Genomic DNA, 55,708 nt, shown 5'->3' on the forward strand with positions numbered 1-55,708 from the left:
GCGATCGGCCATCCCTTCGGCATGAGCGGGGCGCGGCTCGTCGGCCATGCCTTGCTGGAAGGCCGCCGACGCAAGGCGCGCTATGCCGTCGTCACTATGTGCGTCGCCGGCGGCATGGGCTGCGCCGGCCTCTTCGAAATCAATGGCTGAGCCATGGACCTACGCTTTACGCCCGAGGAAACCGCCTTCCGCGACGAGGTGCGGGGCTTCTTCCGCACGCAAGTGCCGGCTGAGATCCGCGCCAAGGTGTCGGAAGGACGCAGCCTGACGCGGGAGGACTACGTCACCTCGCAGCGCATCCTCAATGCGCGGGGCTACGCCGTGCCGCATTGGCCGAAGGAGTGGGGCGGGCAGGACTGGACGCCGATCCAGCGTTACATCTTCACCGAGGAGATGTTGCTCGCGGCGGTGCCGCTGCCGCTGCAGTTCAACTGCTACATGGTTGGCCCGGTGATCGCCGCCTTCGGCTCGCAGGCGCAGAAGGAGAAGCACCTCGCGCGCATCGCCAATCTCGACGAATGGTGGTGCCAAGGCTTCTCCGAGCCGGGCGCGGGCTCAGACCTCGCTTCCCTGAAGACCCGGGCGGTGCGTGACGGCGACCACTACATCGTCAATGGGCAGAAGACCTGGACCACGCTCGGCCAATATGCCGACTGGATCTTCTGCCTCGTCCGCACCGACCCCGCCGCCAAGAAGCAGGCCGGCATCTCCTTCATCTTGATCGACATGACCACGCCGGGCATCACGGTGCGTCCCATCATCACGCTGGAGGGCCGGCACGAGGTCAACGAAGTCTTCTTCGACAACGTCAAGGTGCCTGTCGAGAACCTTGTCGGCGAGGAGAACAAGGGCTGGGACTACGCCAAGTTCCTGCTCGCGAACGAGCGCACTGGCATCGCCCGCATCGGGCTCTCCAAGGAGCGGCTCGCCCGTGTGAAGCGCCTGGCGAAGGAAATGCCGGCCGGCGAGGGCATGCTCTGGGACGAGCGCGATTTCCGCGATCGCGTGATGAATGTCGAGATCGAACTCAAGGCGCTCGAGATCACGCAGATGCGCGTCGTCGCGGCGCAAGGACGGCGCGGCGACAACCGGCCCGATCCCGCATCCTCGATCCTGAAGATCAAGGGATCGCAGCTCCAGCAGGCGACGACGGAACTTCTCCTCGAGGTTGCAGGCCCCTTCGCGCTCGCTGCGCCGGTCCGTACCGGTGAGCTCAGCAATGATTGGCCCTTCGACTACGATTGGGCCGACGCCGCGGCGGCGAGCTATTTCAACAACCGCAAGGTCTCGATCTATGGCGGCTCGAACGAGATCCAGAAGAACATAATCGCCAAGGCGGTGCTCGGGTTGTGACACCAGGATCGACGTCTTCGGAGCCATCCGGGGCCTAGTGGATCGGCGCCGATCGCCCGGGATGAAAACGCGGCTCGACTGCAATTCGAAGGTGAGGCACGCACGATGGATTTTGACCTTTCCCCCGAGCAGACTCAGCTCAAGGATGGCGTGGAGCGACTGATCGGCTCGGCCTATGGCTCGCTCGAGCAGCGCAATGCTCGCGCGGCTGGCCCGCTCGGCTTCTCCGAGAAGGTCTGGGCACAGTTCGCCGAGATGGGGCTGACCGGCATTCCCTTCAGCGAGGACGAGGGCGGCTTCGGTGGCGGGCCGGTCGAGACGCTGGCGGTGATGGAGGCGCTGGGCAGGGGGCTCGCGCTCGAGCCCTATTTCGCGACCGTCGTGCTGGGCGGCAGCGCGGTCAGGCTTGGCGGGACGGAGGCGCTCAAGGCTCGCATCATCCCCGGCATTGTCGAAGGCACGACGCGGCTCGCCCTCGCCGTCACGGAAAAGCAGTCACGCTACGATCTCTTCGATGTCGCGACGACGGCACGGTCCGACGGCGACGGCTTCCTGATCGATGGGGCGAAGAGCGTGGTCGTCAATGGCGACAGCGCCGACCGTCTCGTCGTCAGCGCGCGAACGGACGGCGCGCGGCGGGACCGCGAGGGCATCAGCCTATTGCTGGTTCCCGCGGATGCGCCCGGCGTGACGATCCATGGCTATCCGACTCAGGATGGTGGACGCGCGGCGGAGATTTCGCTGGCGCAGGTCCGGGTCGGGGCCGACGCCTTGATCGGCCAAGCCGGAAACGGCTTGCCGGTGCTGGAGCGGGTGGCGGAGTTCGCCATCGCGGCGCTTGCGGCCGAGGCCGTCGGCATCATGGCGGCGCTGCACCAGATGACGATGGACTACCTCAAGACGCGCCAGCAGTTCGGCGGGCCGATCGCACAGTTCCAGGTGCTGCAACATCGCGCGGTCGACATGTTCATCGCGCTGGAGCAGGCGCGATCCATGGCCTTCTACGCGGCAATGATGGTCGAGCATGCCGATGCGGCCGAACGCGCGGCGGCGCTCTCGGCCGTCAAGGTGCAGATCAACCGCTCGTGCCGGCTCGTCGGTCAGGAGGCGGTGCAGCTCCATGGCGGCATCGGCATGACGATGGAATATCTCGGCGCGCACTATTTCAAGCGGCTGACGATGATCGAGAGCCTGTTCGGCGACACGCCGCATCACCTGCGCCATGTCGGCGATGCGGGCGGGCTGGAAAAGTGGGCCAATCGGCAGAGCCTTCAGGGCCAATAACAGCTGGGAAGCTTACGGGCTCGGGCGGATGTGACACCTGCCCGCGGCCATTCGTCCGCATCGCCCCGTCGAGGATGTTCGCCGTTCCGAGGAAGCTGGCCACGAAGAGATTGGCGGGCTTGTCGTAGAGCGCCATCGGCGTCCCCACCTGCACGCCGAAGGAGCGCTCGGTAATCAGCCGCCGGTTGCCGCAGACCGACTTCAGCGGCGCCCAGCCATCCTTCCAGCCTCGCGCCTGCAGGATGGTTTCGACCGTCAAGCCGATCTTCTGTCCGGTTCTTCGCGAGATCGGCTTCCCCGGGCAATCCTACTATGTCCCTTATCGCTCGACGAGCCGGGCTGGATCGAACGCGAAGGTCGTCGACCTGTTGCCTGGGTGCAGATCGGGCGTGCCCTGAGGGGAGCATGGCCGGGTTCAGCAGGAAAGCGGATGCTGGTCCTCGCTCAATTGAACTGGCTGAAGGCAGACGTTCCAGCCCTCGGCAAAGGTTCAAAATGCACTGCTGCGATGCGACGCCAGACCGAGACATTGAGCCGCTGCCCGGAAGCGGACGTTGCGCTGCTTTGGAAAGGCTGACCTCTTCCGTGAGTCACGGCCGCATCAATGTCTTGCCAAGGAGCGGCTTGGCGACAGCCAAAAAAATGGAGCGCGAGACGCCCAAATTGCTCCGGCCAGCAGCCCTACCGCGGAATAATGGGTCCCTTCGGCAAGGCCAATTCACGTTCTATCCAGGCCGCCAACCGGAATAGATCAGCCTCCCGCCGAGCATGCGACAGAATCTGCACGCCAATGGGCAAGCCTTCCCGCGAGAAGCCGATCGGAATGGCGATGGTGGGCAAGCCCGTCAGCGACCAAATGGCGGTGATGGAAATCCAGTCGAGATAGTCTGTCATCGGCTGCCCCGCGACTTCCGTCGGATACAAGGTTTCGACAGAGAAGGGCATTACCTGTGTTGCCGGGCAGATCAGGAAGTCGTGCTGGTCGAGAAAATCCACCGCTCGACGGTACAACTCGCTTCTGGCCCGATTGGCGGAGACGATAGCTTCGCCAGGCTGATCGCGGCCGCGCAAGAGGTCGGCGGCGACCGGCGGAGGAAATTCGCCGCGATGCTTCTCGAAAAGCGGCTCGAAGGTCGCATAGAATCCCTCACCGCGGAGCACGCGAAATGCATCCATCGCGCCCCCTACGCCCGGCGCGGCTCGCGTTACGGAAACCCCGGCCCCGCTCAGCATCGCGGCGAGAGTCTCAAGCGCGCTTCGTATCGGCTCTTCGATTGGCAGCGCCCCGAGATCTGCCGAGATTGCGACCCGCGCGGGCTTTCTCGGAGAGAGCGCAGCCTTGAGGAACGGGGCTTCGCCGGTCGGCGCGGTCAGGATATCCCCGGGATCGTAGCCGATCATGGCGTCGAAGAAGAGTGCAAGATCGGCCACGTCGCGCGCCATGGGCCCTTCGACGGCGATGGTGTCGAATGGGTCTGCCAGTCGTTTGCGCGGCACCCGGCCCGGGGTCGGGCGCAGGCCTGTCACGTTGCAGAACGCAGCCGGAATGCGCAGGCTGCCGCCGTAATCGTTGCCATGAGCGAGCCAGGCCTCTCCAGTGGCCAGCGCCACCGCTGCACCACCCGACGAGCCGCCACAGGTCAGGCGGCGGTCGTAAGGGTTACGCGTCGCGCCATGGACGCTGTTTGTCGTCTGCGCGCCGCCGAGTTCCGACAGGTTCGATTTGCCGAGCGTGATCGCACCGTTCGACTCCATCAGCGCTACGGTCCGATCGGACTCGGTCGAGATGCGGTCGCGAAAGATCGAGGTGCCACCGGTATTTCGCACGCCTTCGACGTCATTGTTGTCCTTGACCACGATCGGCAGCCCGCCGAGCAGAGTGGGCTTCCCGCTTCTTCGTGACGCATCGGCCAGCCGCGCCTGATCCCGCGCACGGTCGAGGCATAGCGTCGGCACGGCGTTCAGCTGCGGCTCGATGACGGCAAGGCGCGCCGCTGCCGCTTCGACCAGTTCCACCGAGGTGATCTCGCCGGCAGCGAGAAGGTCGCGCACGGCAAGCGCGCCGAGCTTGATGAGATCATCCGACATGGGCAGGTCGTCCGGTTGCGGGCATGCCGCAGGAGCGGCGGATATGGAGGCGCGGCGCCATCACGCTGGTCGTTCCGGGCCCCTGCAAGGAGCCGGAGAGTCGCCGGAGCAAAAGATCGAGCGCCGCTTCGCCCATGGCGCGGACAGGCTGGGCGACGGCGCTGAGCTGGGGCGAGACCGCCTCCGCCCAGGGAAGATCGTCGATACCGATGACCGAGATGTCCTCCGGGCAGGCGAGGCCGCGATCCGCCAACACCTTCATCACGCCAACCGTCATGAGGTTGTTGGTGGCGAAGATCGCGCTCGGCGGCTGCGGCAAGGCCAGCAGCTCGGACATGGCTTGCTCAGCCGGCTGCTGGCGGAAGGCGCCGTCGCGGATGAGGTCGGGGTCCACAGATAGGCCCGCGCCCAGCAGCGCCTCGCGATAGCCTGCGAGGCGCTCGGCTGCCGTGCGCAGCACGTCCGGCCCGTTGACCAGGCCGATCCGCTTGTGCCCGCAGCCGATGAGATGCCGTGTCGCCTCGAAGCCGGCGCGGCGGTTGTCGAGGACGACGGCGTCGTAACCCAACCCTTCCATCGCACGGTCGACGAGCACGACGGGGATCTCCAACTGGGCCAGCAGCGAAGCTCGGTTCATCGAAGCAGCGCCGGTGGGCGCCAGGATGAGCCCATCGATACGCTGCGTGCGGAGCATGCGCAGATGCGCCTCCTCGCGCTCGCTGCGCTCGTTCGAATTGCACAGCAGCACCAGATAGCCGCAAGCGGCAGCGGCATCCTCCACCGCCTCGAACAGATCGGAGAAGAACGGGTTGGTGATGTCGCCGACGATCAGGCCGATCAGCCCGCTCGATCGCTTGCGCAGCGAGCGTGCCCCGGCATGAGGCGCATAGCTCAGCTTCTCCATGGCGGCACGCACGCGCGCAGACAGCTCCGGACTGACGCGATCAACACTGTTGAGCACGTTCGACACGGTGGCCACCGACACATCGGCGAGACGCGCCACATCCCGAATCGTTGCCATCCATCCCTCGATGAAACGGTTCAAACTTAGCTTCAGCTTTGCGGATCAAAATGCATTTCGCAAGCAGGAAGTCGAAAATCACGGCCTCTTGCGGTCGGCTCTTCTCTGTGAGAGCTTGATTGAAACGTTACAAAAATCCTGAGGGAGCCGGACCGTGTGGGAGCGATTGTCCGCAGCAGAAGGCTCTGCGAAGCCATGATGTCCTATGTGCTGCGCCGGATTGCCGCGACCGTACCCGTACTCGCCTTCGTCGGCCTCTTCGTGTTCTTCCTGCTGCGGCTGACGCCGGGCGACCCGGCGATCCTCATCGCCGGCGATCAGGCCACGACCGAGCAGATCGCCTCGATCAGGGGCCAACTCGGCCTCGACAAGCCGTTGACCGAACAGTTCCTCGCCTGGGCGGGCCAGATTGCGCAGGGCAATCTCGGCCGCTCGGTCTTTTCCGACATGGAGGTGACCCGGCTGATCGGCATGCGGATCGAGCCGACCGCGATGCTGGCGCTGGTCGCGATCGTGATGGCGCTCGCCATCGCGCTGCCGCTCGGCACGCTGAGCGCGCTCAAGGCCGGCAGCCGGACGGACCGGGCGGTGATGGCATTCGCGATGGTCGGCTTCTCCTCTCCGGTCTTCGTCGTCGCCTTCCTGCTGGTCTACGTCTTCGCGCTGTCGCTCGGCTGGTTCCCGACGCAAGGCTATGTGCCGCTGTCGCAAGGGATTCTGCCCTGCCTGAACAGCCTCGTCCTGCCGGGGCTGGCGCTCGCCATGCTCTATGCGGCGCTGCTGGCGCGCGTCATGCGCGCGAGCCTGCTTGAGGTGCTTTCGGAGGACTATGTCCGGACGGCCCATGCCAAGGGCATGAAGCCGCGGCGCGTCGTGCTGCGCCATGCCTTGAAGAACGCCGCAATCCCGGTCGTGACCGTCGTCGGCGTCGGCATCGCCGCCTTGCTCGGCGGCGTGGTGGTGACCGAGACCGTGTTCAACATCCCGGGCCTGGGACGACTGACGACTGATGCCATCCTGAGACGGGACTATCCCGTGGTGCAGGGGCTCATCCTCGTCTTCTCGCTCGTCTATGTCACCGTCAACCTGCTGGTCGATCTCAGCTATGTGCTGTTCGATCCGCGCATCCGCTATTGAGGGCGCCGTGGCGATGACCGTGACCGGCTCTGTCGCGCAGAAGGCGCCCGGCCTCTTTCAGAACCTCGGCGGTTTCCTGCGCACCAACCCCACGATCCTGATCGGCCTCGCGGTTCTCGCGGCCTTCACCAGCGTCGCGCTGATCGCGCCCTACATCCTGCCCGATCCGGTCCGGGTCAATCCGATCCAGCGTTTGCGGCCGCCTGGCATCGACCATTGGTTCGGCACCGACCAGCTCGGGCGCTCCACCTTGTCGCGTACGCTGAACGGCACCCGGATATCGCTGACGATCGGCGCGCTCGTCACGATCCTGACGGTGACCTTCGGGCTTTTTATCGGGCTCGTCGCCGGTTTCGTCCGATGGCTGGACGGAACGGTGATGCGGATCATGGACGGCCTCATGGCCATCCCCGGCATTCTCCTGGCCATCGCGCTGATGTCGCTGTTCGGCTCCAGCGTCCAGAACGTGGTGATCGCGATCAGCATCGCGGAAATCCCGCGCATGGCCCGCGTCGTCCGCTCTTCCGTGCTGGTGCTGCGCGAGCAGACCTATGTCGAGGCGGCGATCACCAACGGCGCGAGCCTGCCGCGGATGCTGCTGCGCCACATCCTGCCCAATGCGGCTGCGCCCGTGATCGTTCAAGCGACCTACGTCTTCGCCTCGGCGATGATCGTGGAATCGATCCTGTCCTTCCTCGGAGCCGGCACGCCACCGACGATCCCGAGCTGGGGAAACATGCTGGCCGAGGCCCGCCCCTTCATGCAACGCGCGCCCTGGATGATCGCTTTTCCGGGCGTGGCGCTCGCGCTGCTCGTTCTGACGGTCAACGTGCTCGGCGACGCCTTGCGCGACGCCATCGATCCTCGCCTCGCCCGCAAGCTCAGGGTTTGAGGCCGCGCATAACAACAAGAACCCGGAACAATCCATAGGGAGGAAAACGATGAAAAGCCTGACCAGACGAATGACGTTGGCCGGCGGCTTCGCCCTGTCGCTGGCGGCACTACCTGCTGCCGCGCAGACCGTATTGAAGGTCCGTCCTTTCGGCGACCTGCGCACGCTCGATCCGATGACGACCTCGGACTACATGGTCCGCAACCACGCCTACATGGTCTACGACACGCTCTTCGCACAGGACGCCAAGGGCCTGATCAAGCCGCAGATGGCGGAGAGCTTCACGACCTCCGCCGACGGCCTGACCTGGACCTTCGTTCTCCGCGACGGATTGATGTTCCACGACAACACGCCGGTGACGAGCACCGACGTCGTCGCCTCGCTGAAGCGCTGGGGCGAGCGCGACGGACTCGGCCAACAGCTGATGGCGCATACCGCCTCGCTGACGGCGAGCGATCCGAAGACGATCACACTCGTGCTCAAGGATCGCTGGAGCCTGGTGCTCGATGCGCTGGGCAAGCCAAGCTCGATGCTGCCGGTGATCATGCCGGCACGCATCGCCGCCACGCCATCGAACCAGAACATCACCGACGCGACCGGCTCCGGCCCCTTCATGCTGGTCAAGGACCAGTGGTCGCCGGGCTCGAAGATCGTCTACGCCAAGGCCCCGACCTATCAGCCGCGCAAGGAAGCTCCGGACGGGCTCGCCGGCGGCAAGCAGGCGAATGTCGACCGCGTCGAATGGCTGATCATGCCCGATGCCCAGACGGCGCTGAACGCACTGCAGGCCGGCGAGATCGACATCTTCGAGGAGATGCCGCCGGACATGATCTCGCTCGTGAAGGGCAACGCGAAGATCACCGTCTCCAAGCTCGCCGCGCTGCAGGGCGTCTTCCGAATGAACCAGTCGCAGCCGCCTTTCAACAATCCCAAGCTGCGGCAAGCGATCCTGCGCCTGGTCGACCAGGAGCAGGTGGTCCGTGCCTATGTCGACGACAAGACGCTCTATACAGCCTGCCCGTCCTTCTACATGTGCGATTCGCCCTATTTCACCGATGCGGCCTGGCCGAAGCCGGATGTGGCGGCAGCCAAGAAGCTGATCGCCGAAAGCGGGTACAAGGGCGAGAAGATCGTCGTGCTCGATGCCACGGAGACTGCGCTGAGCCCGCAGACCCTCGTCGTCTCGCAGCTGATGCGCGATGCCGGTCTCAACGTTGATTATCAGGCGATGGACTGGGGCACGCTGTCGAGCCGGCGCACCAGCAAGAACCCGGTCGATCAGGGTGGCTGGTCAACCTTTGCCTCCGGCCCGGCCGCACCCGACATGACCGAGCCCGTCGGCCATCTGGCGCTGCGGTCCAATTGCGACAGCTCCTGGTTCGGCTGGCCCTGCGACGCGGCCATCGAGAAGCTGCGGGCCGAGTTCACGATGGCTCCCGATCTTGATGCCCGCAAGGCGATTGCGCGCAAGATCCAAGAGCGAGCCGTCGAGACGGTGCCTTACGTGCCCGTGGGACAATTCTGGCTCGTGCGCGGTCGGCAAGCCAGCCTTCAAGGTCTGCTTTCGCCTGGGGTCCCGGTCTACTGGAACGTATCGAAGGGGCGATAACGCAGACGTTGGTGCGCTTGTCGGAGTCCGATGTTGAGCGCTCAGAAATTCTGCGCCGACGCCGGGCTTAGGGAAGCGCGACCACGCAGTTGAAACCAACCTGAAAGATGTCGCTGTCGTTCAGCAAGATGCGCCAATTCCGGACATTCGTCGTTGCCGGTTAGCAGTCATTGACTGCTGGAGCATTTTCGAGCGAAGTGGGCACCGGTTCGCGTGACGAAAATGCGATAAAGCAAGGACCTGGAGCAATTTCGCGATACGAAGAATTGCGGAAATGCTCTAGGAATAACTGTACGGATCCTGCATGAGAACTGGTGCAATGTGATTTTGGTTTGGCGCGATCCGGTTTCCAGGTCACGCCGATCTCTATGAAATCTTGCTGCACGTGCCCGGTAAAAATCTGCCTGTTTCATCAGGCAAGCCGACATGTCTCAAGCGCAGACTGTGCTGTTCACCGGCGCATCCTCGGAGCTGGACAGCAAGCTGATACCGCGCGCCGTGCCGAGCAAAGACAACGAGAGATCTAACCTCTTTCATGACCGGTGACCTCCAGCGACCGCAAGAGCGCGCTCAGGCCTGCCTCGCCGGCCAGATCCGCCGCGTCGCCCAGCCTGAACCATTGCTGGCGCCGTTCATCGCGTTCCGGCCAGTCCTCCAGCCGCTGCTCCACGATCAGCTGAAAGACCTTCACGCGGCAGAGCACATCATCGTCGGCGATGCGCTTCCAGTAGAGATACTTACCTATCGATTTCTTTCGCACCTTGCCGCGAACGCCCGCCTCTTCCTGCGCTTCGCGCGCGGCGGCTTCATGCGCCTTCAGCCCTTTGATCGGCCAACCCTTCGGAATCGTCCAACGCTTGGTCGTGCGTGTTGTGACGAGCAGAATCTCGGCCGTCCCGTCTGCCGAGAAGCGCAGTGGCAAAGCTCCGACCTGAAGGCGTGCTTTCTCAGCACGCAAAACTGCTTGCATCGATTCACAATCTAAAAAAAGTCTAGACTAATGATACCCGGTCAGGTTCTAGCGATGCAAGAGTCGGTTTGTGCTGATTGGGGCCGGCATCGGCCAGCCCGGCATCATGCTCAGATCACCTTCGCGCGCAGTGTCGCGGTGACGATCTCGGTGACGACCACCACCGCGAAGATCACGACGAGCACGAGCCCGACCTGGTCCCAGTAGAGATTGTCCATCGCCGCCTGCAGGGCGACGCCGAGGCCGCCGGCGCCGACCAGGCCGAGCACGGCGCTCTCGCGCACATTGATGTCCCAGCGGAACAGGCTGACGGCGAGGAAGGCGGGCTTCACCTGCGGCCAGAAGCCTTTGAGCAGCACCGAGCGCCAAGGCGCGCCGGCGGCCCGCAGCGCCTCGATCGGGCCGGGCTTGGCCTCCTCGATCGCCTCGGCCAGGAACTTGCCGGTGAAGCCGATCGAGTGCACCGCCACCGCCATGACGCCGGCGAGGGCGCCGGGGCCGAAGATGGCGACGAAGAGCAGCGCCCAGACCAGCGTATGCACCGAACGCGTTGCGACAAGGATGAAGCGGCCGAGCGTGTTGACCCAGATCGAGGACGAGATGTTACGGGCGCACATCAGCGCGACCGGGGTCGCCATGAGGATCGCCAGCACCGTGCCAAGCGTCGCGGTATGCAGCGTCTCGATCAGCGCCTGCTGCACGGTCTTGGGGAAGTAGGCCCAGTCGATCGGCCACATCCTCGTGAAGAGGTCGACCGTCTGCGCCGGCGCGTCGTAGAGGAATTCCGGGATCACCTCGATGGTCTGGACCGACCAGCCCAGCGCCAGGGCCGCTAGGCCCCAGAAGGCGAGGCGCATGCCGCGCTCGGCCGCGGTGAAGCGATGCCAGACCGGGCCGGAGGCGCCTTGCTTGACCTCGCCGCTCGGCGCTTCGTCCTGATAGACCCGGCGCATGAAGGCGGAGAGGATCTCGCCGGCCATCACCGCCAGGATGATCGCGATGATGATGGTCAGCACGAAATCGTAGTCGAAGCGCTGGAAAGCGGTGAACAGGGTGGCGCCGATGCCGCCGCCGCCGACCAGGCCGACGAGGGCGGAATTGCGCAGGTTCGAGTCGAGCTGGTAGGCGGCAAAGCCGATGAAGCGCGGCAGCACCTGCGGTACCACGCCCATGGTCACCACCGAGAGGAAGGGGGAGCCGGCGGCGCGCAGCGCCTCGATCGGCTTCATCGACATCTCCTCGATCGCCTCGGCGATCAGCTTGGCGATGAAGCCGATGGTGGCGACGATCAGCGCCAGGATGCCGGCGAGCGCACCGAAGCCGACCGCCTTGACGAAGAGGATGGCGACGATGACCGGGTGGAAGGTCCGGCAGAGAGCGATGAGACCGCGCGCCAGGATCGTCACCGGCAGGGGCATCAGGTTGCGGGCGGCGCAGAGGCCGACGGGCAAGGCCAGCAGCACGCCGGCGCCGGTTGCGATGATAGCGATCTGCAGCGATTCCAGCATGCCCTGCGCGAGCAGCTGCAGCTTGTCGTGCGCCAGGTTCGGCGGGAACATGCGGCCAAGGAAGCGTGCGCCATTGCCGAGGCCCTGGACGAAGCGCTCCCACCGGATGTCGACGATGCCCGCCGCATAGATGACATAGGCGACGAACAGCACCGCGCCGAGGCGCAGCGGCCAGTTCGGCGGGAAGGCGCGGGCGCGTAGGCTGCCGCCGGCGCTCACAGGAGGGGCGCTCATTCCATCCAGCCTTCGCCGCCATAGATCTCGGCGAGATGGCTGTCCTGCAGCCCGGCCGGCGGCCCGTCATAGATGACGAGGCCCTTGGACATGCCGATCATCCGCAGCGCGTAGCGTCGCGCCAGCGCGACGTTGTGGATGTTGACGAGCACCGGGATATCGCGCTCCCGGCCCACCTTCGCGAGCAGCTCCATGATCTCGACCGAGGTCTTGGGATCGAGCGAGGAGGTCGGCTCGTCGGCGAGGATCAGGTCCGGCTCCTGCATCACCGCGCGGGCGATGCCGACGCGCTGGCGCTGGCCGCCGGAGAGCTGGTCGGCACGGCGGGTGGCGAAGTCGCCGAGGCCGACCGATTCCAGCAGGGCAAAGGCGTGGGCGATGTCCTCCTCGGGGAAGCGCCGCGTCCAGGCGCGCCAGACCGGGACATAGCCGAGCCGGCCGCAGAGCACGTTCTCGATCACCGTCAGCCGCTCGACCAGGTTGTATTCCTGGAAGACCATGCCGAGGCGGCGACGCGCCGCCCTGAGAGGCTCGCCCTGCAGCGTCGCCAGGTCGGTCCCGCCCAGCATGATCGAGCCGGAGGTCGGGTCGACCAGACGGTTGATGCAGCGGATCAGCGTCGACTTGCCAGTGCCGGACGGGCCGATAATCGCGACGATGCCGGGCTCGGAGACGCTGAGCGAGATGTCGCGCAGGACCGGCTGGCCCTTGCGATACTCCTTGACGAGGTTGCGGATGACGAGCGCCCGGCCATGGCCGGGCGCCTCTGCGACGGGAAGGGCGCTCATGAGCTGCGAAAGACTTTCGGTCAGGGCTTGGCCGGCGCGGGCTGCTGCGCCTTCTTGGCGGCGGCCTCGGCCTCGCGCCTGGCTTCGGCGTCGTAGGCCGACTTGTTGTAGGGCGTGCCCGACTTCTCGGCGACATCGCGCACGATCGCCCAGTCCTTCTGGTAGGTGATCGGCAGGAAGCGGTCGTCGCCGTTGAACTCCTTGGTCATTTCCGGGGTGAAGCGGAAGGAGAAGAAGCAGTCGGTCAGCTTCCTGGCGAGCTCGGGCTTGAGATCGTGCGCATAAGCGAAGGACGAGGTGGGGAAGATCGCGCTGCGATAGATCTCGCGGGTGTCGTCCTTCTTGATCGTGCCGCGCACGATCATGCGCTCATAGACGTCGCCGGCGACGGCGCCCATGTCGTAGTCGCCCGAGACCACGCCGAGGATCGACTTGTCGTGGCCGCCCGACATCAGCGGCTTGTAGTCCTTATCGGCCTCGAGGCCATGCTCGGGGAAGAGCACGCGCGGAGCGAGGTTGCCCGAGTTGGACGAGGGCGAGGTGTGGGCGACCTTCTTGCCCTTGAGGTCGGCGAGCTTTTGGTAGGGGCTGGAGGCCTTGACCACGGCGACGAGATTGTAGCCGCGCACACCCTCGGCCGAGCCCTTGGCGGCGAAGGGGATCGCGCCGGCGAGGTTGACCGCGAAGCCGGTCGGCCCGGTCGAGAAGCCGGCGAAGTGCAGGCGGCCGGAGCGCATCGCCTCGATCTCGGCCGAGTTCGACTGCACGGGATAATAGACGATGCGCTTGCCGGTGCAGGCGGCGAGATGGTCGGTCAGCGGCTTGAAGATGTTGGCGTAGACGGCCGGGTCCTCGACCGGCGTATAGGCCCAGACCAGCGCCGACGGATCCCTCTGCTTCGAGGCCTCGGTCGGCACGTCGGCGACGAGGTCCTTGTTGGCGTCGCAGTACATGGTGTCGAGCTGGCCGCGATTGGGGCAGGCGTCCTGCGCCTGCGCCGCCCCGGCGAGCCGGAGGCCAAGGAGCAGCGAGGTCGTGGCGGTCAGGCAAGTCAGCGTCTTGGTCATAGTCGGCGTCTCTCCCGGTCGGTCTTGATTATGAGCTGGCTATAGTATGTGACATAAAATCGTCACACTCCAGTCAGGCGAGGCACCAGGTCTTACGACCAAAGTGGCATTATCCACTGTAATGACCGATGTGATCGCAACCTGCCTGGCAGGACGGCCAGATTCACACCTTTTGCTGCCACCTATCGTGAAAGCCGGCTCAGCGCTCGGTTGAGTGGCGCCGGCACGCGAGACGCTTCTCACTAACTTCGTTCGGTCTCCGGCAAAGAGTGGGATGACATGCCCGCGCTTTTTATGACAGTTTTGCGACAACGGCCGTCCGGATTCCCGGACTTGCCCTCCGCGGACCTCGACGTCGGCGGATGAAGAACGACCAAGGGAGGATCAGAATGTTCACACGCAGGATCGCGCTCGTCTCGGCGCTCGGGCTGGCCCTGGCCGCCTCGGCCGCCCAGGCGCAGGCGCCGTCGGGCAAGGTCACGGTGGTGACCTCGTTCTCGAAGGACGTCACCGACCCGATCAAGAAAGCCTTCGAGAAGGCGGTGCCGGGCGTCACGCTCGAAGTCCAGAACCGCAACACCAATGCCGGCGTGAAATATGTCGAGGAGACCAAGGCCAACAATCAGGTCGACCTGTTCTGGGCCTCGGCGCCGGACGCCTTCGAGGTGCTGAAGGGCAAGCAGCTGCTCACCGCCTACAAGCCGAAGGCGACCGGCATCCCCGAGAAGATCGGCTCCTATCCGATCAACGATCCTGCCGGCTTCTATTTCGGCTTCGCGGCCTCCGGCTACGGCATCATGTGGAACGAGCGCTATGCCAAGGCCAACAAGCTGCCCGAGCCCAAGGACTGGCAGGATCTCGCCAGGCCGGCCTTCTTCGGCCATGTCTCGATCGCCTCGCCCGCACGCTCGGGCACGACGCATCTGACCGTCGAGACCATCCTGCAGGGCGAGGGCTGGGAGAAGGGCTGGCGGACCCTCAAGGAGATGTCCGGCAATTTCCACTCGATCACCGAGCGCTCCTTCGGCGTGCCGGAGGCGGTCAATTCCGGCCAGGTCGGCGTCGGCATCGTCATCGACTTCTTCGCCTTCTCGGCTCAGGCCTCGGGCTTCCCGGTCAAGTTCGTCTATCCGACCGTGACCACGGTCGTGCCGGCCAATGTCGGCATCATCGCCAATCCGCCGAACAAGGCGGCGGCCGAGGCCTTCATCGAGTTCCTGCTCTCGCCGGCCGGCCAGGAGGTGCTGCTCGAGCCGGGCATCCGCCGCCTGCCCGTCAATCCGGCCGTCTACGCCAAGGCCGGCGCGGACTATCCCAATCCCTTCACCGATCCGCGCTTCCAGAAGATGATCGGCTTCGACGTCGACAAGTCGGAGGCGCGCACCGCCGTGGTCGACACGCTGTTCGACCAATTGATCTCCTTCCAGCTCGACGCCCTGAAGGGCGTCACCAAGACGCTGCACGAGGTCGACGCCGCGCTGGCCAAGAAGCCGAACGCCCAGGCCAAGGCGCTCGCCGACGAGGCGCGCAACCTAGTCGCGGCGTTGCCGGTGACGGAGGCGCAGGCATCGAGCCCCGAGCTGCGCGGCGCCTTCACCGGCGGCAAGGAGAAGGGCGCGCGCCAGGCAGAGGTCGAGGCGCAATGGGCGAGCTTCGCCCGCGACAACTACGCCAAGGCGAAGGCCAAGGCCGAGGAGGCGCTGAAGGCGGCGAAGTGAGCGTGCGTCATTCTCGGGCGGCGCGTATGCGCCGACCCGGGAATCTCATGCCGGATATGGCTCCGTTGAAGCTGCGCCACTCGTCCGGAGATGCCCGGATCAAGCCCGGGCATGACGCCCTCTCGCAAGGCCAGACATGACCGCCGTCCCCACGACCCAGCCCCGCATCCGCACCTTCTCCGCCACGCCCGGCCAGATCGCGCTGGCGCTCGCCATCGCGGCCTTCCTGTTCGTCTTCCTGGTGCTGCCGGTGACGACGGTGATCTATGTCGCCTTTACCGAGAAGGGTACCTCGACCTTCACGCTGGTCAATTTCTACGACTTCGTCCGCACCGAGCTGTTCATGCGCTCCTTGTGGAACTCCTTCTATGTCTCGGCGATGTCGGTGGTCTGGGCCTCGGTCCTGGCATTGCCGCTGGCCTATGTCACCACACGCTTCGCCTTCCGCGGCGCCGCGATCGTCCAGACGCTCGGCTTCCTGCCGCTGATTATGCCGCCCTTCGTCGGCGCCGTGGCGATGCAGCTCTTCTTCGGCCGCAACGGCTCGATCAACCTGCTCCTGGACGACTGGTTCGGCTTCAAGATCGATTTCATGGAGGGGCTGAACGGCGTCATCTTCGTCCAGTCGGTCCATTATTTCCCATTCATCCTGATCAATCTCTCCGCTGCGCTGCGCAATATCGACCGCGCCATGGAGGAGGCCGCGCAGAACCTCGGCTCCTCCGGCTTTCGCCTGTTTCGGCGCATCGTCTTCCCGCTGGCGCTGCCGGGCTATCTCGCCGGCGCCTCGCTGGTTTTCGTCAAGGTCTTCGACGATCTCGCGACGCCGCTGCTGCTCAACGTCAAGGACATGCTGGCGCCGCAGGCCTATCTGCGGGTGACCTCGATCGGCATCGCCGACCCGATGGGCTATGTCATCTCGGTCGTGCTGATCGTCGCCTCGGTGCTGGCGATGTGGCTCTCGGCGCTGGCGCTGAAGGGTCGCGACTACGCCACGACACAGCGCGGCGGCGGCGGGCTCGCCCGGCGGGTGATGCGCCCGCATGAGGCGGTGTTCGGCTATGGCGTCGTCATCCTGATCCTCGCGCTGGTGCTGGCGCCTCATCTCGGCTTGCTGCTGCTCTCCTTCGCGACGATCTGGTCGTTCTCGCCGCTGCCGGACGCCTATACGGTCGCCCATTACGGCCGCGTCTTTGGAGAAAGTTCGCTCTACATCAAGAACACGCTGATCTATGCCGCGCTCGCCGGCGGCATCGACGTCGTGCTCGGCGTCGCCATCGCCTATCTCGTGCTGCGCACGAAGTTGATCGGGCGTGAATGGCTCGACTGGATGGCCTCGGCCGCGCTCGCCATCCCCGGCGTCGTGCTCGGCATCGGCTATCTCAGGACCTTCTACGGCATCACCCTGCCGGACGGCACGCCGCTCGCCGCGCTCTGGATCACCATTGTGCTGGCGCTGGCGATCCGGCGGCTGCCCTATGCCTTGCGGGCCTGCCATGCCGCGCTCCAGCAGATCTCGGTCTCGCTGGAGGAAGCGGCCGAGAATCTCGGCGCCACCAAGGCCCGCACCGTGCGCCGCATCGTCGTACCGCTGATGACCGGCGGCATCCTCGCCGGCTTCGTCACCTCCTTCGCCACCGCTGCGGTCGAGCTCTCGGCAACGCTGATGCTGGTGCAGTCCAACTCCGACGCGCCGCTGGCCTATGGGCTCTACGTCTTCATGCAGTCGGCCGCCGGGCGCGGGCCGGGCGCGGCGCTCGGCGTCGTCGCGGTCGTGCTCGTCGCTCTCTGCACCTTTCTCTCGCACCTCATCGTCGAACGCAGCCAGAAGGCCAAGGGAATGGGCCACTGACATGAACGCAAACGTCTCCCTGACCACGCCGGCCGTCTCGGTCGCGATCGAGGGCGTCAACCTGTCCTATGGCGACAACCATGTGCTGAAGGACGTGAACCTCGCGATCGACCCCGGCGAGTTCTTCGCCTTCCTCGGCCCCTCCGGCTGCGGCAAGACCACGCTTCTACGACTGATCGCCGGCTTCAACCGCGCCGATACCGGCCGCGTCGCGATCGGTGGGCAGGACATCTCCAGCCAGCCGCCCTGGAAGCGCGATGTCGGCATGGTCTTCCAGTCCTATGCGCTCTGGCCGCATATGAGCGTGCGCCGCAATGTCGCCTTCGGGCTGGAGGAGCGCGGCGTGAAGCGCGCCGAGATCGGCCGGCGGGTCGAGGCCGCGCTCGGCCTCGTCGGCCTCGCCCATCTCGCCGAGCGCCGGCCCTCGCAGCTCTCCGGCGGCCAGCAACAGCGCGTCGCGGTGGCGCGTACCGTCGCGGTCGAGCCCAAGGTGCTGCTGCTCGACGAGCCGCTCTCCAATCTCGACGCCAAGATGCGCGTGCAGGTCCGGCGCGAATTGCGCGATCTGCAGCAGAGGCTCGGCCTGACCACGATCTTCGTCACCCACGACCAGGAGGAGGCCAACTCGATCTGCGACCGCATCGCCGTGATGAACGAGGGCATCGTCCAGCAGGTCGGCACGCCGATGGAGCTCTATGAGCGCCCGGCCAACCTCTTCGTCGCCGGCTTCCTCGGCACCGCCAACATCCTGGAGGGACGTGTCGTCGGCAGCGGCGCGGGGCGCTGCTTCGAGATCGACGGCGGTACGAAATTTCCGATCGGCGAGGGGGCAGCCGTTCCCGACGGCGCGGCGCTGGTCTTCCGCCCGCAGCATGCCGGTCTCGTCGACCGGGCCGCCTCGCAGGACGGCGCGCTATCCTTGCCCTGCGTCATCGCCAACCGCGAATTCCTCGGCGCAAGCGTCCGCTACGGCGTCCGCATCGGCGGTGCCGAGTTGGCCGTCGACATGCCGTTCCAGTCCGGACACGACCTGTTCGACATCGGCAGCAGCGCTTGGCTAAGGCTCTCGCCCCACATGCTTCACTGGCTCCCGGCGTGAGTGGCAAATCGATATGGGTCTGAAGACAAAAGACCTGTGCTCCGCCGCGGCACCATCTGCGCGATATCGTTCATTGCGCGTGTATGGGGTTTCGACGCCGACCAGCAGCGCCATTGCGGTTTGAGCGGGATCACCAAAAAGAGGCGCGTCGCCTGCGACAAGCCGGAGGGCGGCCGCCTGACGCAGCTCCTCGAGAGCAGGCCGAATCAGGCGGTGACGATCGCTTACGACGCTGACGGCGGTGTCTGGAAGGAACGGCTGCTCAGCCAGGCCGTCGAGCGCATGGCACGACGCCTAGAGCAGTTCCGCAATTCCTCGAATCGCGAAATCGCTCTAGGTCCTTGTTTTATCGCAATTTCTTCACGTGAACCGGTGTCCACTTCGCTCGAAAATGCTCTAGCGAAGAACGGGCTGATGCGGCAGGGGCTGACACTGAAGGGGCTGCGCCATGCCCGCGGCGTCGAGCTGGCGATGGCGGGTGCGAGCGATGCCGAGATCATGGCCCAGACGAGCATGCGACCGACAAGGCTGTGGAGATCGATCGCCGGCAGGCGCAGTGCCGTGGCCTTGCCGACAACGGGCAGGTCAGGATCGACAACATCATCGACCTCGCGCCAAGCGCAAAGCCGAGAACCAAGCATGAATGGGAGGCTGTAAACGGTGCTGCTGAAGAGGAGCTAAGAAATGGCGCGCCCGACGAGATAATGATGGGCACTGTCATCGTTGGGAAGTTCGAAGTCTGCGAAGGCTTTGAGGCGACGCGCTGATACGGAATGTGTCCGGACGCACTATTCCGCGAGCCGATCGGCGCCATAGTACTACTGGGGCCCATGTCCGATCTCCGGACATGGGGCTCTAACGCCCTCGGTTCGCTCACATTGTGGCCAAGCTAGGAATTCGTCATCCATGTCGAAGGCAAGTAGGTCATGGCCCGGCTGGACGAGTGCGATCTGACCGTTACCCGACTGAAAATATTCAGATTTTCCTACATTGTATGGCTAGACATCGGCGCGGGCGCTGCCGATCTTCTGCGGCGGGAGCCGGCTCTCACGACCTTGGTGCACCTCAAGAGGCGTGGGACCAATGACGAATTTTCTACCTGATCCGCAAGCAGCGGATATCGCGGCGAAAGGAAACAGTCCACTCGATCCCTGCTGGCACCAGCGGCCACCGGGGGCGAGAGGGCGTCGTCGCACACAGCGTCGCCGGGGGGAAGTCCAGGCAAGCCAGGGCGCTTGTCACGGTCAGTTCTGAGGCGGCGGCGTTCAATGACGGGGCGGCAGACGGATTCGCCGAGCTGGACGACGCGGTGGTCGACGGCATCATTGGTCGGTCCGTGAGGCCGCCATTGATCTTGCCGGTGGCGATCGAGAATTGCCTCGACGAAGTTGCGCGCGTTCATTTGCTTCCGCGAATCATGGCGACCACCGCGTTCCTTATCATTGCCGGCGCCGCGATCGGCACGCGGGTGCGGGCGAGGGCGGGCACAGTCTGGTCGGAGTGCCCCAATCTCTGGGCCTGTATCGTGACGCCGGCCAGCTGGCGCCGGATGGCGGTTGCGGCCAGCTTGTCTCGAAGCCCCTGCTGACGATCGAGGAGGGTGAGCTGGCGAGGTGGCAGGAGGCCCTCGGCAAGCTCGCCGAGGAAATGCTGGTTCACGGTGCCGCATTGAAGAACCATGCCGCTCCGGCGAAACGTGCCGAAGCTGAAGGCAGGCCCGAGCCACCATCGCCAGTGTGGTCGGGTGGGCAGAGTGCTCCTGTGATGCCCCGGATTACGGTGCACGAGATGGCCCCGCTTGCGATCGTCGAGGCTGCGGTCGCCGGGCGGGGCCTGTTCTACATGGCGGAAGAGGGCGGCAAGCTCTTGCGGGCAGCCCGACCCGGCGAGCCGCTTGGCGAACTCGTCCTCGCCGGCCATGATGGCAATACCTTCAATGTGCCCTTGGCGATGCATGCCGATATCCGGCGGATCGAGGGGGTCAGGTTGTCGCTTCTGATTGGGACCGTTCCGGCGGCGCTCTCGGACCTCAAGGTCTAGCGCAACGATCAACTCTTCGCGCGGATGATGTGGATTGCTCCGACCCGCAAGCCCGCCTTCGCCATTGCGCGCCATGCCGCAGACCTGACGGTGATCGAGAGCACCCTCTCCATTCTGCGGAACTGGGGGGACACAGAACACGAACTCGTCCTCAGCATGCAGGCGGTCGAGATTCTGTATCTGGCCGTGCGGCGTTGAGAACAGGAAGCTGCCCGGCTAGGCGGTGGCCCGGCTTCGGCCTGGATGAAACGGGCCGGCACGCAGGCAATGAGGGTCGCACTCGTCATCGAGATGCTGCGGGCGGCCACGACTGTCGAGCTGCGGCGGCCCCGGATGATCTCCGGCGGCACGCTCGCTGCCGCTGTCCGCTTCATAGATCTCGTGCCCGTGCCGGGCATGATGAAGGCTCTTACGGCGTCGGGGGCGACCGCGCCGGTTGGGCTGGCCGAACGAATCTTGCGCTATGTCATCGAGAACAAGCTCGCGACGGTCAACCGGAGGGAGCTGAGCAGAGGTCACCGCGGATTGTTTCCTGATGGCCCGGCTCTTCGTCAGGCCTTCGATAACCTGGTCATGGCCGGTGTCCTTCGGTGTCTTACGAGGTCAATCCGCGCCTGCGTGCTGCGGTCGCGAAGCGGCGTTTTCCGACCGGCTGAGATGTTTGATCAATCCAGCGTTTTCGAGCGCGTAACATCGGAGTAACAGGCGTATCCGATATGTCGATGCAGACTCCTACACGGACTGCCACGACCGAAAAGCGATACCTGAAGCGTTTTGGGGAGCTCTGGCGGGCCTCAGATGAACTCGGCCGTACCATTGGGGTCATGGATCTCGTGCGCCGATTTCTCGCCTGGTCGCTAGATCTGCGCCCCAACTCCGTCAGGCGACATCGATCTGCGATACAGTTCGGGCTCGATCGGCTGGAGAAGCGCGAGCCACATCTGCGCGCTGACGTCATCGAAACGTTGACCCTTCTGGATAGCTCCCGGCAGCAGGAGCCGGGTTTGACGCCGTTCCGGAAAACGAAACTTGTCGCCCCCTTGCGCACCTCGTCGAACAAGGCCAAGGCGGTCAGCGATCAGGATTTCGACCGTAACATCGCGGCCGCGCCACTGTACCGATCGCAGTATTCCGATGATCTAGTGGGTTCCATGAGAGCGAACATTTTGCCTGGACTGCGTCCGATCGATTGGCACGGGACCAGGATTACGATCACGGCCGGCACACTCGTCATGATCGTCTCCAATGGGAAAAACACCAACGACCGGTCGCATGGCGAGAGCCGGACCTTGATCTTCGAGGCGATCGATCCCGTCAGTCGCGAGCATCTGGTTGCGTGGGCCGAGCGGGTCAATCGGTTGACGCTGGAGGCCTACGAGACCCTGCTCACTCGAATTGAGGAGCGCATGCGCCAAATTGCAAAAAGTCTGTTCCCGCGGCGCAAACGGCGCCCCAGGCACGCTCCAGATAATGCGGCAGGAACATGCCGCTGGCGGTGACGTAGAGGTTCCGGCGCAGATAGGTCGCGATCGGCTGCGCCAAGCCCTCGACGCGATCCATCGCTGCCAGCCGGTCGGCATAGAACAGGACGAGCTCGTCCCAATGGCCGAGATCGATCTGCAGTCCGGACATACGATCGAAGGTGCCGGCCAGCACCAGGCGGACGAACTGGATGCCGGCATCGTAATGCCAACCCAGTCCGTAAGTGGCCAGCGCCGCGTCGATGTCGGGGGCAAAGCCGGAGTAATAGGCCTCTCTTGCGCCCTGTGGCGGCGTTCTCGGATGCAGGAGGATCGGAACCGAAGCGCTTCCGCACAGCGCAAGATCGGCTCGAAGTGGGGATGATCGAGGTTGTCGGGGCCGACCCCGCCGCACAGCATCGTGTCGATGAAACCGAGCGAGCGGACGCAGCGGTCGAGTTCGCTCGCGGCCTCGTCCGACATCGACACCGGCAATGCCGCCATGGCCCGGAAGCGACCGGGATGACGCGCCACAGCCTCGGCGAGCGCTTCATTCGTCCGTCTCGCGATCGCGACGCTCTCCGGGCCGAGGTCATGGAGGGCAGGCGTGGTCAGCGACAGGACCTGCTCGTCCACCCGGTCTCATCCATCAGGGCGATCCGCTCCTCGCCCAGACCCAGCAGCCGGCGCTCGATCGCGCTGGAATGAAATGCCACGCTGGGATCGATCGCATCGAGGCCGAGGGTCTGCCCGGCCTCGGCGACCTCCGGCGTCAGGACATGTTCTTCGATACCGATCAGTGCCATGGCGTTCTCCGATAACTGGTCACTGCTCAGGTTGGATGAGGCGGTGAGAGCGTCACCACGCGACGGTGCTCCCTTCCCGATCCAGGACGCGCAACCCCGGCTTGCCGCGCTGCGCGAGCAGCACGTTCACCACCTTCGGGATGCTGTCTTCGATGGCGAGCCGCGCCTTAGGGCCGCCGAGATCGGTCCGGACCCAGCCGGAGGCCATCAGTACCATCGGGCGGGGATCGCCGGCATGTCTCGCCGCATAGCTGCGCATATACATGTTGAGCGCAGCCTTGGAGCCGCGATAGACCTCGTGCCCGCCGTTCTCGTTGGCGCTGATGCTGCCCTGGCCTGACGACATCACGCCGATCAGGCCATCAGGCGGCACGAGATCGTGCAGGGCTTCGATCACCCGCAGCGAGCCGAGCGCGCTCGTGACCATGATCCGCTCGAACTGCTCGGTCGAGACCTGTGCGATGGTCTGGTCCTGGTTGGCGTCGGCGGTGCCGGCATTGTGGAACAGCATCGCGAAGCTGCGGCCGGCGAGGCGCTGGCGCCGAGCCGCGATCTGCTCGGGGCTGGTCACGTCGACATGGGCGATCTCGATCCGCCCTGGATTGGGGGCGGCGAGCTCGTGCAGCGCGGTGTGCTCGCACCTCACGGTTCCCACGACGTTCCAGCCCTTCTTCAGAAACTCTTCCGCCAAAGCGAGGCCGAGGCCGCGCGAGGCTCCGATGATCAGGATGACAGGACGAGCATTTTCAGCAGCTTTGACGGGTGTCGAAAACGGCCCGGTGACGGCAGCGGCGGTGACGATGGCCATGATTTCTCTCCTTCTGTTTGTCCGGACGGACCGGACAGGCATCGCTGGATGAGCGATCTCGACCTGAACCTGCTGACGGCGCTCGACGCGCTTCTCGCCGAAGGCAGCGTCACGAAGGCGGGTGCGCGTCTGAAGCTCAGCCCCTCCGCCATGAGCCGGACCCTGACGAGGCTGCGGGCCGCGGCGGGCGATCCGCTGCTGGTGCGAGCCGGCCGCGGCTTGGTGCTGACGCCGCGTGCCATGGCCCTGCGCGACCGAGTTCATGAGCTCAATCGCGAGGTCCGCGCCACGCTGAGCCCGCAGGATGACAGCCTGGACATCGCGTCCTTGGCGCACGCCTTCACTATTCGTGCCAGCGAGGGCTTCGTCGCGCTGCTCTGCGCGCCTGTGATCGCCGCTGTCGCAAAGACTGCTCCTCACGTCAGACTGCGCTTCGCTCCGAAGCCCGAGAAGAATGGACGGCCGTTGCGGGACGGCGTGCTCGGTGCCTTCGCGCCCGAGATCCGTGCTCAGCTCGTCTTTCGCGATCGCCTCGTCGGCGTGGCGCGGACTGGACACCCTCTCCTCGAAGGCTCTCTATCGCCCCAGCGCTATGCAGACTGCCAGCATGTCGTGGCGTCCCGCCGCGGGGTCTTCGAAGGCCCGGTTGACGAAGCGCTGGCGGAACTGGGGCTGGAACGCATCGTCGGAGCAGTGGTGCCGGGCTTCCCCGACGCGCTCGCCATCGCCGCGCGCTCGGATCTAGTTGCGCTCGTTCCCGCGTCCTGCGTCGATGGCGACACCGCAGCCCCGGGGTGAGATTGTCGTCTTCGATCTGCCCGTCCGAACACTCGAGATCGCGGTGTCGGCCATGTGGCACCCGCGCATGGACGCCGATCCGGCCCATCGCTGGATGAGGGAGACTGTGATCTCCGAATGTCGAAACGCTGCCTCGAAAGCACGATGACGGAAGTCGACGCGACCTCTAAGATGCGCCATGAGCAGAAATTCGAGGTCCGCCCGAAAGCAGACCTCGCTGGTCAATCTCGCGATGACCCGGAACCGACGCAGGGAGCTCTCGATCGGCGTAGCCGCCTCGCATTACCGATCGCTCGAATGCGGCCCCTCACCGTGCAGGCGTACCTCCATCCGGATAGCTTCCGATAGCCTGAATATCGCGGGGTGCTGCTCGAGCGAGGCCCCAAGCCCAATGGCGGAGCTATCCGGGCAGGGCGCGGACCGCTGCCCCGACGCAGATGATCAACATCATCGCCGGCACCGACCAGCGCAGATGCCAGCGTAAATCCGTAGCATGGTCGCGCCAGCGAAAGCTGGGGTGAGCAATCGCGACCGACAGCGCGATCTCAAACATCAGCACCGCGACGAGATAGAGATATCCCAGCGATATCATCTCGGCGACGGGGGTATTGAGGGAGATCGAGCCTGGGAACGAGGATTCGAAGGTGAAACTGATCGCGGCCAGGGCCAGCAATGACGAGAAGATCAAGCCACCCTTGTCCTGCTCCTTCAAACCTGGAGACCACAGCACGAACAGCGAGACGGCGAGCACCGCGATGATGGGAACGAAGATGCGCAGATGATAGCGCTCCGCATAGCGCGCGATCGTCACGGTCGCGTTGAGGCGCGAATAGGAGCGCGCATTCCAACCAATCGCAAGATCGTTGGTGAAGCGCAGTCCGACGGGCCGCCAGTCGACGACAGAGAGCGCGTCCGCGACGCCGGAGAAGGGGCGGTCGGCCTCCGTCGTCAGAACGATTGCCTCCTGCTGTGCATAACGCGGCAGCGAGAGTCCGATCGTCAGGTTCTGTCGGTCGAAGGGAAAGGCGTCCATGTTCATCCGAAAGCGGAAATCGCTTTCGAAGCGCTCGATCACCACGACCTCGCCATCGGCATGCACTGAAAGGGCGACGATGCGTGCGTCCCTGTCTCCGATCTGGTTGTCGAGTGCGAGGCCAGGCGACCAGATCGTCTTCAGATAATCGTCGGCCTCTTCGCCGACCCGATCCTCGCGGGCAAGGCCGCGCACGACCGCATTGAAGGCCAGGCGTGTGTCGTGCCAACGCTGGGTGAGTTCAAGATGCAATCGCCCTTGCCCAGAGACTTCCTTGATCTCCAGGACGTTGAGCACGCGCAGCGCAATATGGACGCGTACGGGCAAGCCGAAGGCCTCTGGCAGCGTAGCCTTGCCGTTGCCAGCTCTTTCCTCGCCCCATGCGCCTTGCGCGAGGCCGAGGAGGATCAGGAGGAGGAGAAGCAGGCGTCTGATCATGAAACGGCCCGCTGCTGACGCGACAACGCGAGAAAGCCGACAAAGGCGAGTATCCCGCCGCAAAGGGCGATGACGCATAGTTCCGTGTTTAGGCGGCGCCAGTCGGACCGCGGCTCCCCCTTGAGCATCAGGACGGTCCCGACCAGCTTGCCCGAGAAGTCGACCAATGGCTGGCTCATGAAAGCGTAGCGGTGCTCGCCGATCTGCCTGCGGCCGAACTCGATGTCCCGTTGCGGCTGTGTTCCCCGGGCACGCAGGAGGTCCAGGAAAAGCTGGTCGTCCGTCGATGCCATGATGCTGAGGCCGCCGACCGAAGGCAGCTTCGGGTCGAGCGCGACACTGGTGAGCGATGCTGCCGCGACCACCGCGATCTCGCTGTTGGTCGCCGTCTTCACGAGCTCGATCAAGGGCCGGATGTCGAGCCCGACCTCCATCGTCCCGAAGAATTCCGCACCATGCTGGACCAGAGCGACGCCGCGGATGCCGATGCCGGCGATGCCGATCTCGATTCCGGTCTGGGCGCGCCGCAGCCGGTTGGCCGCGACGATCATGGCCCGGAAGGTGGATATGTCGTCGCCGTGCTGGTCGGGGCGATGCATGCGCAGCAGGTAGCGCAGCTCCCTGTCGTGAAAGCCGAAGATCTGCACGTTCGCCTGCCGGCTGAGATACTTGTAGGCGTCTTGGGACAGAGCTTGCAGCCGAGTGCGGTCCTCAGCCGCGAGCGCGTCGCGTATCTCGGCATTGCGCGCAAAGGCTTCGGCGAGCGAGAGCGAAGACTTGGCAGCTTGATCGAAGCTTGAGCCGAGCAAGATCCCGACCAGCCGCATCTGCTCCTCGCGGCTGCGCGACGCGACCTGCTCGACGCTGCGATGCTGGTGCCAGAGCATGGCCCCGAGGATGCAGGTGAGGAGAAGAGCGGGGACGCTAGCGCCGAGCAGGCGTCGTCCGAAGGGGGGCAGCATGGGCATCTCCGGTTGGCCTACCAGCGGGTCATCGCCTGGAAGGAGAAGCGGTGGGTCGTGGCTCCCAACCGCAGGTCGCCGTCATAGGAACCGGCCACCTCAATCTGCGGGGTCACGAAGCCCGACAGGCTTGCGCCAATTACCGCTCCGTCCCGCGCCGCTCCCGGGCTTCGCGTTACGATGCCCGCACCCAGCAGGCTGGCCTGCATAACCGCGACATTGTCAGCGAACTCGTGGGACCAGTAGGCCTTGAGGTCGATACGCAGCTTCGTGTCGCCGGCTACGGGCGTCGACAGCCGGGCACCCGCTAGGGAACGCGCGGAAGTCTGGTTCTGACTGCGCAAATTGAGCGCGAAAGCTCCGGCTTGCGTCTCGGTCAGACCATCCTGTCGGGAATGGAGCACGCTGATCCCGGCTTCAGGCGACAGGTCGAGGCCGGCTACGGAGGCGAGGCGATATCCGGCGACGGCATTGCCGAAGAAGCCGTAGCTGTCAGCCTCGCCTTGGGCGACCCGCTGGGTATTGCCGAGCAGGATCGTCCTGCGAACGTCTGTCTTGCCATAGTTGGCGCCGATCGAGCCTCGCAGGGTCAGGGCACCGAAATCGGCGCGGCCATAGGTCGCCAGGCTGTAGTTGTCGAGCGCGACGCGATCGGCCGCATCGGCCTTTGGGTCTCCATTCGAGCGCGTGTATCCCAGGACGGCGCCGATCGTCCCGGCCCGGAAGGCGGCGGTTTCCGCACCGATCATGGCACCGGCGAGGCCGAAGCTTGAGCCCGTCCCGTTGGCATCGCCTCCCGTGCGCCCGAAACCGTAGAGAGCCCGCCCCCAGACCGCGCCGTCCCTGGCCGGCTGCACCCGCCTTTGCTCGACCGCAGCGCCACCAAGGCTGGCATAGCTGGCCGCCCCCAACCCAGTAAGCTGATCATATCGAGAAGGCCCGCCGGCCGTCAGGCGCTGATCGAGAGCCGCGCTGACCGTCCGCTGCGCGTTCATCATCGCCATGCGGGCATCGGCGTAGCTTTGCCCGGACAGCGAGCTCAGCGCACCGGGAAGCGTGCCTGACGCAGTCGTGTAGAGCGCGTCGAACACCTCCTGCCGTGCGGCATCAGGGCGCGTCCCGGCGGCTGGCCGCACGGAGTCTAGCGCCCTGGCAACCGAGGAACCATTGCCGTTGAGGCCCGCGAGAGAGGCATAGGATCCAGGTGTCACGACCAGCGACAGCCCGGCGACGCCGTAGAGCGCGTCGAAGCGGGCATCGGCAGGTAAACCATCGGCCGGCTGATCCAGCCCGTTGAAGCTTCCGCTCAAGCCTCCCTCAGCCACCAGCACCCGGAAGGCGTTTCCGGGCAAAGGCGTAAAGCTGTTGCTCGCATCTCCAGCGATGCCACGCAGCTTGGGGGCGATCCGCCCATCCACAGTGACGTGCCCCGACGCGGTCTGTGCGACGAGACGCGAATAGTTGCCCGCACCGTTGCTCGTTCCGGCTCCATCGATGTCCAGCACGAAGCGGTTCGTACCGCTGAAACTCACGGGCCCCTTGACGAACAGCGTCCCAGGGGAGTTGCCGGGCATGACCGTACCGGCGCTGAACAGGCCAGCCTCGATCGACCCCGTGCCGCGCAAGGTGCCCTGCTGGCCGACGGAGACCGTGGAAGCGACGGAGCCGCTCAGGGCCAGCGTTCCACCAATAACGGAGGTGCCGCCCGCATAGGTGTTGCGGCCGCTTAGTTCGAGCCGGCCTTCGCCCTGCTTGATCAGCCCGCCCGCGCCCGTGATGTCGTTGCCGAAAGTTGCCGAATAGCCCTTGGTGTCGACATCGAAGGTCTGCACGAACTGGCCGGGGCCGCGCACCGCCTTCCCGAGATCGAGCAGGCCCCAGCCATAGATCTCGGGCGATCCGAGATCGGTCGCCGTGGTGAGGATGGACTGGACCACCTGCGGCGCGGTCATGAACGGAAACGCCTCGCGAACGAGGGCGGCTGCGCCTGCCACATGCGGAGCGGCCATCGAGGTGCCGCTGGACAGATTGTACGGCTCCGTCGGGGAGCTGCCATTGGCCGGGGTCACGGTCGAGAGAATCCCGACACCGGGCGCGGCAAGGCACCAGGCGGCGGCAATGCCGCAATAGTTGCTGAACGACGCGATCTTGCGATCACGATCCACCGCAACGACGGCGATCGTGTAGGGTTGGAGGTCCGAATAGTTGAGGTTGCTCGAACTGACCTGGTCGCCATTGCCGTCCAGAAAGACATAGAGATTCTTGCCGGCGTTCTCCGGCCGGATCGCGGGGTAAAAGGCTGCTCCCGTCGGATTGCGCGCGATCACCGGCTGGTCCTCGCGCTCATTGCCGGCGGCGAAGACCATGACCATGTCCGAAGCGCCTGCCTGACGAATGGCCGAGACCTCGGCAGAGGTGCCGTCGATGCGATAGGGCTGGATCGGGACGAGGCTGTAGTCCGGGTTGGGGCTGCCGTCCGGCAGGGTCAGCGCAGGATAAACGGGGCCATAGCTACCGTTGAGTACCTTCGCGCCCCGCTCGCTCGCATAGCGGATGGCGGCAGCCGTGTCCCCGCCGCTTGGGGTGATCGCGCGCAAGGCAAGTATCTCGGCATCGTAGGCGACGCCATGCATGCCGCGGCCGTCTTTCGCGGCGGCGATGGTTCCAGCCACATGGGTTCCGTGCGACGTCGTATCCCGGTCGAAGATGTCGTTCGGATCGGGCAGGTCGAAGCCGAAATTGCGCGACAGCGGCGAGAGTCGGCCGGCGAATTCGGGATGCGTGAGGTCGATGCCGCTGTCGACCACCGCCACCAGTACGCCCTTGCCGCTGAGTCCAAGCGCATAGGCGTCGGCGGCATTGATCTGCGCCAGGCCGTAGCTGGCGTTGTATTCCGGTGTCGCGAAATATGCGGGCGCTGGGGGCATTGTGGCACGCGGGAGATTGCGGACTGGGAGGCGGAAAAACGCGTCCGGCAGCGCGGGTAGATCCGATGCCGAAGCGGCAACCGGCATGAGAGCGGCAAGAAGCGACGCCGCGGTCGCGCAGAGGAAGGTGGAGCGAAGAACGGCGCGGCGTGCGGCGATAGTCGGCATAGGCAAGGCTCGTCAACGTGGTCCAGCAGGCGTGGACCGATCGTGCGGCGCGTAACATGGAACGAAAATCGGGGAGACGGTGGAGAGGCGACGCTGCGTCCCAATCATCCGGGGCGACGTATCAGTGCTCTCTCATCGGCCCATTTACGTTATCGCAGCTCTCTTTCGTTTAGAAAAACGTCGCGAACGCCTGATAACGGGCGGCGCTGCGAGAGGGCGGGCAGGCTGGGCGATGGGCAGCGAAGGCGATCATGCGCGGCAGCGTTTCGGGAGCTGGCGCGAGACCATTGCGCCAATCTTCGACGTTCGGCCGCTTGCCGGCGACTGGGATGCCGGATTTCATGCCGAGCTGGACCGACACCATCTGAGCACCGCGCTGGTCGGGCAGGTGGCAACGAGCGCCCAGCATTACGAACGCTCGGAAAGCCTGATTGGCGCGGTCGGCGTCGATCACCTGCTGATCCAACGCTACGAGACAGGCCATACGACGCTCGACCTGGATGGGGAGGAGGTCCACGCCGGCCCGGGCGACGTCGTGATTTTCGACCTGTCCCGTCCCGTGCGCTCGCACGCCTCCGACATGCGGGCGGTCAACCTGGTGTTGCCGCGCAGCCTGCTCGCGCTTGATATCGGCAGTCTGGACCGGGTGCATGGCACCGTCCTGTTCGGGGCGAGCCCACTCGGCTCGCTGGCGGGTAACCATCTGCGCAGCCTGCTGAAAGCGGCGCCCACGCTCGAGCCGACAGCAGCCCCCAATATTGCCAAGGCCAGCGCACAACTGCTGTCGGCCTGTCTCTCTCCAGCATTGATGCGCGAGAGTGAGGCTCCGGCAACGCTGACGGCGAGCATGGCGATGATCTGCCGCTTCGTCGATCGCCGGATCGGCGATCCCGCCCTCGATGCCAGGATGCTTTGCAGCGCATTCGGCCTGTCGCGTTCGGCGCTTTACCGTCTCTTCGCCCCGATCGGTGGTGTCTCTGATTACATTCGCCAACGCCGTCTGGCGCGAGCACGTCTGGCGCTCAATGCTTCGACGCGCGGAAGAGGTGGCATCGGGAAGATTGCGCGTCAGTTCGGCTTTTCGAGCGACGATGCCTTCTCGCGCGCTTTCAAGGCACAGTTCGGTATCGCGCCGCGCGATGCCGCGCATCTGCGCCTGTCGCCTTCGCTCGACGCGGACGACGGCAGCTTGGCGAACTGGCTCCGGTACTTGGGCTGACTTCACGCTTTCCGCTGGAAAGCCAGAGTCTGGTGTCCCGCATTGCAATCCGGCCACCGGGGTTCGGCGAATGTTCGCTTGCGACCCAAACCGGACATGCATGAGCATCCCCGCCAGGTGAGCAACGAGGGCGCAGAGATTCCAGTAGGACGGTGCCCGTTCCCCAGGTGAAGCTACAGGTCCGTCTGCTCGGACAGGAGCGGGGCATCATCAACTTCAATGCCGAAGTATCGGACCGTGCTGTCGAGCTTGGAATGCCCAGCAGCAGCTGGCAGGCGCGAAGGTTGCCGGTTCGCTTGTAGATCAACGCAACCTTTGTCTGCCGCAGGCTGTGCGTTCTATAGAGTGCGGGATCGAGGCCGATCAGGGCGACCCAGCCATCGAGCAAGCGGCCGTATTGCCTCGTCGTCACGTGATCGCCGGGTCGACTGCGGCTTGGGAAGAGCCAATCGCCGCCTCCTGCTGGTCGTTTCCTGAGCCAGGAGGTGAGCGCCTCTCGAGTCGGATCGGTCAGCTCGAAAGGCACCGGCCTGCCAGTCTTCTGCTGGATGATCGACGTCCTCAGCCTCACGGTTCCGCCGAGCACAACGTCGGCCACACGAAGCCGGACCAGATCGCAGCCACGTAGGTTGCTGTCGATCGCGAGATTGAATATCGCCTGATCACGTACACGATGTTCGTGCTGCAGCCGTGTCCGGATCGCCCAGATGTGACGTGGCTTAAGCGGCGGCTTCGGGCCAATGATGCGGCCGGTGTTCCAAGCGGGGCGCTGATGAGTCTGCTGAGCTTCGACAAGCATGGCGCATCCTCCATTGGGATGCCGCATCCGAGACATCTATATCGCATGCGCCGCTCGTCTGATGCGCGATTTGCGGAGGTTGGGAACTTCGCCGGAAGCAGACATTGCCGAGTGACGCCAGGTTTTTGCTCCCGGCCTGGCCCGGTGGCCCTCATGAGAGGTCTGGAAGGTTCATTGGCTCGCTGTCAGCGGCACACGCGCCTGCCGTTGACGATGGCGCACCCGCGTCGCACGGGCGCGATAACCACGGCACGCGGAGCGACGGGCCGACGCGCCACCACGGCGCCATTCGGCCCCGCACAACCAGCTCGCACGACCCCGCGTGCGCAAACGACGGCGCTCGCCTCCGTCGGCGCGAGGGCCGCTGCCAAAGCCAAGATACCCCAGCCGAAGATCGCATGTTTCATGGCGTTGCCCCTGTGTCGGAACCGAAAGATGAGACGGTCGCCGACGACCTGCACGCAGGCCGCCCGAGAGGATCAGAACTTGTAGAGCAGCCGCCCGACAACCTGATTGGTGCTCAGTTGCTGCTTAAATCCGACGATCCCGAGGCTGCCGACGCCGACCGGGTAGGTGTAGGTATCCTCCTGGAATTGCGCGTACCGATATTCCAGGCCAGCGATCCAGTTGTTCGTGATCGCATATTCGGCACCGGCGCCGAGGGTCCAGCCGAAGCGCGTGCTGTCGCCTGCGCCATAGGAATAGCCAGTGCCCGTCACCGTCGATTTGGGCGCGGCCAATGCAAGGCCGCCGGTCGCGTAGACCATGAACCGGTCGAAGGCATAACCGACACGCAGCCTGGCCGAGCCAGCCCAATTGGTATGGGCGGTGATGAAGTCGCCGGTCAGCGCTGTGTGCCGCTGCTTCCCGGTGATGAGGGCAGAGCCGTCAATCTCGCCACCAAGGACAAGCTGGCCGATCTGATGGTTGTAGCCCACCAGCAGACCGGCCGCGATGCCGTTCTTGTCCAAGCTGGGCAGTGAGGCAACGGCAACCCGGCCGGCGATTGCGGCACCTGGCGTCAGCTCGGTTCTGGTCTGCGCCCAGCCGGCCTGGGCGCCAACATAGAAGCCGCTCCATGTGAACGCTGGCGGCAACGGAGCGGCAGGCTCGATCCTCCTTGACGGGAGGTCGGCGGCCTGTGCAGCGATCGAGAACATTGCGAGGGCAAGTCCGGCGCCAAGCTTCGTATTTGAGGTGGACATCTTTGACTCGCCCTTCGTGAACGGCAGAACGGTTATACGCACTGGCCAGCAGGTGCTTATTTCAGGTGGATTCCCAGCTTGGCGCGCTCGTCCTTGAATACGACCGCCAGCGCCTCGATGACCTTCTTCCCGGGATTGGCCTTGCAGTAGACGATGACTTCGTGCTCCACGACCTTGCCCTTCTTGAGGTCGAGGAAATGCTTTTTGGCGAGACCGTTATACCAGCCGCTATACCAGGCGGAGAGGAGATCGGCGTCTTCCTGAAAGGTCCCGGCCAGTTGTGCGCAGGTCAGGGCCTGAACGTCGATGAAGCCGTTGGCATCGACATAGTTCGTGAGCGGAACCTGGGCCGTCGCCGGAGACGTGGCGGCGCAGACGATCGACACCGCCATGGCGGCAAGAATTCTGGACATGATGATCTCCTGTCTTGAACCGTAGAATGCGTGGCTATTGAACTGAAATCGCAACTTGATCATGCCGGCTGCTGGCGCCTGAGCCACCCTGGCGGCATCGCGCTGCATTCGCTGTCGGCAGTTGCACTGCCGACAGCGCGAGAACCGGCGTTATCTCGACGGCCTTGCGACGGAGAAGCGGACGAAGCTCTCGTCTTCTATGAAGCCCGTTTCACACCGGGCGGCTGCCACGTCCCTGTGCCCGCCGGCAGGATCGAGGGAGCTTGCGTCTTCGGCCAGTACAGGCGCATCACCAAGTAGATCAGCCCGTTCGGGGCAGGCAGCCAGTTGGCTTCCTTGTCGGCACCCGGAGACTTGTTCTGGATATAGAGCGTCAGCGACCCATCCGCGTTGGTCTTCATGGTGGGCAGCATGGGCGAGTTGATCAGATAGCGGTTGATCGGGTTTTCGATCAGGAGCTGGCTCTTGCCGTCGTACATGGTCAGCGACCAGAAGGCGTTGACCGGCGGCTGCTGACCGGGCGGGAACGTCAGGGTGTAGCTGTGCTTGCTGCCGTCGAGCGTCTGGCCCTCGCTGTCGACACGCGTGAACGGATAGGTCGCTTCTTCCGGGTCGTTCCCATAAATGCCAGCCTGGGCGGCGACGGCCCGCTTCATCCAGTCGCCATTGTAGTGAGCGCTGTCGCCGGGAAGACCGCTGACCCGCCAGCCATTGATCGTCTTGCCGACATTGGCGACGGCCTCATCGACCCTCCGCTGGCCTTCTTTCATGCCGAGGCCGAACTCCAGTTTCTTCTCCAGAGAGAGGTCCTTGAAGTTGAAGGTCTTGCCAGGTCCAATGCCGATACGTGCCAGCTTCGCGCGCATCTCCTTCTCATTGTCTTGCGCCGGAGCGAACTGCAGCGCGAAGTCGAGATACTCAAAGAAATTGGTCTTCACGAGCTCCTTGTCGATCTTCGGGAAGTCGATGGCCGGCGCAGCCGCCGGCGGCGTCCGCTTCAGATGCGCCGAGAGCATCTGTACCTTGTAGCCAGCCTGCACCTTCTCGACATTGCCCAGATCATCCGGGCCGAAAAGCTGAGTGCGATAGCCCGCAAGGGCAAATTGTGTGCTCGAACGAAACACCTGCTTGATGCCCGCCGGGGTGTCGCCCTTCCAGTCGGGCCCGACCACCATGTAGTCGCCGGCCTCGCTGCCGGTGGCACGGGTGCCGACATAGCCGAAATTGTAGGTATTGCCGTCGCAGAGCATGATCGAGTAGTAGCGCTTCGGGTCGATCCCCGGCACCGAGAGCACAATCGGCTCCGCCCGCAAATCCAGCCACGCGAAGGAATAGGGTGTGTCGCTGTTCGGCGTGACGATCGCCGTATCCTTGTAAGTGAAGACGTTCGGTTCGTTTTTGATCTGGTTGAACGATGCCTTGAACTGACCGGAATTGCGATCAATTGCATATTCATACATGATGGCATAGTTCATTACGATAGGCAGGCCGTAGATGAAGCCTGCTTCGGCGATTTCCTTGGCTTCAATCATGCTGGGCCATTCGGCCTTGTTCTGGGCAAAAGCAGGGCTCGATCTCGCAGTCGCGGCGGTGAATCCGACCAGCGCAGCAGAGCAAAGCAAATCGCGTTTCGTCAGCATCTGAACATTTCCTTCCGGTTCGCAAATTGCAGCCAGGGGCGGTGGTTCGTACTAAGAGATTCGCCGAAATTCGTTGACTGTTCGAAGTATGAACTGGCGCTGCACCCGAACAAATTCTGCGCGGATCTGACCAGAACGTTGGTGTTGATCGCTGAAGCCCCCACCAGCGCGACGTCTGGAAACGACAAGGTCGCGAAGAGCGCCAGTTTGGTTAAACCGGCGAGCCTTCTGCACAGGTTCACAGCTGAAAATTCCTTAAAGCGATCGAACCTATGACGGTTTCCCCAAGGGATTGTCCCGTTTGAGTGATACTTATACTGTAGAATAAACCAGTGATCGGAATTCGAAACCACTCATTTTGCGCCAATCTTGCGACATTTGGAGCGTCCAGCGCATGGCTGAGATCCCAGTCATCTCCAGCCATATCCTGCACGGCCTGCCCGCCTTCGTGCGTCAAGAAATCGGGGAAAGGGCGCTTCTGCGGGCGAACCGCGCCGCCGGCTTCGACCTCGAACTGACCGAGGGCCGGAACTGCTTCATCCCGCACGCTGCGGTGGTCGGCTTCATCAATGCCGCCGCACGAGAGGCGGGCGCGTCCAATCTCGGGCTCCTGATCGCCCCAATGATGAATGCCGCCAATTATGGCAGTTTCGGCCGCTACGTCCTGGGAGCCGATACCCTCGGCCAATCCATCCAGCGGAGCGTAACCGCCCTTTGCTATCACTGTACGAACGACAGGATGTCAGTCGCGATCGTCGGCGACGAGGCGCGGTATAGCTATGTCTTTGCCCTGGCTGGCCATGTTGGTTACGACATGGTCGCCGGCGCGGCTGCCGGCGTCCTGCTGAGCCTCTTCCGGGCCTATCTACCTTCCGAGTGGCGCCCACTGCGCATCGAACTTGATATCAACAGACCACGCCAAACCAGCCTGTTCGAAGATCTCTTCCAGTGCCCGGTCCTTTTCAACGCGCCAGCTGTGACCATTGTCGTGGAACGCCATCATCTATCTGCTGTACCGCGCTGCACCTCATGGCCCATCGTCACCATCGAGGACGTGGCGCGAGACCGGCCCGGCGGCGCTCCACGGGATCTGCTCGACGTCGTCATGGAGCAGATTCGGGCCCAGGTGCTCACCGGCAGCGTGTCTATCGATCGTGTTGCACGACCGCTGGGCAGCAGTGTCCGAACGCTGCAGCGTGAGCTGGATCGGGCTGGTACCGATTTTCGCAGCTTGACGAACGCAGCAAGACTTCAAAGAGCGACCGAGCTGCTCCGGCACACGGACGGCTCGATCACCCGTGTTTCGGCGGAGATGGGGTATTCCTCGCCCGCCAACTTCGCGCGCGCCTTCCAAAAAGCGACTGGGCGCACGCCCCGGGAATTCCGCTCGAACATGTAGATTTCAAGGTGAGCGTTAGGACGGCAGCGCCCTTGATCAGTTGCGGGGGTAAAGGCCGGAGACTTATTTGATCCCTGGCCGTTCCAGCTCCTGTCCCCGTGTGAGGAATTAGTTGGAGCAGCGTTCCGATTTCAGGTTCGCGCCCACGCGCTCGTAAGCCGCTTGGGCACCTTCCAGGAAGCGCCAGTTGCGGACATTGGCTGGCTGCAAGGAGGCGGACGTTCGCGCAGGCGCCGCCTAACGCAGCGTCCATATTAACGCTCGCAGCTTGTGGCTGCGGTCAGGCGCTTTCCAAAAAGCTGATGACATCATCGAGAACGGGCGCACGCCAGGCAATAACGCGGGCGAGCGAGGCCGCCGTCCCTGCGTGCCCTAGGCCCGGGTAGATCTTGAGCATCACCGAGCGCGCTCCTGCACGTCGTAGCGCCGCGGCCAGTCTCTGGCTGTTGCGGGGCAGGACGGTTGTGTCGTCGGCGCCGGTGGCGAGCAGGATCGGCGGCACATCCGCACGCGCGAAACTGACAGGTTGCGTCCGCTCGAGGCTAGGCGCGTTGCCGAAGGCGGCTTTGGTGACGCCGAGGTCGAGCGGCAGGAAGTCGTAAGGGCCCGATAAGCCGACGGCCGATCGGATGATGCTCGACGAAAGACCAGCACGAGCGAGATAGCCCCTGTCGAGTGTCAGCATCATCGCGTTGTAGGCCCCCGCCGAATGTCCCATGAGATGGATCCGGCGCGGGTCGCCACCAAAACGGGCTATGTTGTCACGCACGAAGCGCAGCGCTGCGGCACCATCCTCGACGAAGACCGGGAAGCGCACTTCCGGCACAAGCCGGTAATCGGCGATCACCGTGACGAAGCCGCGCGCAGCCAGGGCATCGCCGACGAAGGCGTAGCTCTCCTTGGCGCCGTTGGCCCATGACCCGCCATAGATGAAGAAGACGACCGGGCGACCGGCTCCGCCGCTGCTCGGGAGGTAGATATCCATCGTCTGCCGTGGGTGGGCACCATAGGCGACATCCCGCGCGCCCTGGTTAAAGGCGCCGGGCCTCAGCGCGGCGCAGCCACTGAGAACGATGGTCGACAGCGCCGCCATGACAGCGCGCCTGGAATTCAAGATGGTCATGAGCGCCTTCGCATTGCCGGCCATGCGATGGATACGCCGGATGGAGCGCGCTGGATCCCGGATCGGTCGATCGGCTCGATGTAGTCCGGAAACGTAGATCCTGCGTATCTGTGGGCACAGGCCAATGGAGATCGTCATGCGCTTCGTCGTCGGTTACGTCGCCTTTCTCGTCGCCTTCGGCATCTGCGATGCGATATGGCTCGGCACGATGACGACCAGGCTCTATCGCCCGGCGCTCGGTGACCTGATTGTGGAGCCGATCCGCTATGTGCCTGCGGCCCTGTTCTATTTCGGCTTCCCGCTTGGCGTCCTGCATTTTGCGGTGATGCCGGCCCTGCGCGGCGGCGGCGCGAACGATGCGCTCGTCAACGGCGCCCTGATCGGCCTGCTCGCCTATGCAACCTATGACCTGACGAACTATGCCACCTTGCGGCCTTGGACCCTGACGATCACGCTCGCCGACATCATCTACGGTACTGTCGTGGTCGGTTTCTGCAGCTGGGTCGCCTACGAGGTGGCGCGCCGCGTTGGCGGCTGAAGCAGGGGCTATCGCCGCTTTATCGCTGACCGATCAGACGGGGCGCAGCCGGTAGTGGTTGACGCCCCAGGCTTCGCCGCCGGAGTGCCCGAACAGTCCGCTCGTCGCGAGGAAGAACAGGCGCCAGCGGCGGCGCCAGAGTGGCGCGTTGTCGCCGTAAACCTCGCGCAGGATGGGGTCGATGGCCGGCAGGTTGCGATCGAAATTCGCCAGCCAATCGTCCGCGGTGCGCCGATAATGCTTACCGCCCCAGCGCCATGCCTCCTCGACTGCGAAGAGGTCGGGAAACTCGTACGCCAGTGCCGCGCTGGGCATGATCCCGCCGGTGAAGAAGTGCTGCGCGATCCAGTCGGCATCGTCGCCGACATCGAAGCGGTAGCAGCCCCGCGCATGCGCGAAGATGTGGATGAACAAGCGTCCGTTCGGCTTCAACCAGCCATGGACGCGCCCGAGCAGCGAGCGCCAGTTCGCCATGTGCTCGAACATTTCGACCGAAACCACGCGGTCGAAGCGCTCTTCGATGGCGAAGTCGTTCATGTCGGCGGTGATGACGCGAAGATTGCCGAAACCGTGCTCGCGCGCCTGTTTTTCAATGAAGGCACGCTGCGAGGCCGAATTCGAGACCGAGACGATGCGCGCCATCGGATACGCCTGAGCCATCCAGAGCGAGAGCGAGCCCCAGCCGCAGCCGAGCTCGAGGATGTCCTGTCCGTCTGCGAGGCCGGCATGCTCGGCGCTCAAGGCCAGCGCCCGATCTTCGGCCGCCGCCAGCGTATCGCCGGGTTCGGCGTAGTAGCAGCAGGAATATTTTCGCCTCGGCCCCAGCACCTGCTCGAAGAAGGCGGCCGGCACCTCGTAATGCTGAGCATTGGCGGCATCGGCATGCAGCGCGATCGGCAGTTCCGCCATTTCCCGTGCGAAACCGGCCGCATTGCCGGGCTTGGCCATGAGGGTACGATCCGTTCGCCCGACGAGCGTGGCGATCACCATGCGGCTGACCGCATCGGGCACTGGCAAGGTCTCGCCCCAGCTCGAAAGCCTCTGCATGATCGTCATGACCCGGCTCCTTTGGGCGGGAGTGGAATGAAGGGGCTGGTCCGGAGCTGGTAGTCGCGATAGGCATCCCCGTGCTTGGCAAGCATATGCTCCTCGAGCGGCGGAATGCCGGATACCCGAACGAGGAGCAGGGTGATCGCGGCGGGTGCGAGCCAGGCGAGCCAGCCAAAGGGGTAAGCCGCGGCGGAAGCGATCACCGCGTAGGCGCTCCAGAGCACGCATTCGAAGAAATAGTTGGGATGCCGCGAATAGGCCCAGAGCCCCTTGTCACAGACGCCACTGCGACCGGAGCGGGCAAAAGCGCGAAGCTGCCGATCGGCGATGCCGCCGCCGATGATTCCGGTAAAGAACAGGCCCAGACCCAGCCAATCTTGAGGCTGGCCGAAGGCCACCGGGTTATGCGCCGACAGGACAACGCCGACAGCGAGCGGAATGCTCGCAAGCGCCTGCAACTGCAGTAGCCGCGCCATTTTCCTGGGTGCCTGGGACCCCCAGTCGCGCTTCATGCGGGCATAGCGAGGATCATCGGAAATCCCTGTCGTGCGTCCGGCGATATGCAGGCCGAGCCGTAGAGCCCATGACGCGACGAGCGCCGCCACTAGAAGCCGGCGCGCGAGCGGCCCTTCGCCGAACGGCAGCAGAGCGCCGGCAATGCCGGTCGCGCCGAGCCCGAAGGTCCAGACCACGTCGATCCAGCCAGAATTGCCGGTCCGGCGTTCGATCCGGGTCGCCAGGCTCATGGCGGCCGACATCGCGACGGCGACAAAGAGCAATGCCGCCGCGAAGGAGGCCAGCGTCACAGCCGCACCAGCGGCTGCAGCAGGCGGCCGAGCCAACCCTGGAACAGGACATTGCCGGTCATGGCGACGAGGCAGGTACAGCCGTCGACCGGATCGACGCGCGGCGTGTGCTCGTGCTCGGCGTCCGCCTCGTCGAAATCACCCGCGGCGTAGCGGCCGTATTCGTGCTCGTAGGCGCCGGACAGGATCGTCGTCCATTCGAGGCCGGTATGCTTATGGTGTGGAAGTGCGATCCCTGGCCCAGCCCGCAGCATGAAGACGCGTGACTCCGATCCAGGGACGTCGACCCGCCGCATCGCGATCCGGATGCCGATCGGCCGCCACGGCCCTAAAGCATAGGGACTCAGCGCACGAGGGAGGCCTGCTTCAGCCGGGCGGGGCGCTCTGGCAGCCTCCGGCAGCGATTGCGGCTCGGCTGAGTCGAGTGGCCGTGCCGTCATCGCCACGGGCTCCGCGGCATCGAGCATGGCACCCTGGATAGCCTGGAATTCCCTCAGGCGGCGCCGGCTCTGGCCGTCCAGTTCGACATGCGCCGCGACGACGAGCGCAAACCCTTCGTCGAGTCTGCCGGCGGCGAAAGCGGCGAGTGTCTCGTCGGAAGCACGATGGACCGGGCTCATCGCAGATCCTCCAGCTTGCCCCGCAGATGCGACAGAGCAAGACGCAGCCGCGACTTCACGGTGCCGAGCGGGATCGCCAGATGCTTCGCCACGTCCTGATGGGTGAACCCTTCCAGGAAGGCGAGCTCGACAACCCGATACTGGTCGGTTGACAAGCCGGTCATCGCTGCCCTGACCCGCGCGTCGCGCTCAGCTCCCGAGATCGTCTCGTCAGGTTGTTGAGGGCCTTCTTCATCCAGAATCTCGTAAACTTGTGAAAGCCGCGAGCGAGTCTCACGCCGGGCGATATCGATGCGCCGGTTGCGGGCGATGGTGGCGATCCAGGTCGAAGCGCTCGCCTTGTCGGGGTCGAACATCGCGGCCTTGCGCCAGACCGACAGCAGTGTCTCCTGCGCGATTTCCTCTGCCAGCTCAGCCGAAGCCCCGCCGCGCATCAGCAATCCTTTCACGCGCGGCGCGAAATGGTCGAACAGTTCTGCAAAAGCGTCCCGGTCACCCGAGCGCGCAATGGCAGCGATCAAGGCATTAGGGTCGAACAAGGCGAAAAACCGGTCTCCCTGCGCAACTGACGCCCCGCGCATGTCTTCGACAGTCAAGGCGAATGCGGCAGCCATATCCAAAATACGGCGGCGGAACGAGAACGGATCACCGCCGGGCCGAGCACTATTCGGCCGCCTTCCAGCCGACGTCGCGGCAGATCAGGCGGCCAAGAATGCAGCCACGGGTGGTCAGCTCGCCAGCTCCCGTCCTGACGGTCAATGAGTAAGTCCAGTCACGCTTCGGATCGTAGGCGGTGCCGGAGAAGCTGCCGTCGGCCTGGCGCGTCAGCGTCATCACCAGCTTGTCGCCGGCCGCCTCGCCCTGGCTGGTATCGCCGATCCAGAGATTGGTGGCGCAGATCTTGTCACCGCAGGGCGCGATACGGACACGGGCGTTGCCATCGTCGCGCAGCCAGGTGCCGTCCAGGGAGGTCGCGCTGGCGGCGGACGGTGAGGCGATGATCAGGGCGAGCAGAAGGCGTCTCATGCGATGTCCTTTCCGCAGGTTGCGCCTCTTCTACGTTCCTTGGCTCCTTCCGGTTTCATCGTCCGCAGCGATACCGGGAGATCGTTGAACGAAAAGCCAGCCGATCAGCACCGTCAGCGAGGCCGCGCTCAGAAAGTTCAGGCGCTGGAGCGAGGCGTATTCCTGCTGCTCATAGAGATGCAGCGGTCCTGCGATGGCATCGACGGGCAATAGATAGGCCCCGAAGCCCAGCCCCGTGAAACCGGCGGCATAGAGGCCTTCGTCACGGCGAAAGAGCAGGACGGCCAGCACCAGGCAGGGAAACAGGAAGGCTTCGACACCTGATGAGCCGCCAAAGACGAAGCGGCAGAGCAGCGTATTGCCGATGCCGGCGCAGAGCATCAGGGAGCGGCCAAGCTTCGAGCTCCGCCGCATCACGGCCGGCACCATCGCGAAAAGAGGCGTCGACAGAAAGGTCAGGAGGGACGGGCCGATCACGGGCGATACCGCCCAATGGAGATAGAGCGGGTAGAAGGGCTGGTTCGAAACGATCACCAGCGCAACCGTGTTCGCGACCGCCTCGCGCGGTCCGGGGTGGGCGGCATAGGCGCCGACCGCCGCAGACAGTCGCTTCAGACCCGTTGCGGGCATCGATCCGCCTCCCGTTTGCCTCAGTCAATTTACGTTCGCCGCTGGCAATCGGCTCACCCTGTCCATCGCGATTTCCGCGGGATGGCGGCAAATCCAAAGCCAGGTGCCCGGCGTATAGCCTTCCACCAAGCAAGGAATGGCCATGGCGCGGGCTCACGGACACGCAAAGAAGATCGCCGTCATCGGCGCCGGCATTTCCGGCCTGTCGGCGGCCTGGCTGCTGAGCCAGGCTCACGATGTCGTGCTGATCGAGGCCGAGCCGCGTCTTGGTGGCCATGCCAACACAGTCCTGGTGTCGGGCCGGGATGGCGGCGAGACGGCGGTCGACACCGGCTTCATCGTCTACAACGAGAAAACTTACCCGAATTTCGTCGCGCTGCTCGCCGATCTGGGCGTCGCGACGCAGCCGACCGAGATGTCATTCGCCGCCTCGCTCGACGACGGGCGTCTCGAGTACAGCGGTACTAGCCTGAGCGGGCTGTTCGCGCAGCGGAGCAATCTGGCCAGCCCGCGCTTCTGGGCCATGCTCCAGGGCCTCGTCCGCTTCTATCGCGACGCGACCCGCGATGCGCAGGCGGGACACGCGGCAGATATGACGCTCGGCGACTATCTTGCGGCCGGCGGCTATGGCGATGCCTTCCGCGACGATCATCTCCTGCCGATGGCGGCGGCGATCTGGTCGGCGCCCTGCTCCGAGATCCTGGGCTATCCCGCCCAGGCTTTCCTGCGCTTCCACCACAATCACGGCCTCCTGCAGCTCACTGACCGACCGGTCTGGCGCACCATCAGTGGTGGCAGCGCCCGGTATGTCGCGCGGCTGCGCCAGCAGTTCGGTGGGAGCGTCCGGCTTGGTGCGCCCGTACGTCAGGTCAGGCGTTCGCCGAACGAGGTGCTCGTCTCGGGCGAAGGCTGGAGCGAGCACTTCGATGAGGTCGTGTTCGCAACACATGCCGACCGGACGCTGGCCATGCTCGCCGATCCCGATCCGCTCGAAGCGTCCGCACTCGGCGCCTTTCGCTACAGCCGCAATCGTGCCGTGCTGCATGGCGACGAGGCCCTGATGCCGAGACGGCGCCGCGCCTGGGCGAGCTGGAACCATATCGGCGAACGCGGCAGGCCGGATGCCGCCTGCGCCGTCACCTATTGGATGAACCGCCTGCAGGGCCTGCCGGAGACCCGGCCATTCTTCGTCACCTTGAATCCACCCGCTACGCTGCGCCAGGAAGCCATCCTGCACGAAGAGGTGTACGAGCATCCGATCTTCGACCGGGCCGCGCTCGCAGCCCAGGAGCGGCTGTGGGCTCTGCAGGGCGCCCGGCGCAGCTGGTTCTGCGGCGCCTATTTCGGCTCGGGCTTCCACGAGGACGGGCTGCAGGCCGGGCTCGCCGTGGCCGAGGCTCTCGGCGGCGTGCGACGGCCCTGGCAGGTCCGCGACGAATCCGGGCGCATTCCGCTCGCCCCGCCACATGAGCTGGCGGCATGATCAGGCATTCCGCCCTTTATGTCGGCCGCGTGCGGCACCATCGCTTCCGCCCGAAGCCGCATGCCCTGTCCTATCGTGTCTTCTGGATGCTGCTCGACCTCGACGAGATCGACGCCGTCGCCGCGCAGCTGCGCCTGTTCTCGCGCAACCGCTTCGACCTCTATGCCTTTCGCGATGCCGATTACGGCGATCGCAGCGGCCGGCCACTGAAGGAGCAGGTGGCCGAAGCGCTGGCGGCGGCGGGAATCGACTGGGACGGCGGCGGGGTCAGGCTGCTGACCATGCCGCGCATCCTCGGCTATGCCTTCAACCCGCTCAGCACCTATTTCTGTTACGGCCGCGACGGCGGCCTGCGGGCGACCGTCTACGAGGTGCACAACACCTTCGGCGAGATCCACAGCTATGTCGCGCCGGCCGGCGCCGAGGCTCATCCTTTGCGGCAGGAGGCGGAGAAGCGCTTCCATGTCTCGCCATTTATGGGGCTGGCGATGTGCTATGCCTTCCAGGTCGAGCCACCGGGCGAGCGCGTCTCGATCGCCATCGATGGGCATGACCATAGCGGGAGACTGATCACCGCCTCGCTGAGTGGCCAACGCCGCGCGCTCGACGACGCCACGCTCCTGCGCCTGCTCGCAACCCATCCGCTGCTGACCTTGAAGGTCACCGCGGCCATCCACTGGCACGCGCTGCGCCTCCTGGTGAAGCGCGTTCCCTGGTGGACGCACCCGGCTCCGCCGGAACGCCCTTTCAGCATGGGGCAGGCGGTAGCACCTCATCCGAAGGGATCGACGCAGCCATGAGGCTTCCCGACACCGAACGCCCGGCACCGATGGGCGAATCATCGCTTTCGCTGCCGGGCGGAATCGGCCTCTCGCGCTGGTTCCTGCGCCGGCTGCTGTCGCGCATTGCTGTCGGCCGGTTGAGCATCGTCACGCCCGAGGGCGAACGACTTTGGAGTGGTCCAGCCGCGCCGGGCCCGCAAGCGGCAATCGTCATGAAGACCTGGCGGGCCATGCGTCGCCTCCTGCTCGACGGTGATATCGGGCTCGCCGAGGCCTATCGCGATGGTGATTTCACCACGCCGGATCTGACGGCGTTGATCGAACTCGGTGCCCGCAACGATGCAACGCTCCGCCAGCTCGTTTCCGGGACCTGGCCGGCCCGCTTGCTCAACCGGCTGCGACACTGGCGCAACGCCAACAGCCGGGCTGGCAGCCGTCGCAACATCACCGCCCATTACGACCTCGGCAACGACTTTTACCGGCAGTGGCTCGACGAGAGCATGACCTATTCGTCGGCGCTCTACGAAGCACCGACGGATACGCTCGAGGCTGCCCAGGACCGCAAGCTCGACAGGATCGTCGAGATGCTTGCGCTCACGGGAGGCGAGCACGTCCTCGAGATCGGCTGCGGCTGGGGCGCCCTCGCCGAGCGTCTGGCGCGCGAGGGCTGCCGCGTCACGGCGATCACGCTATCCCCGGCACAGCTCGCCTATGCGCAGCGGCGGGTTACCGAGGCCGGTCTCGAAGATCGCGTCGAGCTACGCCTGCAGGACTACCGTGACCTTAAGGGCCAATTCGATCGCATCGTCTCGATCGAGATGATCGAGGCCGTCGGCCGCGACTATTGGCCGACATATTTTGCTACCTTGAGCCGCTCGCTGGCTCCTGGGGGCCATGCAGTCCTGCAGGCGATCACCATCGACGACGCTCTGTTCGAGCCCTACCAGCAGGGCACGGATTTCATCCAACGCTTCATCTTCCCGGGCGGCTGCCTGCCTTCGGTCCTTGCTTTGGAGGACGCTGCGGCCTCCGCCGGTCTGGCCACGATCAAGCGCCTCGCATTCGGTGAAAGCTATGCCGCGACGCTGAAGGAGTGGCGTCGGCGTTTCCTGGAACGCTGGCCGCAGATCGCCGCGCAAGGTTTCGACGAGCCGTTCCGCAGGCTCTGGGAATTCTATCTCTGCTACTGCGAGGCCGGTTTCAGGGCTGGGACGATCGATGTCAGTCTGATTGCCACCGGTGGACGGCAGTAGCTGCCGGACTGCGCCTCATCTTTTCCTGCATGCGCCAAGGAGCGGAAGTTGGCATTCATCCGAGAAGCGGACTTTGAGCGCGAACAAGCAGTAAGCTTGGCTCACAAGCTCGATGCGCTCGTCTCCCTTTGCGGATGGTGGCTTAGGCTCGTCAGCGACAACGGCACCGAGCAGATCCTACTTGCGACCTCCGAGAGTAGGGAGAGCAACGCGATGAGCGGACTACATCGCGCCAGATCGAAAAACTCCATCGCCAGCTAGCGTCGCCGGATCGGAATTTTTCTGCTCCGAGCGGTCAGGAAAACGGAGGCAAGCCGACTGATACGTCTATATGTCGAAGCAGGAGCCGTGAGCAGCGGACGCCTCGTTGACACGCCCGGCATTCTGAAACTAGCATTCGTCGTACTGCCGTTTCAGGCGCAGCAATGAGGCTGCGGCAACATGACAGGCGATGCTGCCTCCATTGATCGGGCTCGACCCCGGTCGTGGGGGCATTTTTGTTTGGCGGAGGGATGGCCGGAAGGGGTTGCCTGAGCGGAAATGACTCAGGGCGAGCACAGAGAACGAGATGCCGCCCAACGCGTTGAGGGACGCGGGAGGAGATAAGAAACGATGAGAAAACCGGTTCGTTGCGTAGAGCGGACATCCGCTCCGTGGCGCGTGGGCGTGCTGTTTTCGCGGACCGGCTTCATGTCGGTCATCGAGGAGACGCAGCTGCGCGGAACCTTGATCGCGATCGACGAGATCAACGATCGCGGCGGCATTCACGGCAGGCCGATCGAGCCGGTGATCTATGACCCGGGCTCGGATGCCCGCTCCTATGGGCAATATGCCAAGCGGCTGATGGTCGAGGACGGCGTCAGCACGATCTTCGGCTGTTATACCTCTTCGAGTCGCAAGGCCGTCCTGCCCGTGGTCGAGCGGCTCGACGGCTTGCTCTGGTATCCGACGCTCTATGAGGGGTTCGAATTCTCGCCCAACGTCATCTATACGGGCGCGACGCCGAACCAGAATTCCGTACAGCTCTGCCGCGCGCTGATGCAGCAATTCGGCACCCGCTTCTTCTTCATCGGGTCCGACTACATCTATCCGCGCGAATCCAACCGGGTGATGCGCGATCTCGTCCGCAGCAATGGCGGCACAGTCGTCGGCGAGCAGTATTTGCGGCTGGAAGCGGACCGCAGCGAATTCGTGCCCCTGCTGCGCGAGATCAAGCGCGCCCAGCCCGACGTCATCTTCTCGACCGTGGTCGGCGAGTCCACCACCTTCCTCTATCAGGCCTATCACGATCTCGGCCTGAATCCGAAGACGGTTCCGATCGCGAGCCTGACCACGACCGAGGCCGAGATCCGGGCGATGGGCCACGATGTCGGGGAAGGGCACTACACCGCGGCCGCCTATTTCCAATGCGTCGAGAACGAGCGCAATTCGGATTTCGTCTCCCGCTATCACAAACGCTACGGCGACGACGAGCCGACGAACATGTGTCTGGAATCGTCCTACTTCCAGGTCAATGTCTTCGCGAAATCGCTGGAGGCGACGAACTCGCTAGATACGCGCTGTTTGCGCTCCTGGGTGATGGGTGCCGAATTCGATGCGCCGCAGGGCTGCGTCTCGATCAATCCGGTCTGGGGGCATGCCGATGTCTGGACGCGGATCGGACGCGCCAACCGCAACGGACAATTCGATATCGTCTTCCAATCCACCACAAGCGTGAAATCGGACCCCTATCTGATGGGGCAGGGCCGCGCGCTTGAGCTGTGCTGAACACACAAGAACAGCCACCAGCCGCGACGGAGAAGAGGCGACCAGCTTCATGGCGATGACAGGGTACGCATACGAGCGCGCCGGAGGGCCGCATCCCACCGAGCCCCGCGCCACCGTTTCCGAACGACCGGCGCGGCAAGGAGCCGTCGAACCAGAGCTCAATATCGCCGTGATGGTCGAGCGCGACGACCATGGCGAGTTCCTGATCCGCGAACTGCAACGCCAACGTGCGACGGTGAGGCATGTCTGGCCGCTGCCGTCGCAGATTCCATTGCAATACGACGCCATCTTCTGCGCGCTCTCGGTGGACCTGCCGCAGCGTATTCCCTGGGTTCCGGGCGAGCCGTCCTCCGCGCTGATCCTGGTCGACGACGGCAAGGCGCCGCTGAACCTCAAGCTCATCCACAACTGCGCCGCGCACGGCCTGCTGCATTATCCGGCCACCTCGCGAGCAATTCAGTCGGTGCTGATGCTCGCGCGCGAGCATTTTCAGTACGAGCGGCGCCTGCGTGGCCGGATCGAGAAGCTCGACGAGAATCTGCGCACGATGCGGGTCGTCGAGCGCGCCAAGGTGCTGCTGATCCGGCTCAAGAACCTGACGGAGGACGAGGCTTATGGCTTCCTGCGCAAGCAAGCCATGGAGAAGCGCGTCACCATCGCGGCCGTCGCAACGGCCGTGATTGACTCGCATGATCTGCTCAGTTAGCATCATTACAGTTTCAAGACGGCAAGGCTGCCGTCTCACATAGCGGGTCATGATGCCCCCCACGCCGTCGCGGAAGCGAAGCGTGGGGTTTTTTGTTTTCTAGACCCAGTTCGATACGCGTTTGCGCGGCGAGGCTGCCGCAGTCCACATTCCGAGGCGATGAAGCCCCGAACGACTCCGTCCATCCGGACGGTGCCGCTCGGGGCTTTTTCTTTTGCAAGAAAAAAGGGGAAAAGGGTGAAAAACGACAGGCGCACATTCATCAAACATGCTGCCGCGGCGGGTGCTTTCACCGCCGCAGGGTTCCCGCACATCTGGTCGAAGGACGCTTCGCTCGCCTATGCCCAGAGCGGGCAGATCAGGGTCGGCGTGCTCTTCTCGCTCACCGGCACCACCGCCATCATCGAGGAGTCGCTGAACAAGGCGACGATCATGGCGATCGAGGAGATCAACGCCGCCGGCGGCGTCAACGGCATGAAGATCGTGCCGGTCGTCGAGGATCCGGCGTCCGATCCCGCGACATTCGCCGAGAAGGCCCGCAAGCTCGTGCTCAGCGACAAATGCGTCTCGGTGTTCGGGTCCTACACCTCTGCCAGCCGCAAGGCGGTTCTGCCGGTTTTCGAAAGACAGGCGAACCTGTTTTTCTACCCGACGCTCTATGAGGGCCGCGAGTGCTCGAAGAACGTCATCTATACCGGCGCCGTCCCCAACCAGCAGCAGGACGACTTCGTGCCCTGGCTGGTCGAGAAGTTCGGCAAGCGCTGGTACATGATCGGCTCGAACTACATCTATCCGAAAGAAGAGAACAACTACTGCAAGAAGCTATTGAAGAGCCTCGGCGCCGAGGTGATCGCCGAGGAATACGTTCCGCTCGGACATTCCGAATTCTCGTCGGTGATCAACAAGTTCCGCTCCGAGAAGCCGAACGTGATCTTCTCCACCGTGGTCGGGGATTCGGTCGTGGCGCTGCACCGGCAATACCGCGCTGCCGGCCTCGATCCGGCGACGATGCCGATGGCGAGCCTGACCACCTCGGAAAACGAGGTCGCGGCCATGGGCGGTGATGCGGCCGCCGGACACTTCACCTCGGCGCCCTATTTCATGGTACACGAATCGCCGGAGAACAGGCGGTTCGTCGAGGCCTATCGGAAGCGCTGGGGCGCCGACAAGGTCACGCATTTCGTGTCGGAATCGGCCTATTTCCAGATCTATCTGTTCAAGCAGGCGGTGGCGAAGCTGAAGGCGGGCGACATCAACCCGCTCACCATCCGCGAGGCTCTGAAGGGCGAGCAGTTCCAGGCCCCCCAGGGCTTGGTCAAGGTCGAGCCTGAGAACCTGCATTGCTGGCTGCATCCGAAGATCGGCCAGTGCCAGTCTGACGGGCAGTTCAAGATCCTGAAGCAGTCGGCGAACTGGCTCGAGCCGAACCCCTACAGCGCCTATCCAAACCAGAAGTGCACGGCCGAAGGGCTGAAGGAAATCTGATCTTTCGATTTCGCCGGCGGCCGCGCCACGCGGCCGCCATGCACGCCTCCGGACAGGTTCGTCATGGATTTCGTCGTTTCTCAGCTGCTGACCGGGCTCAGCCTGTCGTCGATCCTGCTGCTCGTCGCGCTCGGTCTTGCCATCATCTACGGCGTCACCGGCGTCATCAATCTCGCCCATGGCGAGTTCGTGATGCTCGGGGCGTATTGCGCCTGGCTCTTGCAGACCCAGCTCGGCTGGGGGCTGCTGCCGAGCCTGATCCCGATCTTCGTCGCGGTGGCACTGCTGGGCCTCGCCATCGAGTACCTGGTCATCCGCCATCTTTACGACAGGCCGCTCGACACCATCCTGGCGACCTGGGGACTTGGTGTCATGGCCCAGCAGATCGTGCGCCTGCTGGCGGGCGGCGAGTTGCGCTATGTCCAGATGCCGGCGGCTCTGTCCGGAAGCGTCAACATTCTCGGCGCCACCGATTCCGCCTATCGCCTGTTCGTGCTGGCGCTCGCCCTCGGGCTGTTCGCCCTGACCTGGTACATCTACCGCCATACCTCGATCGGCCTGCAATTGCGGGCGATCACCCAGAACCGCCAGATCGCCTCGAGCTTCGGCATCAACGCCGGCCGCGCCTATCGGCTGACCTTCGCCTATGGCGCCGGCATCGCCGGGCTGGCGGGCGCGCTGATCTCGCCGCTCAAGAGCGTCTCGCCGGAGATGGGCACGGGTTACGTGGTCGACGCCTTCATGGTCGTCGTGGTCGGCGGCGTCCAGAGCCTGTTCGGCACGGTCGTCAGCTCCGGCCTGCTCGGAGAACTCACCGGCGCGCTCGCCTATCTCAGCAACGACACCATCGCCAAGGCGCTCGTGCTCGCCGCGGTCGTCGTCATCATCCGCTTCCGGCCGCAGGGGCTCTTCACGCCCCGCATCCGCGCCTGACACCTCCATGAAACGAAGCTTGCCGATGTCAAACAAACCGATCCTGCAGCTGTCGATCTATGGGGCCGTCTGCCTGGCGCTCCTGCTGGTCCCGGCCTTCATCGACGACGCCTTCCTGCTCAACAAATTCGCGCGCTACCTGATCTTCGGCATGCTCGCCGTCGCGCTGAGCCTGTCCTGGGGTTATGCGGGCATCCTCAATCTCGGCCAGGCGACGACCTTCGGCCTCGGCTCCTATTGCATGGCGATGGCGCTGAAGCTGAAGACCGTGCCGATCCATACCGGCGCCGAGGGTCTGCCGGACTTCATGGTCTGGAACAACGTCACCGAGCTGCCCTGGCTCTGGTGGCCGTTCCAGTCGCTGCCCTTCGCCGTCGCGGCCGGCATCCTCGTTCCCGCCGCCTTCGCCGCGCTGCTCGGCTGGTTCATGTTCGGAGGGCGTGTCGCCGGCGTCTATTCGGCGATCATCACCCTGGCCGCAATGGTCGTGGTCAACCTGATCATCATCGATCAGCAGAGCTACACCGGCGGCTTCAACGGCATCACCGATCTCGCGCGCTTCGAGGTGCTGGGCATCACCTTCGACGCCTATGCGCGCTCCACCTATTTCCTGGTCGCCGGCAGCCTGACGCTGGCGCTCTTTGCCGCGCTCGCGCTGACACGGTCGAAGACCGGGCTGATCCTGCAGGCGATCCGCGATCAGGAGGAGCGCGTCCGCTTCTTCGGCTACAATGTTGCCCGCTACAAGACCTTCGTCTTCGCAGCCTCGGCCGCCATCGCTGGCGTCGCCGGCATGCTCTACACGATCGTGATGGAGTTCGCCTCGCCGACCTTTCTCGGCGTGCCGCTCAGCCTGTCCATCGTCATCTGGGTTGCGGTCGGCGGCCGCCAGAGCCTGCTCGGCGCCATGCTCGGCGCGCTGCTGGTGACGGGCGTGCAAGGAAGCCTGTCGGAATCGGAGACCTTCCTCAGCACCTGGACGCTGGTGATGGGCGGGTTGTTCGTCCTGATCGTGCTGTTCATGCCGCGCGGGCTGGCCGGCATCGTCTCCGGCCTGCGCCGTCGCGACGCACCCCAGAATGCCGCAGCGCAGCGGTCCCGCCCCGTCGATGCCGCCGGTGCTCCGGCAGGGAGGACGGCATGACCGGCGCGGCACAGTCGCAGCTCGCTCTGCGCAACGTCACCGTATCCTTCGGCGGCTTCGTCGCCGTGGCCGGTCTCGACCTCACCGTCAACCGGGGCGAGCTGCGCTGCCTGATCGGCCCCAACGGCGCCGGCAAGACCACGACGCTCGACCTGATCTGCGGCCGCTCGCGGATTTCTTCAGGCGCGATCGTCTTCGACGGCAGGGAGATCCACCAGCTCAGCGAGTTCGAGATCGCCCGGACCGGCATCGGCCGCAAGTTCCAGGTGCCGAGCGTCTTCCGCGAGCTCAGCGTGCGGGACAATCTCGAGATCGGCAGCTCGCGCCAGTACGGCGTCCTGCGCAATCTCGGCAAATTCGGCGGCGCCGCCGATCGCGAACGCCTCGAGCGCCTGGCCGAGCTCGTCGGCCTCTCCGACGATCTCGACAAGCAGGCGGCGCAGCTCTCGCACGGCCAGACGCAATGGCTCGAGATCGCGCTGATCCTGGCACAGGACCCGCAGCTCATCCTGATGGACGAGCCGACCGCGGGCATGACCGCCCACGAGACCGAGAAGACGGCCCAGCTCTTCAACACGCTGCGCGGCAAGCACACGCTGATCGTGGTCGAGCACGACATGGGCTTCGTGCGCGACATCGCCGAGACGATCTCGGTGATGCACCAGGGCAAGCTGCTGGCGCAGGGCACCGCCGACGAGGTCTCGGACGACCCTCTGGTTCGCGAGGCCTATCTCGGCTCGGGAGGCATCGGCCATGCTTGAGCTCAGCAATGTCGACGGCTTCTACGGCCGCAGCCGCGCCCTGCAATCGGTCTCGCTGAGCGTGGGCAAGAGCGAGTTCGTCAGCGTGCTGGGGCGCAACGGCGTCGGCAAGACGACGCTGCTGCGCACGATCCTCGGCCTGATGTCGAAAACCTCGGGCTCGATCCGGCTCGACGGCAGCGAGATCGGCGAATTGCCGACGCATCGCCGGGCCAAGGCCGGACTGGGGTACGTGCCGCAAGGCCGGGGCATCCTGCCCGACTTCACGGTGCGCGAGAACCTGCTGCTGGGAACCTACGCCGCCGAGACCTCGGAACGGCGGATCCAGGACTACGTCTTCGAGCTTTTCCCGATCCTGCGGGATTTCCTCAGCCGGCGCGGCGGCAATCTCTCCGGCGGGCAGCAGCAGCAGCTCGCCATCGCTCGCGCGCTATTGTCCCAACCCAAGATCCTGCTGCTCGACGAGCCGACGGAGGGCATCCAGCCCAACATCGTCGAGCAGATCGAGGACATCCTGATCGACCTCAACCGCAAGCGCGGCCTGTCGATCATCCTCGTCGAGCAGAACATCACCTTCGCGCGTCGCGCATCGCATCGTTTCGCGATGCTCAACCGGGGCAGCGTCGCGGTCAGCGACCGCATCGAGGCGCTCTCCGACGATCTCATCCATCGCTACCTCGTCGTCTGAGACGAGCAATCCAGGGAGACCAGAGCATGTATCACGGCGATATTACGAGCAGCAGGGACACCGTCGGCGTCGCCGTCGTGAACTACAAGATGCCGCGCCTGCACACCAAGCAGGAGGTGCTCGCCAACGCGCGCAACATCGCCGCGATGGTCGAGGGCATGAAGGTCGGCTTGCCGGGCATGGACCTGGTCATCTTCCCGGAATATTCGACGCACGGAATCATGTACGATTCCAAGGAGATGTATGAGACCGCCTCGCAGATTCCGGGCGAGGAGACGGAGATTTTCGCCGCCGCCTGCAGGACAGCGAATGTTTGGGGCGTTTTCTCGCTGACTGGCGAGCGCCATGAGGAGCATCCCAACAAGGCGCCCTACAACACGCTCATCCTGATGAACAACAAGGGCGAGATCGTCCAGAAATACCGCAAGATCATGCCCTGGGTCCCGATCGAGGGCTGGTATCCGGGCGACTGCACCTATGTCTCGGAAGGGCCGAAGGGCCTGAAGATCAGCCTGATCATCTGCGATGACGGCAACTACCCCGAGATCTGGCGTGACTGCGCCATGCGCGGCGCCGAGCTGATTATCCGCTGCCAGGGCTACATGTACCCGGCCAAGGAGCAGCAGGTACAGATCTCGAAATCGATGGCCTGGGCGAACAACGTCTATGTCGCGGTCGCAAACGCCTCGGGCTTCGACGGTGTCTATTCCTATTTCGGCCATTCGGCGATCGTCGGCTTCGACGGCCGCACGCTCGGCGAATGCGGCACCGAGGAGAACGGCATCCAGTACGCCCAGCTCTCGGTCTCGGCGATCCGCGATGCCCGTAAGAACGGCCAGTCGCAGAACCATCTCTTCAAGCTGCTGCACCGCGGCTACACCGGCCTGATCAACTCCGGCGACGGCGACAAGGGCACGGCCGCCTGCCCCTACAATTTCTACGCCAAATGGATCAACGATCCCGAGGGCACGCGCGAAATGGTCGAGGCGATGACCCGCACGACCGTCGGCACCGACGAATGCCCGATGGACGGCATCCCGAACAAATCGGCCCATCGCTGAGCCGGACGAAACGCGCCCGGCGCGCCTGCGCCGGGCGGAGCCACCGAGCATCCGACAACAACAAGGGGGTATCGCGGTGTCCAAACATTCCGCAGGGCCGGGCGCGGCTGCGCCGGCCGATACTGATCACGTGCTCGGCGAGGAATACGAGCACGAGCCGGTGCCGATGGCGGCGCGGCGCAGTCTGTTCTCGATGGTGATGGTCTGGGCCGGGTTCCCGATGATCATCACGGGCGCCATGACCGGTTCCCTGCTGGTTCTGGGCATGGGCTTCTCCCGTGCGCTCGTCGCCATGATCGTCGGCAACCTGATCATGCTCGCCTATGTCGGCGCACTCGGCCTGTCGGCGACCCGCAGCGGCATGAACTTCGCGCTAATCGCGTCGCGTGTCTTCGGCACGAAGGGCTATGCGCTCGCCTCCGGCCTGCTTTCGACGCTGCTGCTCGGCTGGTTCGCGGTCCAGACCGGCATCACCGGCGCACTCGTCGCCAGCACTTACGGGCTGAACTATGTCGCGATGACCATCGTCGCGGGGCTGCTCTATATCGGGATCACCTTCGTCGGCGTGCGCGGCCTGCATCTGATCGGCCTGGTCTCCGTGCCGCTGTTCTTCGTGCTCGGCCTCTTCGTCGTCGTGCACTCGGCCGGCACGACCAGCTTCGAGGCGATCTGGAACTTTGCCGGCAACAACGGCGTCGCGACGATGTCGATGGGCGTCGGCCTGACCGTCGTGATCGCGCTCTTCATCGACGCCGGCACCGTGACCGCCGACTTCAACAGATGGTCGAAGACCGGCACTCATTCGCTGATCGCGACGTTCTCGGCCTTCCCGGTCTCGAACCTCGTCGCAATGCTCGTCGGCGGCATCATGACCGCCGCTCTCGCCGTGCCGAACGCCAACCCGTTCGGCGCCGACAACATGTTCGGCTACATGAACAGTCTGCAGATCGGCTGGCTCGGCGTCCTCGCCTTCCTGTTCCTCTACATCAATCTCGGCTCGGTCTGCTCGCACTGCCTCTACAATGCGGCGACCGGCTGGTCGCGCATCCTGCGCTCGAAGATGCGCCTGATGGCCGTCATCCTCGGCCTCGTCGGCATCGCCATTGCCGCCGGCAAT

The 55,708-nt window shown here is 64.6% G+C and carries 51 protein-coding genes and 2 pseudogenes (1 of these 53 cut by a window edge); 29 read left to right on the plus strand and 24 right to left on the minus strand.

Annotated elements, in window-relative coordinates; genetic code table 11:
• From BMZ69_RS27355 to BMZ69_RS27365, 3 genes and pseudogenes are all read left to right on the plus strand, one after another.
• A pseudogene (locus BMZ69_RS27355) lies at window positions 1–150 on the plus strand (acetyl-CoA C-acyltransferase); the annotation flags it as partial.
• Window positions 151–153: 3 nt separating this feature from the next.
• Window positions 154–1,353: an acyl-CoA dehydrogenase family protein gene (locus BMZ69_RS27360; RefSeq protein WP_092162928.1), complete on the plus strand. Its 1,200-nt coding sequence runs from the start codon at window positions 154–156 to the stop codon at window positions 1,351–1,353.
• Between the two features lie 105 nt (window positions 1,354–1,458).
• Window positions 1,459–2,637 carry an acyl-CoA dehydrogenase family protein gene (locus BMZ69_RS27365; protein WP_092162929.1) on the plus strand — a complete coding sequence of 393 codons (1,179 nt, stop codon included), beginning with the start codon at window positions 1,459–1,461 and terminating at the stop codon, window positions 2,635–2,637.
• A gap of 681 nt (window positions 2,638–3,318) precedes the next feature.
• On the opposite strand, the gene BMZ69_RS27370 is transcribed toward BMZ69_RS27365, so the two are convergent.
• On the minus strand, window positions 3,319–4,725 hold the full coding sequence (locus BMZ69_RS27370; RefSeq protein WP_092162930.1) for an amidase: 1,407 nt from the start codon (window positions 4,723–4,725) through the stop codon (window positions 3,319–3,321).
• Complete coding sequence (locus tag BMZ69_RS27375) at window positions 4,715–5,746, minus strand: LacI family DNA-binding transcriptional regulator (RefSeq protein WP_092162931.1); 1,032 nt, start codon at window positions 5,744–5,746, stop codon at window positions 4,715–4,717. The genes BMZ69_RS27370 and BMZ69_RS27375 overlap by 11 nt, the downstream gene beginning before the upstream one ends.
• A 195-nt stretch (window positions 5,747–5,941) precedes the next feature.
• Here BMZ69_RS27375 and BMZ69_RS27380 point away from each other — a divergent pair, with 195 nt between their 5' ends.
• From BMZ69_RS27380 to BMZ69_RS27390, 3 genes are read left to right on the plus strand one after another with little or no spacing between them, the layout of a single operon-like run.
• A complete protein-coding gene (locus BMZ69_RS27380; RefSeq protein WP_092162932.1) occupies window positions 5,942–6,883 on the plus strand; it encodes an ABC transporter permease in 942 nt (313 codons plus the stop codon).
• A 13-nt stretch (window positions 6,884–6,896) separates the two neighbouring features.
• The gene (locus BMZ69_RS27385) at window positions 6,897–7,775 is read left to right on the plus strand and encodes an ABC transporter permease (protein WP_092162933.1); all 879 of its coding nucleotides are present in this window, start codon (window positions 6,897–6,899) and stop codon (window positions 7,773–7,775) included.
• 49 nt (window positions 7,776–7,824) lie between these two features.
• Window positions 7,825–9,384, plus strand: a complete 1,560-nt coding sequence (locus BMZ69_RS27390; RefSeq protein WP_244543569.1) for an ABC transporter substrate-binding protein — start codon at window positions 7,825–7,827, stop codon at window positions 9,382–9,384.
• A 523-nt stretch (window positions 9,385–9,907) separates the two neighbouring features.
• Here the strand turns inward: BMZ69_RS27390 and BMZ69_RS27395 are convergent.
• From BMZ69_RS27395 to phnD, 4 genes are all read right to left on the minus strand, one after another.
• The gene (locus tag BMZ69_RS27395) at window positions 9,908–10,354 is read right to left on the minus strand and encodes an NUDIX hydrolase (protein WP_092162935.1); all 447 of its coding nucleotides are present in this window, start codon (window positions 10,352–10,354) and stop codon (window positions 9,908–9,910) included.
• Window positions 10,355–10,464: 110 nt separating this feature from the next.
• On the minus strand, window positions 10,465–12,096 hold the full coding sequence (gene phnE, locus BMZ69_RS32210; RefSeq protein ID WP_244543570.1) for a phosphonate ABC transporter, permease protein PhnE: 1,632 nt from the start codon (window positions 12,094–12,096) through the stop codon (window positions 10,465–10,467).
• On the minus strand, window positions 12,093–12,884 hold the full coding sequence (phnC, locus tag BMZ69_RS27405; protein ID WP_092162946.1) for a phosphonate ABC transporter ATP-binding protein: 792 nt from the start codon (window positions 12,882–12,884) through the stop codon (window positions 12,093–12,095). Before phnC ends, phnE begins: the two co-directional genes overlap by 4 nt.
• 20 nt (window positions 12,885–12,904) lie before the next feature.
• Window positions 12,905–13,951 (minus strand): phosphate/phosphite/phosphonate ABC transporter substrate-binding protein, encoded by a 1,047-nt coding sequence (gene phnD / locus BMZ69_RS27410; RefSeq protein WP_092162947.1) that lies wholly within the window; start codon window positions 13,949–13,951, stop codon window positions 12,905–12,907.
• A gap of 389 nt (window positions 13,952–14,340) precedes the next feature.
• On the opposite strand from phnD, the gene BMZ69_RS27415 reads away from it, so the two are divergent.
• From BMZ69_RS27415 to BMZ69_RS31350, 4 genes are all read left to right on the plus strand, one after another.
• The gene (locus BMZ69_RS27415) at window positions 14,341–15,669 is read left to right on the plus strand and encodes an ABC transporter substrate-binding protein (protein ID WP_092162948.1); all 1,329 of its coding nucleotides are present in this window, start codon (window positions 14,341–14,343) and stop codon (window positions 15,667–15,669) included.
• Window positions 15,670–15,805: 136 nt separating this feature from the next.
• Window positions 15,806–17,521 (plus strand): ABC transporter permease, encoded by a 1,716-nt coding sequence (locus BMZ69_RS27420; protein ID WP_092162949.1) that lies wholly within the window; start codon window positions 15,806–15,808, stop codon window positions 17,519–17,521.
• A gap of 1 nt (window position 17,522) precedes the next feature.
• A complete protein-coding gene (locus BMZ69_RS27425) occupies window positions 17,523–18,620 on the plus strand; it encodes an ABC transporter ATP-binding protein (protein ID WP_092162950.1) in 1,098 nt (365 codons plus the stop codon).
• 36 nt (window positions 18,621–18,656) lie between these two features.
• On the plus strand, window positions 18,657–19,277 hold the full coding sequence (locus tag BMZ69_RS31350) for a hypothetical protein (protein ID WP_139219249.1): 621 nt from the start codon (window positions 18,657–18,659) through the stop codon (window positions 19,275–19,277).
• Between the two features lie 741 nt (window positions 19,278–20,018).
• On the opposite strand, the gene BMZ69_RS32215 is transcribed toward BMZ69_RS31350, so the two are convergent.
• A complete protein-coding gene (locus tag BMZ69_RS32215) occupies window positions 20,019–20,735 on the minus strand; it encodes a hypothetical protein (protein ID WP_244543571.1) in 717 nt (238 codons plus the stop codon).
• Between the two features lie 168 nt (window positions 20,736–20,903).
• Between BMZ69_RS32215 and BMZ69_RS27440 the strand changes: the two genes are divergently transcribed.
• The 3 genes from BMZ69_RS27440 (at window position 20,904) to BMZ69_RS32225 (ending at window position 22,505) form a co-directional block, all read left to right on the plus strand.
• Window positions 20,904–21,362: a hypothetical protein gene (locus BMZ69_RS27440; protein ID WP_139219251.1), complete on the plus strand. Its 459-nt coding sequence runs from the start codon at window positions 20,904–20,906 to the stop codon at window positions 21,360–21,362.
• A 14-nt stretch (window positions 21,363–21,376) separates the two neighbouring features.
• Window positions 21,377–22,159: a hypothetical protein gene (locus BMZ69_RS32220; RefSeq protein WP_139219253.1), complete on the plus strand. Its 783-nt coding sequence runs from the start codon at window positions 21,377–21,379 to the stop codon at window positions 22,157–22,159.
• A gap of 103 nt (window positions 22,160–22,262) precedes the next feature.
• Window positions 22,263–22,505: a hypothetical protein gene (locus tag BMZ69_RS32225; protein ID WP_244543572.1), complete on the plus strand. Its 243-nt coding sequence runs from the start codon at window positions 22,263–22,265 to the stop codon at window positions 22,503–22,505.
• A 226-nt stretch (window positions 22,506–22,731) separates the two neighbouring features.
• Here BMZ69_RS32225 and BMZ69_RS31915 read toward each other — a convergent pair whose 3' ends face one another.
• Both BMZ69_RS31915 and BMZ69_RS27450 read right to left on the minus strand, forming a co-directional pair.
• Complete coding sequence (locus tag BMZ69_RS31915) at window positions 22,732–22,926, minus strand: hypothetical protein (protein ID WP_210188105.1); 195 nt, start codon at window positions 22,924–22,926, stop codon at window positions 22,732–22,734.
• Window positions 22,927–22,978: 52 nt separating this feature from the next.
• Entirely contained in the window at window positions 22,979–23,734 is a 756-nt protein-coding gene (locus BMZ69_RS27450) for an SDR family oxidoreductase (protein ID WP_092162954.1), read from the minus strand.
• A 48-nt stretch (window positions 23,735–23,782) separates the two neighbouring features.
• Here BMZ69_RS27450 and BMZ69_RS27455 point away from each other — a divergent pair, with 48 nt between their 5' ends.
• On the plus strand, window positions 23,783–24,532 hold the full coding sequence (locus BMZ69_RS27455) for a LysR family transcriptional regulator (protein ID WP_244543573.1): 750 nt from the start codon (window positions 23,783–23,785) through the stop codon (window positions 24,530–24,532).
• Between the two features lie 400 nt (window positions 24,533–24,932).
• Here BMZ69_RS27455 and BMZ69_RS27460 read toward each other — a convergent pair whose 3' ends face one another.
• The 3 genes from BMZ69_RS27460 to BMZ69_RS27470 all read right to left on the minus strand — a co-directional run bounded on the left by BMZ69_RS27460 (window position 24,933) and on the right by BMZ69_RS27470 (window position 30,060).
• Window positions 24,933–26,003: a ligand-gated ion channel gene (locus tag BMZ69_RS27460; RefSeq protein WP_092162955.1), complete on the minus strand. Its 1,071-nt coding sequence runs from the start codon at window positions 26,001–26,003 to the stop codon at window positions 24,933–24,935.
• Entirely contained in the window at window positions 26,000–26,830 is an 831-nt protein-coding gene (locus BMZ69_RS27465) for a cache domain-containing protein (RefSeq protein WP_175507003.1), read from the minus strand. Before BMZ69_RS27465 ends, BMZ69_RS27460 begins: the two co-directional genes overlap by 4 nt.
• Window positions 26,831–26,982: 152 nt before the next feature.
• Entirely contained in the window at window positions 26,983–30,060 is a 3,078-nt protein-coding gene (locus BMZ69_RS27470; protein WP_092162964.1) for a S8 family serine peptidase, read from the minus strand.
• A gap of 232 nt (window positions 30,061–30,292) precedes the next feature.
• On the opposite strand from BMZ69_RS27470, the gene BMZ69_RS27475 reads away from it, so the two are divergent.
• Window positions 30,293–31,279, plus strand: coding sequence for an AraC-like ligand-binding domain-containing protein (locus tag BMZ69_RS27475; RefSeq protein WP_092162965.1), 987 nt, complete (start codon window positions 30,293–30,295; stop codon window positions 31,277–31,279).
• Between the two features lie 173 nt (window positions 31,280–31,452).
• Here the strand turns inward: BMZ69_RS27475 and BMZ69_RS27480 are convergent.
• The 5 genes and pseudogenes from BMZ69_RS27480 to BMZ69_RS27500 all read right to left on the minus strand — a co-directional run bounded on the left by BMZ69_RS27480 (window position 31,453) and on the right by BMZ69_RS27500 (window position 35,336).
• Window positions 31,453–32,078: pseudogene (locus BMZ69_RS27480) on the minus strand (tyrosine-type recombinase/integrase).
• A gap of 185 nt (window positions 32,079–32,263) precedes the next feature.
• Window positions 32,264–32,485: a hypothetical protein gene (locus BMZ69_RS32230; protein ID WP_092163013.1), complete on the minus strand. Its 222-nt coding sequence runs from the start codon at window positions 32,483–32,485 to the stop codon at window positions 32,264–32,266.
• A gap of 72 nt (window positions 32,486–32,557) precedes the next feature.
• Window positions 32,558–33,283: an outer membrane protein gene (locus BMZ69_RS27490; protein WP_092162966.1), complete on the minus strand. Its 726-nt coding sequence runs from the start codon at window positions 33,281–33,283 to the stop codon at window positions 32,558–32,560.
• Between the two features lie 56 nt (window positions 33,284–33,339).
• Window positions 33,340–33,804, minus strand: a complete 465-nt coding sequence (locus BMZ69_RS27495; protein WP_348272504.1) for an HdeA/HdeB family chaperone — start codon at window positions 33,802–33,804, stop codon at window positions 33,340–33,342.
• A gap of 89 nt (window positions 33,805–33,893) precedes the next feature.
• Window positions 33,894–35,336, minus strand: a complete 1,443-nt coding sequence (locus BMZ69_RS27500; protein WP_092162968.1) for a DUF1254 domain-containing protein — start codon at window positions 35,334–35,336, stop codon at window positions 33,894–33,896.
• A 394-nt stretch (window positions 35,337–35,730) separates the two neighbouring features.
• Between BMZ69_RS27500 and BMZ69_RS27505 the strand changes: the two genes are divergently transcribed.
• The gene (locus BMZ69_RS27505) at window positions 35,731–36,735 is read left to right on the plus strand and encodes a helix-turn-helix transcriptional regulator (RefSeq protein WP_092162969.1); all 1,005 of its coding nucleotides are present in this window, start codon (window positions 35,731–35,733) and stop codon (window positions 36,733–36,735) included.
• A gap of 280 nt (window positions 36,736–37,015) precedes the next feature.
• Here the strand turns inward: BMZ69_RS27505 and BMZ69_RS27510 are convergent, their stop codons facing one another.
• Window positions 37,016–37,996: an alpha/beta hydrolase gene (locus tag BMZ69_RS27510; protein WP_244543574.1), complete on the minus strand. Its 981-nt coding sequence runs from the start codon at window positions 37,994–37,996 to the stop codon at window positions 37,016–37,018.
• Here BMZ69_RS27510 and BMZ69_RS27515 point away from each other — a divergent pair.
• Complete coding sequence (locus tag BMZ69_RS27515; RefSeq protein ID WP_092163014.1) at window positions 37,995–38,396, plus strand: DUF2177 family protein; 402 nt, start codon at window positions 37,995–37,997, stop codon at window positions 38,394–38,396. The genes BMZ69_RS27510 and BMZ69_RS27515 overlap by 2 nt on opposite strands.
• A 33-nt stretch (window positions 38,397–38,429) precedes the next feature.
• Here BMZ69_RS27515 and BMZ69_RS27520 read toward each other — a convergent pair whose 3' ends face one another.
• The 6 genes from BMZ69_RS27520 to BMZ69_RS27545 are packed head-to-tail and all read right to left on the minus strand — an operon-like array spanning window position 38,430 to window position 42,528.
• Window positions 38,430–39,452 (minus strand): SAM-dependent methyltransferase, encoded by a 1,023-nt coding sequence (locus BMZ69_RS27520; protein ID WP_092162971.1) that lies wholly within the window; start codon window positions 39,450–39,452, stop codon window positions 38,430–38,432.
• Window positions 39,449–40,252 carry a DUF1295 domain-containing protein gene (locus BMZ69_RS27525; RefSeq protein ID WP_092162972.1) on the minus strand — a complete coding sequence of 268 codons (804 nt, stop codon included), beginning with the start codon at window positions 40,250–40,252 and terminating at the stop codon, window positions 39,449–39,451. The genes BMZ69_RS27520 and BMZ69_RS27525 overlap by 4 nt, the downstream gene beginning before the upstream one ends.
• Window positions 40,249–40,872 carry a ChrR family anti-sigma-E factor gene (locus tag BMZ69_RS27530; RefSeq protein ID WP_092162982.1) on the minus strand — a complete coding sequence of 208 codons (624 nt, stop codon included), beginning with the start codon at window positions 40,870–40,872 and terminating at the stop codon, window positions 40,249–40,251. The genes BMZ69_RS27525 and BMZ69_RS27530 overlap by 4 nt, the downstream gene beginning before the upstream one ends.
• Window positions 40,869–41,486: a sigma-70 family RNA polymerase sigma factor gene (locus BMZ69_RS27535; RefSeq protein WP_092162984.1), complete on the minus strand. Its 618-nt coding sequence runs from the start codon at window positions 41,484–41,486 to the stop codon at window positions 40,869–40,871. Before BMZ69_RS27535 ends, BMZ69_RS27530 begins: the two co-directional genes overlap by 4 nt.
• 49 nt (window positions 41,487–41,535) lie before the next feature.
• On the minus strand, window positions 41,536–41,898 hold the full coding sequence (locus BMZ69_RS27540; RefSeq protein ID WP_092162986.1) for a DUF2147 domain-containing protein: 363 nt from the start codon (window positions 41,896–41,898) through the stop codon (window positions 41,536–41,538).
• 30 nt (window positions 41,899–41,928) lie between these two features.
• The gene (locus tag BMZ69_RS27545) at window positions 41,929–42,528 is read right to left on the minus strand and encodes a hypothetical protein (RefSeq protein WP_175507004.1); all 600 of its coding nucleotides are present in this window, start codon (window positions 42,526–42,528) and stop codon (window positions 41,929–41,931) included.
• A gap of 142 nt (window positions 42,529–42,670) precedes the next feature.
• Between BMZ69_RS27545 and BMZ69_RS27550 the strand changes: the two genes are divergently transcribed.
• From BMZ69_RS27550 to BMZ69_RS27605, 12 genes are all read left to right on the plus strand, one after another.
• Window positions 42,671–44,011, plus strand: coding sequence for an NAD(P)/FAD-dependent oxidoreductase (locus BMZ69_RS27550; protein WP_092163015.1), 1,341 nt, complete (start codon window positions 42,671–42,673; stop codon window positions 44,009–44,011).
• Window positions 44,008–44,811: a DUF1365 domain-containing protein gene (locus tag BMZ69_RS27555; RefSeq protein WP_092162988.1), complete on the plus strand. Its 804-nt coding sequence runs from the start codon at window positions 44,008–44,010 to the stop codon at window positions 44,809–44,811. Before BMZ69_RS27550 ends, BMZ69_RS27555 begins: the two co-directional genes overlap by 4 nt.
• Window positions 44,808–46,046, plus strand: a complete 1,239-nt coding sequence (locus tag BMZ69_RS27560) for an SAM-dependent methyltransferase (protein ID WP_092162990.1) — start codon at window positions 44,808–44,810, stop codon at window positions 46,044–46,046. The genes BMZ69_RS27555 and BMZ69_RS27560 overlap by 4 nt, the downstream gene beginning before the upstream one ends.
• Before the next feature lie 612 nt (window positions 46,047–46,658).
• Window positions 46,659–47,813 carry a transporter substrate-binding domain-containing protein gene (locus BMZ69_RS27565; protein WP_092162992.1) on the plus strand — a complete coding sequence of 385 codons (1,155 nt, stop codon included), beginning with the start codon at window positions 46,659–46,661 and terminating at the stop codon, window positions 47,811–47,813.
• Window positions 47,814–47,868: 55 nt separating this feature from the next.
• The gene (locus BMZ69_RS27570) at window positions 47,869–48,519 is read left to right on the plus strand and encodes an ANTAR domain-containing response regulator (protein ID WP_348272505.1); all 651 of its coding nucleotides are present in this window, start codon (window positions 47,869–47,871) and stop codon (window positions 48,517–48,519) included.
• A 237-nt stretch (window positions 48,520–48,756) separates the two neighbouring features.
• Window positions 48,757–50,004, plus strand: a complete 1,248-nt coding sequence (locus BMZ69_RS27575; protein WP_175507006.1) for a transporter substrate-binding domain-containing protein — start codon at window positions 48,757–48,759, stop codon at window positions 50,002–50,004.
• 63 nt (window positions 50,005–50,067) lie between these two features.
• Window positions 50,068–50,937 (plus strand): urea ABC transporter permease subunit UrtB, encoded by an 870-nt coding sequence (gene urtB / locus BMZ69_RS27580; protein WP_092162997.1) that lies wholly within the window; start codon window positions 50,068–50,070, stop codon window positions 50,935–50,937.
• 25 nt (window positions 50,938–50,962) lie between these two features.
• Complete coding sequence (gene urtC / locus BMZ69_RS27585) at window positions 50,963–52,081, plus strand: urea ABC transporter permease subunit UrtC (protein ID WP_092162998.1); 1,119 nt, start codon at window positions 50,963–50,965, stop codon at window positions 52,079–52,081.
• Entirely contained in the window at window positions 52,078–52,842 is a 765-nt protein-coding gene (gene urtD / locus BMZ69_RS27590) for an urea ABC transporter ATP-binding protein UrtD (protein ID WP_092162999.1), read from the plus strand. The genes urtC and urtD overlap by 4 nt, the downstream gene beginning before the upstream one ends.
• Entirely contained in the window at window positions 52,835–53,530 is a 696-nt protein-coding gene (gene urtE, locus BMZ69_RS27595) for an urea ABC transporter ATP-binding subunit UrtE (protein ID WP_092163000.1), read from the plus strand. Before urtD ends, urtE begins: the two co-directional genes overlap by 8 nt.
• A gap of 26 nt (window positions 53,531–53,556) precedes the next feature.
• Window positions 53,557–54,591 (plus strand): aliphatic amidase, encoded by a 1,035-nt coding sequence (locus BMZ69_RS27600; protein ID WP_092163001.1) that lies wholly within the window; start codon window positions 53,557–53,559, stop codon window positions 54,589–54,591.
• Window positions 54,592–54,667: 76 nt separating this feature from the next.
• Window positions 54,668–55,708 carry the 5' portion of a purine-cytosine permease family protein gene (locus BMZ69_RS27605; protein WP_244543576.1) on the plus strand. Its footprint extends 291 nt past the window's final position, so the window shows 1,041 of its 1,332 coding nt (coding positions 1–1,041); the start codon lies at window positions 54,668–54,670; the stop codon falls past the right edge of the window.

The sequence above is a fragment of the Allobosea sp. CRIB-10 genome, from assembly GCF_900112185.1.
GTDB lineage: Bacteria > Pseudomonadota > Alphaproteobacteria > Rhizobiales > Beijerinckiaceae > Allobosea.

Excerpts from the sequence above, each read along its gene's own strand:
- BMZ69_RS27360 (WP_092162928.1), top strand. The coding sequence starts at position 154 with ATGGACCTACGCTTTACGCCCGAGGAAACCGCCTTCCGCGACGAGGTG.
- BMZ69_RS27415 (WP_092162948.1), top strand. The coding sequence starts at position 14,341 with ATGTTCACACGCAGGATCGCGCTCGTCTCGGCGCTCGGGCTGGCCCTG.
- BMZ69_RS31915 (WP_210188105.1), bottom strand. The coding sequence starts at position 22,926 with ATGGCACTGATCGGTATCGAAGAACATGTCCTGACGCCGGAGGTCGCC.
- urtD (WP_092162999.1), top strand. The coding sequence starts at position 52,078 with ATGACCGGCGCGGCACAGTCGCAGCTCGCTCTGCGCAACGTCACCGTA.
- BMZ69_RS27535 (WP_092162984.1), bottom strand. The coding sequence starts at position 41,486 with ATGGCTGCCGCATTCGCCTTGACTGTCGAAGACATGCGCGGGGCGTCA.
- BMZ69_RS32215 (WP_244543571.1), bottom strand. The coding sequence starts at position 20,735 with ATGGCGCGCAATGGCGAAGGCGGGCTTGCGGGTCGGAGCAATCCACAT.
- BMZ69_RS27510 (WP_244543574.1), bottom strand. The coding sequence starts at position 37,996 with ATGACGATCTCCATTGGCCTGTGCCCACAGATACGCAGGATCTACGTT.
- BMZ69_RS27390 (WP_244543569.1), top strand. The coding sequence starts at position 7,825 with ATGAAAAGCCTGACCAGACGAATGACGTTGGCCGGCGGCTTCGCCCTG.
- BMZ69_RS27460 (WP_092162955.1), bottom strand. The coding sequence starts at position 26,003 with ATGATCAGACGCCTGCTTCTCCTCCTCCTGATCCTCCTCGGCCTCGCG.
- BMZ69_RS27530 (WP_092162982.1), bottom strand. The coding sequence starts at position 40,872 with ATGAGCCCGGTCCATCGTGCTTCCGACGAGACACTCGCCGCTTTCGCC.
- BMZ69_RS27425 (WP_092162950.1), top strand. The coding sequence starts at position 17,523 with ATGAACGCAAACGTCTCCCTGACCACGCCGGCCGTCTCGGTCGCGATC.
- BMZ69_RS27365 (WP_092162929.1), top strand. The coding sequence starts at position 1,459 with ATGGATTTTGACCTTTCCCCCGAGCAGACTCAGCTCAAGGATGGCGTG.
- BMZ69_RS27490 (WP_092162966.1), bottom strand. The coding sequence starts at position 33,283 with ATGTCCACCTCAAATACGAAGCTTGGCGCCGGACTTGCCCTCGCAATG.
- BMZ69_RS27545 (WP_175507004.1), bottom strand. The coding sequence starts at position 42,528 with ATGCCCGCAACGGGTCTGAAGCGACTGTCTGCGGCGGTCGGCGCCTAT.
- BMZ69_RS27375 (WP_092162931.1), bottom strand. The coding sequence starts at position 5,746 with ATGGCAACGATTCGGGATGTGGCGCGTCTCGCCGATGTGTCGGTGGCC.
- BMZ69_RS27440 (WP_139219251.1), top strand. The coding sequence starts at position 20,904 with ATGAAACGGGCCGGCACGCAGGCAATGAGGGTCGCACTCGTCATCGAG.
- phnE (WP_244543570.1), bottom strand. The coding sequence starts at position 12,096 with ATGAGCGCCCCTCCTGTGAGCGCCGGCGGCAGCCTACGCGCCCGCGCC.
- BMZ69_RS27380 (WP_092162932.1), top strand. The coding sequence starts at position 5,942 with ATGATGTCCTATGTGCTGCGCCGGATTGCCGCGACCGTACCCGTACTC.
- BMZ69_RS27475 (WP_092162965.1), top strand. The coding sequence starts at position 30,293 with ATGGGCAGCGAAGGCGATCATGCGCGGCAGCGTTTCGGGAGCTGGCGC.
- BMZ69_RS27600 (WP_092163001.1), top strand. The coding sequence starts at position 53,557 with ATGTATCACGGCGATATTACGAGCAGCAGGGACACCGTCGGCGTCGCC.
- BMZ69_RS27455 (WP_244543573.1), top strand. The coding sequence starts at position 23,783 with ATGAGCGATCTCGACCTGAACCTGCTGACGGCGCTCGACGCGCTTCTC.
- BMZ69_RS27450 (WP_092162954.1), bottom strand. The coding sequence starts at position 23,734 with ATGGCCATCGTCACCGCCGCTGCCGTCACCGGGCCGTTTTCGACACCC.
- BMZ69_RS32220 (WP_139219253.1), top strand. The coding sequence starts at position 21,377 with ATGTCGATGCAGACTCCTACACGGACTGCCACGACCGAAAAGCGATAC.
- BMZ69_RS27420 (WP_092162949.1), top strand. The coding sequence starts at position 15,806 with ATGACCGCCGTCCCCACGACCCAGCCCCGCATCCGCACCTTCTCCGCC.
- BMZ69_RS27495 (WP_348272504.1), bottom strand. The coding sequence starts at position 33,804 with ATGCAGCGCGATGCCGCCAGGGTGGCTCAGGCGCCAGCAGCCGGCATG.
- BMZ69_RS27560 (WP_092162990.1), top strand. The coding sequence starts at position 44,808 with ATGAGGCTTCCCGACACCGAACGCCCGGCACCGATGGGCGAATCATCG.
- BMZ69_RS27570 (WP_348272505.1), top strand. The coding sequence starts at position 47,869 with ATGACAGGGTACGCATACGAGCGCGCCGGAGGGCCGCATCCCACCGAG.
- BMZ69_RS27385 (WP_092162933.1), top strand. The coding sequence starts at position 6,897 with ATGACCGTGACCGGCTCTGTCGCGCAGAAGGCGCCCGGCCTCTTTCAG.
- BMZ69_RS27565 (WP_092162992.1), top strand. The coding sequence starts at position 46,659 with ATGAGAAAACCGGTTCGTTGCGTAGAGCGGACATCCGCTCCGTGGCGC.
- BMZ69_RS27500 (WP_092162968.1), bottom strand. The coding sequence starts at position 35,336 with ATGCTGACGAAACGCGATTTGCTTTGCTCTGCTGCGCTGGTCGGATTC.
- phnD (WP_092162947.1), bottom strand. The coding sequence starts at position 13,951 with ATGACCAAGACGCTGACTTGCCTGACCGCCACGACCTCGCTGCTCCTT.
- phnC (WP_092162946.1), bottom strand. The coding sequence starts at position 12,884 with ATGAGCGCCCTTCCCGTCGCAGAGGCGCCCGGCCATGGCCGGGCGCTC.
- BMZ69_RS27540 (WP_092162986.1), bottom strand. The coding sequence starts at position 41,898 with ATGAGACGCCTTCTGCTCGCCCTGATCATCGCCTCACCGTCCGCCGCC.
- BMZ69_RS27520 (WP_092162971.1), bottom strand. The coding sequence starts at position 39,452 with ATGACGATCATGCAGAGGCTTTCGAGCTGGGGCGAGACCTTGCCAGTG.
- BMZ69_RS27555 (WP_092162988.1), top strand. The coding sequence starts at position 44,008 with ATGATCAGGCATTCCGCCCTTTATGTCGGCCGCGTGCGGCACCATCGC.
- urtB (WP_092162997.1), top strand. The coding sequence starts at position 50,068 with ATGGATTTCGTCGTTTCTCAGCTGCTGACCGGGCTCAGCCTGTCGTCG.
- BMZ69_RS27505 (WP_092162969.1), top strand. The coding sequence starts at position 35,731 with ATGGCTGAGATCCCAGTCATCTCCAGCCATATCCTGCACGGCCTGCCC.
- urtE (WP_092163000.1), top strand. The coding sequence starts at position 52,835 with ATGCTTGAGCTCAGCAATGTCGACGGCTTCTACGGCCGCAGCCGCGCC.
- BMZ69_RS27370 (WP_092162930.1), bottom strand. The coding sequence starts at position 4,725 with ATGTCGGATGATCTCATCAAGCTCGGCGCGCTTGCCGTGCGCGACCTT.
- BMZ69_RS27395 (WP_092162935.1), bottom strand. The coding sequence starts at position 10,354 with ATGCAAGCAGTTTTGCGTGCTGAGAAAGCACGCCTTCAGGTCGGAGCT.
- BMZ69_RS32230 (WP_092163013.1), bottom strand. The coding sequence starts at position 32,485 with ATGAAACATGCGATCTTCGGCTGGGGTATCTTGGCTTTGGCAGCGGCC.
- BMZ69_RS27550 (WP_092163015.1), top strand. The coding sequence starts at position 42,671 with ATGGCGCGGGCTCACGGACACGCAAAGAAGATCGCCGTCATCGGCGCC.
- BMZ69_RS27470 (WP_092162964.1), bottom strand. The coding sequence starts at position 30,060 with ATGCCGACTATCGCCGCACGCCGCGCCGTTCTTCGCTCCACCTTCCTC.
- BMZ69_RS27515 (WP_092163014.1), top strand. The coding sequence starts at position 37,995 with ATGCGCTTCGTCGTCGGTTACGTCGCCTTTCTCGTCGCCTTCGGCATC.
- BMZ69_RS32225 (WP_244543572.1), top strand. The coding sequence starts at position 22,263 with ATGGCCGAGATCGATCTGCAGTCCGGACATACGATCGAAGGTGCCGGC.
- urtC (WP_092162998.1), top strand. The coding sequence starts at position 50,963 with ATGTCAAACAAACCGATCCTGCAGCTGTCGATCTATGGGGCCGTCTGC.
- BMZ69_RS27465 (WP_175507003.1), bottom strand. The coding sequence starts at position 26,830 with ATGCGGCTGGTCGGGATCTTGCTCGGCTCAAGCTTCGATCAAGCTGCC.